The organism is Actinoplanes sp. NPDC000266 (genome assembly GCF_042899005.1).
Taxonomy (GTDB): domain Bacteria; phylum Actinomycetota; class Actinomycetes; order Mycobacteriales; family Micromonosporaceae; genus Actinoplanes.
Window position 1 is genome coordinate 561,454 of sequence record NZ_JBIAZI010000004.1, and the last position, 56,727, is coordinate 618,180.

The window sequence follows — 56,727 nt, forward strand, 5'->3', positions numbered from 1 at the left end:
CCGCCACCACACAGGCCGCCGCCGCGCGACCGCCACCACACAGACGCCACTACACGACCCGCCACCGCACAGGCCGCCACCGCACAGGCCGCCACCGCACAGGCCGCCACCGCACAGGCCGCCACCGCACAGGCCGCCACCGCACAGGCCGCCACCCGCGAAGCGGCGGACGGCCAGCCTGACAAAACGCCAAGCGGACTTGCCGTTTTCGGCGGGGCCGACCCGCCGCTGACGTCGCGCCGTCGAGAAAACTTTGCGGAACGGAGTGTTCCGTTCCGGTAGTGAAGGGAGTACAGTCGAAGACGGAACGGAACATTCCGTTCCGCTGTCTGAGGAGACTGGCAATGAGTGAGATTCGGCCCTTCCGCATCGACATCTCTGACGCTGATGTTGCTGACCTTCGTGAGCGACTTGCTCGTACCCGGTGGTCGCCTGAGGTTCCGGGGCAAGGGTGGGTGCGCGGGGTGCCCGCCGACTACCTGCGCGGGCTCGCTGAGCACTGGGGTGGGCAGTTCGACTGGCGGGCCGCCGAAGCGCGCCTCAACGAGCTTCCGCAGTTCCTGACCGAGGTGGAGGGGCAGACGCTGCACTTCGCGCACGTTCGGTCCGACAACCCGGATGCCACTGCGCTGATCTTCGCCCATGACTGGCCGGGCTCGTTCGCTCTCTACCTTCCCGTGGTCGAGGCGCTCCGGCAGGACTTCCACCTCGTGCTCATGAGCACGCCCGGGGTCGGCTTCTCCGGGCCGTTCACCTCCGCCGGGTGGAACACCCCGAAGATCGCTGGGGCTTTCCACGAGGTCATGCGGCGGCTGGGATACGAGCGGTACGGGGTTCAGGGCACCGGCGGTGGCGGCGCCATCGCCGTCGAGATGGGGCGGCAGGCGCCCGAGCGGGTCATCGGGGCCCACGTCAACGGGCACATCACGTTCCCCTCCGGCGACCCGGCCGATTTCGAGGGTCTCACCGAGGCCGAGCAAGGGCGGCTCCAGCGGCTCCAGGAGTTCCGCGACGACAAGATGGGCTTCAACGTCATTCAGTCGACAAGGCCGCAGACCCTCGCGTACGGACTGCACGACTCCCCCGCCGGCCAGCTCGCCTGGATCGCCGAGAAGTTCAAGGAGTGGACCGACCCGGCGGCCGAGCTGCCCGAGGACTCCGTCGGCATCGATCTGCTGCTCACCAACGTCAGCCTCTACTGGTTCACCGGCACCGCCGGGTCGTCGGCCAACCTCTACTGGGAGGCCGCGCACGACCCGGAGGCCTGGAGCCCGAAGCCCCGGTCCACCTTCCCGCTGGGTGTCGCGCTCGGGGTCACCGACATCACGGTTCGCCGCTTCGCCGACCGTGACGCCCCGGTCGTCCACTGGACCGAGCTTCCGGCCGGCGGCAACTTCCTCTCGGCCGAGGAGCCGAAACTCTTCATCGACGACGTACGGGCGTTCTTCTCCAGCATCTCCTGAAGCACCCGCGGATCCGGCTACATTACGCAGCACGGGCTAGGGAAGGCAGGACATGAGCGCTCCTGGGATCGCGGTTGCCGCACCTCATTCCGCCGCGGTCGAGGCGGCCCGGGCGGTGGGTGGCAACGCCTTCGACGCTGCTCTGGCCGCGGCGGCGGCGCTTGCTGTTGCCTATCCTCATCAGTGCTCGGCCGGGGGTGACCTCGTCGCGATCGTCCGGGCGGCCGGGCGGGAGCCGCGGGCCGTGCTCTCCATCGGCGCGGCCGCCCAGGCGGTCGATGTGGACGGTCTTCGCGCGGCCGGTGACCGGATGCCGGTTTCCGGGCCGCTGACCGTCACCGTGCCGGGTGTCGTCGCCGGGTGGGCCGCGGTCGCCGCGGCGGGGGCCACCCGGCCTTTGGGCGAGCTTCTGGCGCCGGCGATCGGTCTCGCCGCGGACGGTGTGGCCGTCAGTCCTGGGTTGCGGCGGGCCGCCCTGGCCGGGATGGGCGCCGTTCGGGCCGATCCTGGCCTGTCCTCCCTGATGCTGGATCGCGATGGGGTGCGCGATCAGCTCGTACAACCGGCTCTGGCCCGGACCTTGACCGCCATCGCCGCGGACTGGCGCTCCTTCTACGACCGGCCGCCGCTGGTCGACGGGCTGCGGATGATGGGCAGCCCGCTCGACGCGGCCGACTTCGCCGCCCACCGCGCCGAAGTGCTCGAGCCCTTGCGGGCCGCCCGGCCCGGGGTCACCTGGTTCGCGGCGCCGCCGCCGGCGCAGGGAGCGACCTTCCTCAGCGTCGTCGGCTCGGCGGCGCTGGTCGACGACGCCTGGCGGGCGCGGGCCGTACGGGACGCGCAACTCGGCGATCCCCGCACGGAGCTGAAGCCGACCGGTGACACCGTCGCCGTCGCCGCCGTCGACTCCGACGGCAACGCGGTCACGCTGATCCAGAGTGTCTTCTTCAGTTTCGGGGCGGGACTGCTCGATCCCGCCACCGGCGTCGTGCTGCACAACCGGGGCTCGTCGTTCAGCCTCGACCCCGCGCATCCGGCCCGGATAGCGCCGGGAGTTCGGCCGCCGCACACCCTGTGCCCGACGGTCGGGGTCACGCCGGACGGCGTCGTGGCGCTGGGATGCCAGGGTGGGCGGGCGCAGCCGTGGATCCTGGCTCAGGTGGCGGCCGGCGTGCTGAGCGCCGGTGATCTGGACGCGCTCGTGGGACGGCCGCGCTGGGTCATCGGGGCGGCGGAGATCGGCCGGGACGTGCCCACCCTGCTGCTCGAGCCCGGACTGCCGGAGACCGCGGGCGAGGGGTACGCCGTCGAGACCACCGGTGGGCTTCATGACGACGCGGGCCACGTTCAGGTGGCCCGGCTGCGTGGGGACGTGCTGGACGCGGGCAGCGATCCACGCGCCGACGGAACCGCGGCTGTTATCGGGCGGTGAGGAAACCGGTGGCGTACTGCCTCAGCTCCGGCGAATCCGTGAACCACAGGGCGTCGGTGCCGGCGGCCGTCCGCAGGTGGGCCGACGGCAGGTGGGCGGCCAGGTAGCGGGCGTGGCCGATGTCGACGTTCAGGCAGTTGCGGCGGTGCAGGATCAGGGCCGGCGCGGTCACCTCGGGCAGGCGGTGGCGCAGGTCGGCGCCGGTGGCCACGGCCCGGACCGCGGCCGCCACCGCGGGGGCGGCGGCCCGGCGGCCCAGGCCGTTCCACCACTGCCGGAAGGCCTCGTCGGCGGCGACGCTCGGTGCGGCCTGCGCGACCGAGTCCATGCCCCTGCCGGGTGAGACGGTGTCGCGGATCAGGGTCTCGGTGGTGCGGCGGTCCAGGCCGTACGGATAGTCGTCGCTCCTCGTGTAGCGCGGGAAGCACTGGGCCAGGACCAGGCGGCGTACGCGGTCGGGATGGCGGGCGGCGAACTCCAGCGCGACCAGGCCGGTGTCGAAGTTGGCGAACAGGTCGGCCCGGCCGATCGCGGCGTCGTCGAGGACCCGGCGTACGTCGCCGGCCCACTGCTCCAGCGGCGGCCGCGCCGGGTCGAGCGGATCGGAGAGGCCGATGCCGCGCCGGTCCAGGCAGAGCACGGCGGCGTGCTCGGCGAGCGCGGTCAGGGCGCTGCGGGCGTACGCCCCGTCGAGCAGGCCGTCGATGGTGAGCATCGCCGGGTTGAGCACGACCAGGTCGTGACCGCGGTCCGACAGCCGGGTGTACGCGGTCGAGCCGGTTCCGTCGGTGGCGTAGCGGACCGAGGCGGTCGTGGCCGGCCGCAGCACTTCGGGCCGCAGCACCTCGGTCTGGGCGGCGCTCAACGCGGCCGGCGGGTCAAGGCCGACCTCCACCAGCGCGGCGCGGGCGGTGGCGGCCGCCCGCAGCGCCTCGGTGGGCCGTCCGGCCCGGTTCAGGGCGCGCACGTACAGCGTCCACAATGGCTCGTCGAGCGGGTCGGCGGCGGTCAGCCGCTCCAGCTCGCCCAGGGCCGAGCCCGGGTCGGCGCCGGCCGCAAGGCAGCCGAGATGTTCCTGGACGAGCAGGCGCCGCTCCTGCCGCCAGCCCTGCCGCAGGGCCGCCGCCGCGACCGTGTCCGGCAGCTCGGGATCGCCGCGCCACAGCTCGCGCGCCTCGGCCAGCACGGCGGCCGCGCTGTCCGGGCGTCCGTCGGCCAGCAGACGGCGGGCCCGGGCCCGGGCGGCCGCGACCAGGCCGACGTCGGTGTGCTCGGGCGGAACGGCCAGACGGTAGCCGTCACGCCCGATCCGATCGACACCGTGGCCGGCCAGGGCGGTGCGGATGCGGGAGAGGTGGGCGCGCAGCGTCTTCACGGCCGAGGGCGGCGGATCGTCCCAGAGCAGCCGGGCGAGCTCGCCGAGGGTCACCGCCGACGGCGCGTGGACGGTCAGGATGGTCAGCAGTTCGCGCGCCTTGCGTTCCAGCCGGGGCGCCGAACGCACACCGGCCGTGCCGAGCACCCGCACGACACATCCGGACCACATCCCCACAGCATCCGTCCCGGGCCGCCCCCTGCATAGCTTCGGCCGCATGACCACCTTCATCGAAAGCGGCCCGGTGTTCCGGCCGGGCGACGCCGGCTACGACGCGCACCGGGCCGGCTGGCAGCGGGCCTTCGAGTCGCGGCCGGCCCTCATCGTGGCCGCCGCCCGCCCGGACGACGTCCGCAAGGCGGTGCTGACCGCCCGGGAGCGCGCTCTGCCGTTCGCCGTGCAGGCCACCGGCCACGGCACCCTCGCCCCCGCCGACGGTGGGCTGCTGCTGAAGACGACCGCGCTCGACAGCGTCGCGATCGACCCGGCGCGGCGGGTCGCCCGCGTCGGGCCGGGCGCGCTGTGGGCCGGCGTCAACCGGGCCGCCGCCCGCTTCGGTCTGGCCGGGCTGGCCGGCCGCTGCGGCACCGTCGGGGTCACCGGCTACACGCTCGGCGGCGGCCAGTCGTGGCTGTCACGGACGTTCGGCTTCGCCGCCGACAGCGTCGTCTCCGCGGACGTCGTCACCGCCGACGGGACCGCCCTGACCGTGTCGGCCGATCAGCACCCTGATCTGTTCTGGGCGCTGCGCGGCGGCGGCGGCAACTTCGGCGTCGTCACGTCGCTGGAGTTCCGCCTCTATCCCGTGCGGCGCGTGTTCTCCGGCATGTCCTTCTATCCGGCCGACCGCGCGCCGCGGGCGCTCGCCGCCTATCGGGAGTGGGCCCCCACCGAGCCCGAGGCCATGAACACGGCCGTCCTGCTGCTCCGCGAGCCGTCGAGTGGACGCCGCCTCCTGGCGATCAGGGCTTTCCATGTCGGAGACGACGGCCGCCGGGTGCTCGCCCCGCTGCTCGAGGCGGCCGGCCCGCCGCTGCACGACGCGTACGGCATGCGCTCGTTCCCCGACGCCAGCGAGGCCACCAACGGCCCGGACGCGCCGCCCATGGCGATCCGCCAGGAGATCGAATTCTTCCGCACCCTGCCCGGCGACCTGCTGGAGACGATCGCCGCCCCGGACTCCTCACTCGGATTCGTCGAGCTGCGGCACTGGGGCGGCGCGATGGCCCGGCCCGGACCGGACGCCGGCCCGGCCGGCCACCGCGACGTGCCGTACTCCGTCATGGCCGTCGCACCCGATCCCGCCGGCGCCGGGGCCCTCGACCGCCTGTTCGCGCGGCTGCGACCGCACGCCACCGGCGGCTCGTTCCTCACCCTGCTCACCGATCCGTCGCGGACCCGTTCCGCCTTCACCCCGGCCAACTACGCCCGCCTGGCCCGCCTCAAGCGGCTGTGGGATCCCGGCAACTTCTTCCACATCGGCCACAACATTCCACCGGAGGTAATCCCATGACCCGCGTCCTCGTCACCGGCTCGACCGGAAGAGTCGGCGTCCACCTCGTCCGTGAATTGCGCGAGCGTGGAGCCGAGGTTCACACCGCCCTCGAAGACATGTCCCAGGTGGATCGCGTCTACGTCTGCGCGGCCGACGGTCCCGAGAAGGTCGCCCGCGAGACCGCGGTGATCGACGCCGCGGCCGCGGCCGGCGTCGAGCGGATCGTGAAGCTCTCGGCGATGCACGCCGATCCCGCCTCCGCCCTGCCCGTCTACCGCTGGCACGGCGAGATCGAAAATCACCTGCGCAAGTCCGGCGCGCCCGCCGTGCTGCTGCGGCCGGCCTTCTTCATGGCCAATCTGCTGATGGTCGCCGAGGGTGTCGCGCACGGCGGCGTGGTGCCCGCGCCCACCGCCGGCCGGCGGGTCGCGATGATCGACGTCCGCGACGTCGCCGCCTGCGCCGCCGTCGCCGTTCTCAATGAAGGGCACGAGGGTCAGGCGTACGACCTCACGGGCCCCGCCCCGATCACGTTCGCCGAGGTGGCGGCGGCCATCGCGGAGGCGACCGGCCGTCCGGTCCGCTCGCTCGACCTAACGGGGGAGCAGGCCCGGCCACGCTTCGAGGACGCCGGGCTTCCGGACTGGCTCGCCGCCCACCTGGCCGGGGTCTTCGGCGTCATCCGGGCCGGCGGCTTCGAGCACGCCACGGGTCACGTCGAGGCGCTCACCGGCCGCCCGGCCCGCGACATCGGCGCCTTCGCCCGCGAGCACGCCGCCGCTTTCCGGCCATAGAAGAAGGGGCCCGCACATGTGTGCGGGCCCCTTCAACGGGAACTACTTGATCAGCTTCCAGGGGCCGGACGCGACGCCCGGTGCCTGGTTACGGTTCCACCACTTCGCCTCGTACACGTGCTCTTTGTACGTCGCCCGATCGCCGCCGACGTAGACGGTCGTCGGGGTCCAGTCGGCCGGGCTGTTGTCCGGCTTCGGCGGGGCGATCTCGGCCCAGGGGCCGTTCGGGTCGCCCGGCTTCTGGTTGCGGGTGTAGTAGCGGGCCTTGAACGTCTTGCCGTCGTACAGCGCCACGTCACCCGCCTGGAAGATCCGCGACGCCGTCCACAGAGCGTCACCGGCCTCGTTCATGGCCAGTTCCTGCCACGCTCCGTTCGGGTCACCCGGCGCCGCTCCGCGAGCGTAGTAGGACGCCTGGAAGACCTTTCCCTGGTACGTCACCCGGTTGCCGGCCTGGTAGGCCGTCGTCGCGGTCCACGCCGCCGGCAGCTTGACCACCTGCGTCGCGGTCACCGTGCCGGGTTCGAGCGTGTCGCTGGCCGAGTACGACACGGTCAGCTCGTGGTTTCCGCCGGCCAGGCCCTTGGGCAGGGCGATCACCGCCGTACCACCGGAAAGCGCCGACGAGCCGAGCACCTTGGCGCCCTCGCTCACCGTGACCGTGCCCGTGTCCGTGCCGGAGGCGACCTTCACGGTCACCGACGCCGCCGTGCCCCAGTCGACCGGCGTGGTGGTCACGCTGATCGTGGGCTTCGCCTTGGCCGTACGGAACACCGCGGGCTGGGCGACCGCGACGCCGCCGTCCGCGCTACGAGCCGTGACGACCCAGGCGTACGACGTCACCGGCTGCAGCTTCGGCCACGTCACCGTGGCCGTGCCCGCCTCGGTCAGCGCCGCGTTGCCGATGACCCCGCCGGGCACGTACGCGGCCAGCGAGTCCGTGCTGAACGACGTCTTCCGGCTGGTCAGGTCGACCGGCAGGGTGAGGTTGTCCTCGGCGCCGTTGTAACGGGGCTTGGTCTGGCTGCCGTCCTGGCGGATGTCGTACTCGGTCGCCCCGAAGTTCTTCAGGAACGGCGAGTACGTGTCGATGTGGAGCTCGGCCCGCTTCACGTCGAACTGAAGCAGGCGCAGGAAGCTCGCCCCGAACTGCAGCCGGTCGGTGGCCTTGTGGTCGATCTTGCCGTCGCCGTTGACGTCGATGTTGCCGTTGGCGTCGACCTTGTCGGGCCACAGCTCCGAGCTGGCCACCGTGTAGAACTGGTAGTCGGCCAGCAGCTCGACCACGTCGTGGGTCTTGGTGACGCCGATGTTCGACTTCAGGTTGGTGCCGACGCCGTGCTCGTGCCCGGCGAGCACGAGGAAGACGTTCGGGTTGTTCTCCACCACCTGCTTGTAGAGGGCCGACCCGTCCGGCTCGGAGAACGCCGCTCCGCGGCCGTCGGCGTTCGACGACGGCTTCAGATAGTCGTGCGAGAGCAGGATGCCGTTGCGGTCCTTGTACTTCTTGAAGATCATGTCGGCCCACTGCGCCTCGTCGCGCGTGACGCCGTACGACAGACCGACCGCGACGAAGTCGAGCCCGCCCGCGCTGAACAGCACGTAGTTGTTCTGGTTGTCCCTGCCCGGCGTGCTGCCGGCCTCGTCCCAGGAGTGGTATTCGGCGCCGGCCGGCCACGACTTCGCGACCTTGTAGTAGCGGTCGGCGCTGAACGTCTTGCTGAACCGCGAGTCAGGACCGGTCTCGGCGCCCAGCTGGTTGTCGTGGTTGCCGGCGATGACCTGGTTGACCACGCCGTTGTCGTCGAGCACCTTCTGGTTGCCCGAGGAGACCGCGAGCTCCTTGTCGACCTGCTCGTTGAGGCCGGGCCGCAGCAGCGAGCCGTCGGCCTTACGGGCCAGCGGGTCGTAGTAGTCGTTCTCGATCACGTCACCGGTGTGCGCGGTGTACGCGATCTTGCGCTGGGCGGCGTTGTCGGCGATCCACTGGGTCTCGGCCCGGTAGGCGTTCTGCCAGATCGCCTGCTCCTCGGCCGTCTCGACGTCGGACGCCTCGTCGACGCCGTCCCAGTCGTTGTACGTGCCGCCGGCCGCGCCCTCGGTGATGTACTGCGTGTCGGTGAAGTGGGCGAGCGAGAAGTCGTACGACGAAGGGTCCTCGAACCGGTCCTTGTCGTTCTGCGCCGTGGAGTCGCGCGGGGACAGGTCGTCGGCGAAGGGGTCCTCGCCGGTGACCAGCACGTGCGCGGTGCCGCCGGCGCGGTAACCGGCGGGCAGCGCCGCCGTGAGCACCGTGGCCTTACCGGACTGGCCACGCGAGCTGGTGAGCACGACCCACTTGCCGGCGGCCGCGTCCCACACCCGCAGGGCGGCGACCCGGGCCGGGTCAATGGTGCCCTCCCAGCGCAGCGTCGGTTCCTGGGCCGGGGTGCCCACGTTCAGGTCGTACCGCTGGAACACCACGTCCCGGCCGGACGCGGTGTCGACCGTCCTCCCGTCGAGCGGCCGGAGCGAGCTCACGTCGACGGTCGCGTCGTGCCGCACGTCCAAGGTGGTCGGCACGGCCTCGGCGAGACCCTGGTAGCCGCCGGTCGGCAGCACCACGTCGGCCGCGGTGAAGGTGGCCGTGGCCGGGCCGTCGAGCTCGGCCGAGAGGGTGGCCGAGTCGCCGGTGACCGACGACGCCAACGAGGTGGGCACCGACGGGATGTAGGCGCTGGTGAAGTGGATCTCCCGGGTGGCCGTGTTGCCCAGCGTGTCGGCCGCGGTGACCGCGATCGTGTGCTCGCCGGCCGGCAGGCCGTGCCCGATCTCGTCGCCTTCCTTGACGGCCTTGCCGTCCAGGGTGATCACCGGCGTGCCGGCGACACCCGAGGCGTCCTTGACGTCGACCGTCAGCGCCACGGTCGAGGTGAGCCGCTGCCCTTCGGCCGGGGTGCTGCCCGCGATCTCGGGGGCGGTGTTGTCGACGGTGATCCGGCGGGTCGAGGTCTTGTCGCCGGCCACGGCCGTGATCGTGTGCTTGCCGTCGGCCAGGGTGGCGGTGTCGATGTCGGCCCGCTTGCCCAGCGCCGGCAGCGCTGTGCCGTCGGCCGCGGTCACGTAGAACATGATCGTGGCGTCGAGCGTGGCGTTGTGGCTGCTGCCGCAGGTGCCGTCACCGACGTAGACGGTGACCGGCGATCCGGCCGGGTAGCTGGCGGAGCCGACCGTGACCGTGGTCCCCGCGATCACGCGCGTCACCTGGGTCGCCCTACCGGCGGCCGGGGTCAGCGCGAAGTCCCGCAGCGTGAAGTCGTCGTAGTTGGCGCAGGTGCTGCCGTGGTCGTTGCCGGCCACGAACTCGACACTGTTGAGGCCCGGCACCAGCCACTCGTTCGGGAACGTGAGGTCGGCCGTCTCCTTCTCCCAGATGCCCATGTCGAGCGGGATGCCGTTGATCAGCACCTTGTTGTCGTAGCCGCCGTCGGAGCCGTTGCCGCCGACGAAGACCTTCAGGTGGGCGTCGCCGCCACTGCCGAGAGTTCCGACGGTACGGCTCGTGGGCGCGCCCGCGATGTCGAAGTGCAGTTCGAGGTCCTTGTTGGCCCCGCACGTGCCGTCACCCAGCGCGATCGACTCGGCGGTGGTGGCCGCCTTCGTCCCGGCCGTGACGACGTACGTGGTCCCGGCCGTGACCGTGCCCTCGGTGCTCAGCGACAGCTGGGCCGAGCTGCGGGTGACCTTGAAGTCGTCGTGGTTGGCGCAGGTCACGCCGCCCGACGTGCCGTTGTACGTGCCGGTGCGCAGCTCGACGACGTTGTCGCCGGTGTGCAGGAAGCGGGCCGGGAACGGCAGGCTGACCGTCTCGGCCCCGCCGACACCGTAGTCGCCGCCCAGGTCGACGCGGTGGCCGTTGACCAGCAGGTGGTTGTGGTACTTGGCCTCGACCGAGTTGCCGGCCTCGACGGTCAGGGCCAGCGTGGCCGAGCTGCCGGCGAGGGTCTCGTCGTCCTCGGCCGCCTTGCCGTCGACCGCGAGCTGCGACACCGCCTCGGCGGCGCCGGTGGCCGGGGCCGCGATGACGCGCTGCTCGCCGCGGACCAGCACGCCGTCGGCCGGGGTGATCTTCGCGGCGCCGGCCGGGTCGTTGTTGACCTCGACCGTGGCGCTCGCGGTGGCGCCGGTCGCGGTGGCGGCCGCGATCGTGTGGGCGCCGTTGCTCAGCTTCGTGGTGTCCAGGTCGGCGCCGAGGCCGGCCGTGCTGCCCGGCTCACCGGAGACGACGAAGGTCAGCGGCTGCGTGAGCAGCTTCTTCGAGGTGCCGCAGGTGCCGTCGCCGAAGCTGTAGCTGAACGCGTTCTGCTCGCTGTCGGCGACGACGCCGAGCAGGCCGAGGCCGATGCTGCTGATCGCGAAGTCGTCGTAGTTCGGGCAGCGCAGCCCTTCGCCGAACGGCAGGGTCTCGACGCCCGTGGCCGTGGCGCTGGTGGTGTCGACCCAGTTGGCGCCCGCGTTGACGGTGACCGTGTTGACCCCGGTGTGCAGCCACTCACCGGGGATGTCGACGGTGCCGCGCACGCCGCCGGCGATGTCCGGCAGGTAGAGGCGGTCGGCCTCCGCCGTGTGGTCGTTGACGACCAGGTAGTTGTGGTAGCGGGCCTCGGTGCCGTTGCCGCCCATGTCGAAGCTGAGGTGGGCGGTGCCGGCGGTCTTGTCGGCGCGCAGCGCCGTGCCGTCGACGGTGAGCGCGACGACGGCGTCGCCCTCGGTGGTCGGGTCGGCGGTGACGCGGGTGGTGCCGTCGAGCGTCCGGCCGTCGCTCACGTTGAGCGTCGGCGGACTGCCCACGGCCGACGTCTGCGCCCCCGCGGTCGCGGGAGCGACGACGGCGGCGGTGACGGCGACCATGAGCACAGGCCACAGGGCCCTGCGGTTCATGGAGGGTGTCTCCTTATGTGGGGTGGGTGGTGCCTCGCCGGCGCAGCACCACGACCAGCACGATCACGACGAGGAGCACCCCGAGGGCGACACCGCCGATCTGCACGGCGGCGCTGCGCCCGAGCTTCGAGGGGTCCTCCGCGACGTCGCCGAGGACCCAGTCGTGGGTGGCCTCGCCGTCGCGGTAGACCGCGTGCTGGCCACCGGGACCGGTGGCCAGGGTCTGATAGGCCGGGTTGAGGTCGGTCAGCGTGCGCACGGCGACGGTGGCCCGGCCGACCGGCGCCGGACAGGCGTAGTCGACGGTCACGCCGTCTCGGGCGAGGTCCCTGGGGGCCAGCACGGTGCCGGGGCACGCTTGATCGGCGCCGGTCACGGTGATCTGTTTGAGGAGGTACGCCGACAGCTGCTCCGACGGGCCGATCGCACCGGAATCCGAGGCCTGGTAGAACACGGCACCGTCGAGGAACACGCGGTCCTCGGGCAGCACGCCCAGGGCCACGCCGAGCAGGGTGAGGTCGTCGAGCCCGCCCACCTTCCAGCGGATCCGGACGACGCCGGGTTGCGCCGGGTCGAGCCCCACGGTGACGGTCTGCGGGTCGCCGAACGGGTGGGCCGCCGCCGGCCGCGCGGGCAGGAGCGCTCCCACGGCAACGAGCAGAAAGATCGCGACAAGACGCCGTCCGAAGTAGTGCACGAACGTGAATCCTGTGGGTCTCCTGAGAAGTCCAGTCCTAGCGGACTTGATCAACAGGAGAAGGCCAGATGAAGGAAAAGCGCCGGCGCCCCTCCCCCCGGGGGACGCCGGCGCTCCGGCCGGCACGGCGTTTGCCGCCACCGTGCGGCCACGAAGCTCGCCCGCCAGCGAGCTTTCCAAGGGTGCCTCGCCGCGAGGCTACCCAGGTGACGGCCCGGTTCGGAGATCAATTGCATCGGCCTGGTCACTGTGCAACTCCGCCGATTGAATTGATCTCGTTACGCCCGGTAAGTTTGATCGAGTGCCGGCAGCCACCCCTCGCGAGCGGATCGGCTGGCTGCTCCGCGTCAACCGACGCCTGGCCCGCGACGACCGGTGGCACACCGGCAAGGCCTTCGCCGCCGCGTTCCGCCCGGCCGGCGACCGCCCGCTCGCCGAGTCCCAGATCACCCGCTGGGAGAACGGCACGACCAGCGCGCCCCGGGCCGCCATCCGCCGATACGAGATCCTGCTCGGCCTGGCCCCGCATTCGCTGACGACGCTCAAGGACGCCCTCGACCGTGCCACCGGCACCCCGGCGGCCGGCGCCGAGGACGGCGACCCGGGCCGGCTGCACGCGCTGCTCGAGGTGGCGACCGGCGCCGGGCCGGTGACCGGCCCCGAGTGGGACGAGCTGACCGAGCTGGTCCGGGCCCGGCCCGGCCTGGTGCTGCACCCGCCGCGCCTCTGGCAGGAGCTGTCCCAGCGGCTGCTCACCGAGCTGGCGGTGGCCGAGGACAGCGCGTGGCTCCAGCGCCAGGAGTCGATGAGCCGCCTGCTCGGCCACCCGGACGCCGGGGCGCACGCGGTCGACGCCTGCATCCGGCTGGCCGAGGACACCGGCAACCCGGTGGTCGTGGAGCCGCTGTCCCTGCTGGACACGACGGCACACCCCGACGCGAACAGCCACATCCGCCGGACGATCGCCGCGGCGGGCGACGACCGCGCTCTCTACGGCGCGTTACTTGCTGCCGTCCGCAAGATCCGGGTGCAGCATTTCAGCCCTTCCGAGCTCGGCGACATCAGCCGCTCGGTGACCGGCCTGCTGGGCGACCCCGGCCTGGCCGGCATGCTGCGCCCGTTGGCGATCCAGGTCGGCCGCGCCCTGACCGATGAGGCCGCCGCGACCGGCCCGGCCTTGACCGCCGCGGCCGGCCTGCTGCCCCCGGCGTCGGAGTTGAAAGCACGGCTCATCGCGGCCCGCGCCTGCTCGCAGGCCTCGGTCGACCGGCCGGCCGAGGTGACGCTGGCCGAGCTGGTCGGCGAGAGCCTGGACAGCGACAACCCGGACCAGCGGTTGCTCTCCGCGATGTTCGTCGCGGCCACCCCGCTGCGCGAGCCGGTGGCCGCGGCCATCCTCGACCGGGTCGTGACCGACCTGCGCGGGCGCCGCGACACCGACCTCGACGCGGCGCTGCGGACCCTGACCAACCTGGGTTCCGACGTGCACCGCCCGCTGATCGGCCAGATCCTGACCGAGCGCGAGTTCGGCGACCGTGCCCGCTACGCGGCGGCCTGGGCCACTCCGCACTGCGCGGGCGCGTTCCCCGAGCCGGCCTGGAGCCGCATCCTGGCCATCCAGCTCGCGGCGTGGCAGCGCAGCCCCGACGGCCTGGGCCGCGAGATCCTACACGGCGTCACCTACGGCATCGGCACCGACAGCCACCGAGGCCTGTTGCACCGCGTCCGCGAGGACGCCCGCATGCCCCAGGAGGCCCGCACCACCGCGTCGTGGCTGCTCACCACACCCGCCGTGATCACGGCGGGGAACTAAACGGCGGATTTGTCGCGCAGGGCGTCGGCCACGGCGTCGCGGACCCGGGCGTCCTCGCGGGCCTGTCGGCGCTTGCGGTTGCGGCGGGTCAGGATCACGGCGGCGACCACGATGGCGATGACGGCGACGATCAGGGCCAGCAGCGTCCACGGCCAGGCCCAGCCGTGCGCTGTGGCGGTCACCTTGTCCAGCGACGACGTCGAGCCGGAGGCGTCGGTGATCTGCGGTACCAGCGTGACCGTGGCGTCGAGCAGGACGGCCGCGGTGACGCCCGAGATCGGGACCGAGACCTTCCAGCTTTCGCCGGGCAGCAGCTCGGGCGGGTTGGCGATCTTCGTGGTCTCGGCCTTGAACAGGCCGAACGGGCCGGTGATCTGCACGCCCTGCTGCGCCGTCTCGACCGCGTTGCCGACATTGTGGATGGTGTAGTCGATGGTCGCGGTTCCCTTGCCGAACGGGTTCGCCGTGCCGTCGTACGAGATGTGGGTGTTCTCGATCTTCAAAGCCGGCGTCAGATCGCCGCCCACCCGAAGCTTGATCTTGACGCCGAGCCGGCGGTCGACGTTCACCTGGGCCGATTCGTCGGCCTGGGTCAGCGAGGTGATGATGCCGCCGACGTAGTCGCCCGGCGTCGCGTTCGACGGGATCTCGACGGTGAACGGCACCGTGACCGTCTTGCCCGGCTGGACCGTGACGTCTTTTTGAGCCGCGTGCACCCAGGCCCCGATGCCCTTGCCCTTGGCGTCCGCGCCCTGCAGGTCGAGCGTGCCGGTGTCGGTGGTGAAACCGTCGGCAGCGTAGACGCCGAGCTTGAGCGCGGTCCTGCCCCGGTTCGCGACGACCAGACCGTCCTTGGCTTGCGCGCCCGGGTTCACGGCGTAGCTGAAGCTGGACCGGGTGGCGCCCAAGCTGTTCGACTCGGTCCGCACGGTCCAGGTGACGTCGCCTTCGTCCGCGAGGGCGGGCGCCGGCGTCGCGCTCACGAGAAAGACGGCGGCGAGCAGGGCAAGTCTGGTCTTCATCGGTGCTTCCTTCTTACTGACGAACGTACTGAGGAAGCGGGGCGGCACTCGCAGGTGCCGCCCCGCTCCTAAAACTCGATCAGCTGCTGAGCGCGGTGATCGTGAGGGTGGTGCGGTAGGTGCCCTTGGCCGCGTCGCCCGGGACCTTCAGGTCCAGGCCGGCGCTGACCTTGGCCGTACCGCGGGCGTGGCCCTGCTCGGCCGACGCGAGACCGCGCGAGACCGACAGACCGTCGCCGTTGCCGCCGAAGCCCGAAGGCACGGCCGCACCGGCCTTGGCGCCGGCGCCCGAGTTGACGACGCCCGGGGTCCAGCCGAGGTTGGCGCCCGAGAACGACTTGTCGGCGTCCTTGAAGTCGCCCACGCTGGCCGCGATCGACCACGGCGAGAGGGTGCGACGGGTGTCCGACACGACGATCGGGTTGATCTCACCGCTGGCGGCGAAGTAGCCGTCGGTGGTGTTCTCCTTGGCCGTGCCGAGGTCGACCAGGCCGTTGTAACCGTCGATCGTCCAGCCGAACTCGCCGGGAGCCGCGGTGGGCACCGCGACCTGGATCTTCTGACCGTCACCGTTGTACGGGTGGATGGTCACCTTGTCCACGATCGAGCCGACCGGCTGGCCGCTCTCGGTGTTGGTGCAGGACGAGCCGAGCTCGACCGAGGCGTTCGGAGCGGCGCAGGTGCCGCTGCGGATGTTCTCGACCTGGAGCTTGTCGTTGCGCACGGCCACCTTGACGTAGCTGCGCACGTGCTCCTGGTTCTGCGCCGAGTTGTACCAGTAGCTGTCCGGGTTCAGCGGGTCGGCTCCGTTGCCGGCGCCGCTGGTGCCGCTGCTGTCGGGCTTGGTGATGTCGTAGTACTTCGAGCCCGACGCCGAGTTGGCGGTCACGTAGATGACGCCGCCCGGACCGGGGTAGACCTCGGCCTGGCCCGGCTTCTCGTCCGGGTTCGCCTTCGCGCCGTTCTTGATCTCGTAGCTGCGCGAGTAGCTGTGGTCGTGACCCTGGAGGACCAGGTCCACGCCCAGCTTCGAGAAGGCGGTCGGGAAGTCCGTACGACGGATCTTGTTGTCGCCGTCCTTGGCGTGCGACGCCGGCGAGTAGATGGCGTGGTGGTAGACCAGCACCTTCCACTTGGCCTCGTCACCGTGCTTCTTGATGACGTCCTCGACGTACGACAGGTGGGCCGCGTCGCCGCCGCCACCCTGCGAGGTGGCGTAGGAGTTGCTGTTCAGGTCGATGAACAGCGTGTCCTTGTAGATGTAGTAGTAGTCGCCACCCGACGTGTTGGAGGTCGGCTGGCCGTTGGAGTAGTACGCGCCCGAGCGGTCCGTGTTCGGCGTGAACAGGTGCTGCTCGTAAGCCTTGCCACCGACATCGTGGTTACCGATGGTGGCGGCCCACGGGTACGACTTGAGCTGCGGCGGCGCGAGGAACGAGTTCCACTGCGACTCCGTGTTGGCCGTCTCGACCTGGTCGCCGCCGGACACCAGAAGCTCGGCGTTCGGGTTGGCGGCCAGCGACACGTTCACGGTGTCCACCCAGCCGGCCTCGTCCTTGGCGAGGTTGCCGGAGGAGCCGATCTGCGGGTCGCCGTAGAACAGGAAGTCGTAGTCGCCCTCGAAGTCCTGCGTCTTGAAGGCGTACGCCGGCGACCAGTTGCCCTCGGAGCCCACCCGGTACGAGTACTGGGTGTTCTCCTTCAGGCCGGTGATCGTCGCGTGGCGGTTGTAGCCGCCACTGGTGGCGATGTTCGCCGCTCCTACCGCGGCGAAGGTCGCCGAGGCGGGCGGGAACTCGCCGTTGACGATCGAGGCGGTGGGCGCGAGCTGGACCTGCTGGGCCGTGTCGGCCGAGGAGTACCAGGTGACGATGCGCTGGGTCTCGTCGGCGCCCACGCCCAGGATGACGGCGCTGAGCGTGGCCGTGTCGGCCGCGCTGGCCGGGGTGGCCAGGCCGCCGCCGAGGGCGATGGCGAGGCCGAGTACCGCCGCGCCGGCAGTGGCGCCGACGCGGTGGTGCCTGCTGGATCTCATCGTTTTTCCTCAATCCAGATGAGAGGGGGGCTGCGAAATGCATGCTCAAGCTGGTGGGCCCCGATGAACCGCTCATGAACAAGATCAAGAACCCCGGTGGCACCCTGCCTAAAGGTCAGGCTTTTGCCCGCCGACGGCGCCGCAGGACGATGAACAGCGCCGATCCGGCGACGACGATCACCCCGGCGCCGGCCGTGACGGCGATCGGCCACGACCGGCCGGTGGACAGGGCCGGATGGGCCGCGTCGAGCGTGACATCACCCGTACGGCCGTCGATCTCGTAGTTGACCAGGGTTTTCGTGCTGCGCACATAACCCTCGCCGTCCGGGAACAGCCCGCTGCGCACCTCGTGCCCGCCGCCGCTCGCGCACTTCCAGTCAAGGACGAGGCCGGCGTACGGAACCCCTTCCCGCTCCCCCATCGTGAAACCGCCCCGCGGCGTCGCCCGGCACGCCTCGCCGCCGGCCGAGACCGTGTAGCGCTTGGTGACGTACTTCAGGACCGTGGCGGTGTGTGCGTTGAGGGCCGCCGCCTGCCCGTCGGTGTCGCCGTCCTCGAACGCGGCCGTGCCCGCCCGGAACAGCGGATCGTCCTTCTCCATGTCCGCGGCCGAGACCACCAGCAGGTCGTACTCCAGCTCCAGCTTCGTACGGACCTGGCCGTCGCCGCCCGAGGTGACATCGGTGTACACGTTCGAACTGAACCCGTGCGCGTACGCCGGGGAGGCCCCCAGCAGGACGGCCGCCACCGCGGCGACCACCAGGGCGATGCGTTTCATCGTTGCACCGTGCAGCATCCGGGTTAACAAGATCAAAAACACTGAAGAACCGATGGAGACAAAGCTGCTGGCAGGCGGTTCTCCCAGCTACAAAAGATCGTTACCCCTTCCGTCGTTAGGACGTACGTCTTGCGCCGCCTGCTCTGCGCCGTCGCCGCGGCCGCCCTGCTGACCGTCGCCGGTTGCGGCAACGGCGGCGACTGGTCACAACCGCACCCCGCGCCCACCCCCGTCGGCACCCTGGGCGCCGGCTTCACCGACCCGGCGGCCCCGCCCACCCCCGAGGGAACGGTCACTCCCTCCCCCGGCTCGTGGGACGACGTCCACCCGTCGAAGGGCTACCGGGTGGTCCTGCTCCACTCCGGCGACGACGCCCCCACGAACGCCCTGACGAAGAGCGTCCGCGACTGGGCGAAGGACGAGGACGTCGACCTGCGCGAGGTGGCGGCCGACCCCGGCAACCCGGTCGACGACATCGTCAAGGCCATCACCATGAAGCCCGACCTGATCGTCAGCGCCGGCAACCCCTTGATCGACGCCCTCACCACGGTCAGCGCCAGCCACCTCGACCAGCACTTCCTGGTCGTCGGCGCCGAACTGGCCGAGCCGACACACAACGTGACCGCCGCCGACTGGTCCGGCGCCTCCTTCCGCGGCGAGGGCCTGGGCATGTCGTCGGAGTACGACCCGGCATCGTTCACGGAGGCCCGCTGCGCCGCCGCCATCCGGGCCGGCGTCGCCGCCGTCCTGACCGGCACCACCGGCATCGTCCTCTGGCTCGACCACGTCTAGGGTCGTCGCATGGCGACGCGGCTGGTGCAGATCAATATGAAGGCCCGGGACGACGCGGCGCTGGGCGCCTTCTGGGCGGAGGCGCTCGGCTGGGAGCTCTCCAGCGAGGGCCCGGGCGTGACGAACCTCGAGCCGGCGGGCTTCAGCTATCCCGACCCGGTCGCGGTCGTCGTCGACCTGGTCGTCTCGGCAGAGCCCAAGACGGTGAAGAACAGGGTGCACCTCGACCTGGCCACGACCTCGCCCGCCCACCAGACGTCGCTGGTCGCGCGTCTTCGAGAGCTCGGCGCGACCCTCGCCGACGTGGGCCAGCCCGGCGACGCGTCATGGACGGTGATGGCCGACCCCGAGGGCAACGAGTTCTGCGTGCTGGACTCGCTCTACGAGCAGACCGGCCCCATCGCGACGGTGGTGGTCGACTGCGCCGGCCCGCACCGGATGGCCGGCTTCTGGGGCCAGGCGACGGACTGGACCGTCCTCAAGGCCACCGACGACAACGCGGTGCTGCGCTCGGCCCAGGGGGTCGGCCCCTACCTGCAGTTCCTCCGCAACCCCGACCCGAAGACCGTGTGGAACCGGGTCCACCTGGACATCCGCCCCTACCCCACCGACGACCTGGAGATCGAGGCCACCCGCCTGCGAACGCTGGGCGCCACCCTCGTCGACCTCGACGTCCCGTGGAAGGTCCTCGCCGACCCCGAGGGTAACGAGTTCTGTCTCCTGAGCCCGAGCTGACCGATGGCGCGGACGGTCCACGACAACGACTGGCGGGATCCGGTCCGGGTGCGGCCGTGGTCGTTGTCGCATCGAGCCGGAGAAGGCTCGGTCCTCAGATGAGGCGCAGGCCGGTCAGGGCGTCGAGCAGCCGGGTGACGTCCTCGGGCGCCGAGCCCAGGCCGAAGCTGGCCCGCAGCAGGCCGGGGGCAGTCTCGCAGCCCTCGGTGGTGGCGTTTCCGGTCAGGCGGCGGACCAGCGGGTGGGCGCAGAACTGGCCGGCCCGTACGCCGATGCCGTAGTCGCGGGCCAGGCGCTCGGCGGCGCCGGACGGGTCGGGCACGGCGAACGAGACGATGCCTACGCGGGGGACCTCGCCGTTGAACAGGGAGACGCCGTCGAGGCCGGCCAGCAGGCTCTGCTCGTGTTCCAGCAGGGCGGCCCGGTCGGCGCGCAGCAGCGCGTCGCACACCGCGCCCAGGGCGACCGCGCCGATCAGGTTCGGGGTGCCGCCCTCGTGGCGGGCCGGGCCGGTGGCCCACGTGACGTCGCCGGCGAAGTCGCCGACGGCGGCGCTGGCTCCGCCGCCGTACAGGTAGGGCTGGGCCTCGTCGAGCCAGTCCTGGCGGCCGGCCAGCACGCCGGCGCCGAACGGCGCGTAGAGCTTGTGCCCGGACAGGGCCAGGTAGTCGGCGCCGAGCGCGTCCAGGTCCAGCGGCACGTGCGGAGCCAGCTGTGCCGCGTCGACGACCACCCGGGCGCCGTGAGCGTGCGCGATGTCGGCCAGCTGGCGTACGGGCCAGATCTCGCCCGTGACGTTGCTCGCCCCGGTCACCGCGAGGAGCGCGGGGCCGCGTACGGCCGAAAGCGCTTCTTCGACCGCCTGCAGGGCGGAAGCGACGGAGGTGGGCGCGGGCAGGCGGACCGGCGAGGGCCAGGGGAGCAGGTTCGCGTGGTGCTCGCCGTCGAAGACGACCGTCGTGGTGCCGGCCGGCAGTGAGCGGGCGAGCAGGTTGAGCGCGTCGGTGGTGTTGCGGGTGAAGATGACTTCGTCGCCGGGGCGACAGCCGAGGAACTCGGCCACGATGTCGCGGGCGCGCTCGTATTCGAGGGTCGACTTCTGCGAGCGGCGGCCGGTGCCGCGGTGCACGCTGCCGTACAGGGGAAGCAAACCGGTCACGGCGTCGGCGGCGGCCCGCACGGCGGGGGCCGAGGCCGCGTAGTCGAGGTGGGCGAAACGCACCGTACGGCCGTCGGGAAGGTCGACGGTGAGGTCGGCGCCGATGATGTCGAGCTCGTCGGACATGGAGATGCCTCCGCGTGGGTCGGGGACCCGCCACGGGTCCGCGCTTGCCCGCGTCGTCCTCGACGCGAGCCTGGTCCTCACCCGGGGCACCCCATCGCGAACGCAAGGGTTGCCGGCCAGCGAGCCGGGGCTTGTCGCTGGCGCTCATGACCTGAAACGGAGACTAGCACCACCTATCTCCTACCGGTCAAGTAGGCATATGGTCGTTGCATGACGAAGCAGACTTGGGCCGAGTGGCACGCCGCGCACGAGGAGAACCGGGCCGGCCGCCACGGCTTCCTCGCCGTGACCAGCCTCAACTTCCTCAACGAGAACCCGCAGCGCTTCACCGACGCCCCGGGCGAGTGGAGCACCGGGCCCAACGGTGTAGTGGTCGACCTCACCGACGGCGAGTCCCTGACGGTCGACGGCGCCGAGGTGACCGGCCGGCACGAGTTCGGCGTGCTGCCCGAGCGCGGCGGTGTCACCGCCGGCTACGGCGAGGCCGTCATCGAGGTGGCCAAGCGCAGCGGCTTCGACATCGTGCGGCCCCGGCACCCCGACAACCCTTTGCGTACGGCCTATCAGGGCACCCCCACGTACGAACCCACCGAGAAATGGGAGCTCAGCGGCCGCTACGTGCCGTTCGGCGAGCCGCGGCAGATCACCGTGGGCGCCGCCGTCGAGGGCCTGGAGCACGTGTACGAGTCGCCGGGCCGGGTCGAGTTCGAGGCGCTGGGCACCCCGCTCGCCCTGACCGTGTTCAACGGGCACACGCCGGGCACCTTCTTCGCGCTGTTCACCGACGAGACCTCGGGCGTCACCACGTACGCGGCCAACCGCAGCCTGGCCATCGCCGCCCCGGAGGCCGACGGCTCGGTGGTCCTCGACTTCAACAAGGCCACGAACCTGCCGTGCGCCTACACCGAGTTCGCGACCTGCCCGCTGCCGCCGGCCGAGAACAAGCTTCCGGTCGCCGTCGAGGCCGGCGAGAAAACTCCGGTCTAGCTTCTTAACCTCCTTCGCCTATAGGATTTGAGGGTGAGCATTCATCTGGCGCTGGAGATCGACGGGGCCGGCTCCCATCCGGGAGCGCGCGGCGGACTGCCCGACACCGAGGCCGCGGCGGTGGCCGAGGCCGCCGGATTCGCCCTGATCACCATCAACGACTCACCCTTGACGAGATCTGCCGAAGCGGGCGTCCGGGCGAGCTACCTCGCCCGGCGCACCCGCCGCGTCGGCCTCGCCCCGACGCTGCATCCGGCCCTGACCGAGCCGTTCCACCTGGCCACCCAGCTCGCGGCGCTCGACCACGCGTCGCAGGGCCGGGGCGCCTGGGTGGTCGGCGCCGAGAACAGCGCGGCGGCGCACGCGACCATCGGGAGCAAGCCGCTCGCCGGCGACGTGCTGCGGCAGGAGATCGCCGACGTCATCGACGTGGCCCGTCTGCTGTGGGACTCGTGGGAGGACGACGCCGTCATCCGCGATGTCGCGAGTGGGCGCTTCCTCGACCCCGATCGCGTACACCATGTGAACTTCACCGGCGAGCGGTTCTCCGTGGTCGGCCCGTTGATCACTCCGAGGCCGCCGCAGGGTCAGCTGGTCGTCGTCGCCGCCGACGACTTGACCGACAAGCCGGACATCGCCGTCATCGCCGCACCGACCGTCGACGAGATCGCCGCGCGCGCGAATGCGGCAAATGCCCCACTAACCTTCGCCGAGATCGACGTTCTTCTGGGTACGGATCGTCTGGCGGAACTGGACGCGCGGAAACCCTGGGGCGAGCCGGAAAGACTCAGGTTCACCGGCGACGCCGACGAGTTCCGGGCGCTGCTGGCCACACTCGAAGGCATCGTCGACGGCGTACGGATCCACCCGGCCGTCCTCGAGATCGATCTTCCCCGCCTGGCCGTGGCCACCCGCCGCGGCCCGGTCGGCGGCCCCACCCTGCGCGAGGCCCTCGGCCTGCCCCGTCCCGTCAACGTCTTCGCTGGGGAGTCGCGATGACCACGCACCGTCTCCACCTCGGGCTGTTCTTCACCGGCGTCGGCCCGCAGCTTCTCTGGTCGCGACCCGACTTCGCCGAGCACACCCACATCGACACCTTCGTGCGGACCGTACGGACCCTGGAGCGCGGCCTCTTCGACGCGTTCTTCCTCGGCGAGGGCCTGCGCGTGCGGGAGAACCGCGGCCGCGTCTACGACCTCGACGTCGCCGGCCGCCCCGACGCCATCGCGCAGCTGGCCGCCCTGGCCGCCGAGACCGAGCGGATCGGCCTGGTCGCCACCCAGAACACCACCTACAACTTCCCGTTCGACCTGGCCCGGCGGCTCGCCTCGCTCGACAACGTCTCGGGTGGCCGCGCCGGCTGGAACATCGTGACGACGGACAACGCCTGGACCGGCGAGAATTTCCGGTACGGCGGGTGGCTGCCCCACGAGCGCCGCTACGAGCGGGCCGCGGAGTTCGTCGAGACGGCGCGCACCCTGTGGGCAGGGAAGACCGTCGACACGCACAGCGATCTGGTCGAGGTGACCGGATCGCTCGGTGTGACCGGCAATCCCGTTCTCTTCCAGGCCGGCGACTCGCCCGGCGGGCGCGACCTGGCCGCGCGGTTCGCGGACGCGGTCTTCTCGGCCAACACCGACTACGACAAGGCGCAGGCGTACGCGGCCGATCTGACCAAGCGCCTGGAGGCGTACGGGCGTACCCGTGACTCTTTGAAGATCTTGCCCGGAGCCCAGGTCGTCCTGGGCGATACGGCGAAGGAGGCGGCCGAGAAGGCCGACTGGATCCAGCGCGAGCAGACCACCGGGCCCCGCGCGATCGCCTTCCTCGAGCAGTACTGGAACAAGGACCTTTCGGGGTACGACCCGGACGGCCCCCTGCCGGACATCGAACCGGCCGAGGGCGAGCTCGACCCGTCCCGGGGCACCATCTCGATCGAGCACCGCACCGGCAAACTCGAGCGCGTCGCCGAATGGCGCACGCTCAACCTGTCCATTCGCGAGCTGGTCCTGCATGTCACCCCGAGGCACAACACCTTCATCGGTACGCCCGGACAGGTGGCCGACGAGTGGGCCCGTTACGTGCGGACCCGTGCCGTCGACGGTTTCAACCTGGTGCCGCAGCTCCTGCCGGGCAGCGTCGAGGACATCGTCGACCGGCTCGTGCCCGAGCTCCAGGAGCGGGGCGTCTACCGGACCGAGTACGAGGGACGCACCCTGCGCGAGCACCTGGACCTGGCGTGACCGGCCGGACGCTCGGCACGGTCACCGCGGCCGGGGGCCATCCGGGCCCGTACGAGCTGGCCCTGGCCGGACAGTCCACGCTGGAGACGGCGAAGCTGGTGGCCCGGCGGGCCGAGGCGGCCCGGATCGACGCCCTGTTCGTGCCCGACCTGCTGGTCTTCGGCGCGCAGGGCACGATCGGGGCCCAGGAGCCGCTGGTCTTCGTGTCGGCGCTGAGCCAGGTGACGTCGCACGCCGGGCTGATCGCGACGGTCTCGACGACGTTCCATCATCCGTTCAACCTGGCCCGGCTGTTCGGCACGCTCGACCACGTCAGCAACGGGCGGGCGGCGTGGAACCTGGTGACCTCGTCGATCGGCGAGGAGAACTACGGGCCGGGCGGCTTGCCGTCGCCGGAGGAGCGGTACGCCCGGGCGGCCGAGACCCTCGACGTGGTGAACGCCCTGTGGGACAGCTGGAAGCCGGGAGCGCTGCGGCCCGGGCCGGACGGCGCGGCGGTGCTCGACCCGTCGCTCATCGAGCCGATCGGCCACGAGGGCCCGTATTTCAGCGTGCGCGGGCCGATCAACATCCCGCCGCTGCCGCAGGGACGGCCCGTACTGATCCAGGCCGGGCAGTCGGCGGCGGGGATCGCGCTCGGCGCCAAGTACGCCGAGGTGGTCTTCACGGCGCTGCCGGCGCTGGACGACGCGCTGACGTTCACGCGGACGATCCGGTCACAGTCCACCCGGCCGGGCCTGCCGCTGATCTTCAGCTCCTTCCACGCCACCTACGGGGCGACCGAGGCGGAGGCCCAGCGGCTCGTGCGGGAGAGGCTGGAGGCGATCGACTACGAACGCGGGCGCGTGCTCGTGGCCGACATGCTCGGCGGCGGTGTCGATTTGTCCGAAGCGAAGCTGGACGAGCCGCTGCCGTCATCGCTTTTGCCCGACATTACCGGCATCAATCGGCGGCGCGGGCGGGCGGAGATCTTCAGCCGGCTCATCCGCGAGGGCCGCACGCTGCGCGAGCTCGTCCAGGCGGCCCAGGACACCGGCCACTGGTCGGTCGCGGGCACGCCGGAGCAGCTGGCCGACGCCGTGCAGGAGAGATTCGAGGCCGGGGTCCTCGACGTATTGTCGATCAACGGCATCGCCGACGACCGCACGCACGACTTCGTGGTCAACGGCCTGCTGGCCGAACTACGCCGGCGCGGCATCGTCAAGGAGGACTACCGCGGCAGCACCCTCCGCGAGAACTTGGGACTGACGCTATGACTCTGGACGCGATCGTCGTCGGTGGCGGGGCGATGGGCTCGGCCGCGGCCTGGCAGCTCGCCCGGCGCGGGGCCGACGTGCTGCTGCTGGAACGGTTCGAGGCCGGGCACACGCGGGGCGCCTCGCACGGGGCCTCGCGGATCTTCCGGTTCGCGTACGCGCAGCCCGACTACATCACGCTGGCCCGTGAGGCCCTCGACCTGTGGCGCGAGCTCGACCCCGCGCTGCTCGAGCTGACCGGCGGCGTCGACCACGGCGACCGGGCGTCGATCGAGCCGATCGCGAACGCCCTGGCCGCGGCCGGGGTGCCGGGGCAGTGGCTCGCGCGAGAAGAGGCCGCCGAGCGCTGGCCGGGGCTGCGCTTCACCGGCCCGGTCTTCTTCCATCCCTCCAGCGGGCGCGTCCACGCCGACCACGCCGTGACCGCCCTGCAAGCGGCCGCCACCGCGCTCGGCGCCGAGGTGCGGCACAAGACCGAGGTCCTCGCCATCACCGTCCGTGGCGACGACGACGTCGAGGTCGTCACGGCCGGCGAGACGCTGCGGGCGCGCAGGGTGATCGTGGCCGCCGGCGCGTGGACCTCGAAGCTGCTGCCCGGCCTGCTGCCGCTGCGGGTGACCCAGGAACAGCCGGCGCACTTCACGCCTCTGTCCGACGTCGCGTGGCCGAGCTTCATCCACCACGACGGCGGCGCCGGGGTGTACGGGCTGCTCACGCCGGGCGAGGGTGTGAAGGTGGGCTTCCACGGGAACGGGCCCGTCGTGGACCCCGACACCCGCGACTACGCCGCGGAACCCGTACGAGCGGAACGCCTCCGTGACTACGTACGGCAATGGGTCCCCGGGGTTGATCCGGAGAGTGACGCACCGATCAGCTGCACCTACACGACCACCCCGACCTCCGATTTCGTGATCGACCGGCGCGGGCCGCTGGTGATTGCGGCGGGCTTTTCCGGGCATGGTTTCAAGTTCACGCCGGCGGTCGGGCGGCTGCTGGCCGACCTGGCCGTCGCCGGCGCGCCGGCCGTACCGAGATTCGCCATCCCCCTCGGACAGGAGAGCCCATGACCATGCAGTCGGCGCTGGAACCGCTGCGCCTGCGGCGCGTCTTCGGTTCCTTCCCCACCGGCGTGACCGTCGTGGCCGCGCTCGTCGACGGCAGGCCCACCGGCCTCGCGGCCAACTCGTTCGTCTCGGTGTCGCTCGACCCGCCGATGGTGTCGCTCTGCGTGGCGCACACCTCCACCACCTGGCCCACCCTGCGCCGCGCGGGCCGCCTCGGCGTGAGCGTGCTCGGCGCCCACCAGGAGCAGGCCGGCCGCCAGCTCAGCGCCCGTGACGTCGACCGTTTCGCCGCTCTCGACTGGCGCACCAGCGACGACGGCGCCATCTTCCTGGAAGGTTCCAGCGCCTGGCTCGATTGCTCGATCGAACGGGAGATCCCGGCCGGCGACCACGACATCATCCTTCTGCGCGTGCACGACCTGGACGCCGACGAGGCCGTGCCGCCGCTGGTCTTCCACGGCAGCACGTACCGGTCGCTAGCCCTCTGACAGCATCCAGTCGAGCGCCGCCTCGACGTGGAGCAGCGTGGTGTCGTACACGGGCAAAGGACTTTGACTTTGATCGAGAAGAAGCCCGATCTCCGTGCACCCGAAGATCACCGCCTCCGCCTGGAGCTTTTCCAGGATTTGGACGTACGCCTGGCGTGAGCCCTCCTCGACCCGGCCCAGACAGAGCTCGTCGTAGATGATCCGGTGCACGGTGCCGCGATCGGCCTGCCCGGGAACGACGACGGCGAGGCCCCGGGCCTCCAGCCGCTCGCGGTAGAAGTCCTGCTCCATCGTGTAGCGCGTCCCGAGCAGGGCGACCTCCCGCACGCCGTCGTCCAGCAGCGCGGTGGCCGTGCCGTCGGCGATGTGCAGCAGCGGGATGTCGATCGCGTCCTGGATGGCACCGGCCACCCGGTGCATCGTGTTGGTGCAGAGGATGAGGCCCTCGGCGCCGGCCCGCTCCAGCTTGCGCGCGCACTCGCCGAGGAACTTCCCGGCCTCGTCCCACGCGCCGGCCGCCTGCATCCGCTCGATCTCGGCGAAATCGACGGTGTACGTCACGCTGTGCGCCGAGTGCAGCCCGCCGAGCCGATCGCGCACCCCTCGGTTGAGCCGCTGGTAGTAGTAGTCGGTCGATTCCCAGCTCATGCCGCCGAGCAGCCCCAGAACACGCATGCCCTCCATAATGCGTTGCCGCCGGCCCGGCGCTCTGGTCTGCTGCGGGCATGGAGGACGTACGGGCGGCGTTCGAGCAGAATTTCACCGACGGCGCCGAAGTGGGCGCGAGCTTCTGCGCGACCGTCGACGGCGAGATCGTGGCCGACTTCTGGGGCGGCCACGCCGACGCGGCCCGCACCCGGCCGTGGGAGCGGGACACGATCGTCAACGTCTACTCGATCACCAAGACGATGGCCGCGCTGACCGCGCTGCTGCTCGCCGACCGGGGCGAGCTCTCCTTCGAGGCGCCGGTGGCCCGGTACTGGCCCGCGTTCGCGGCGGCCGGCAAGGACGAGGTCACGGTCGCGCAGGTGATGAGCCACTCGGCCGGGCTGTCGGGCTGGCGCGAGCCACTGAAACCGGAAGACCTGTACGACTGGGAGAAGGTGACCGGGCTGCTGGCCGCCCAGGAGCCGTTCTGGAAACCGGGCACCGCCTCGGGATATCACGCGGTCACCCAGGGCTTCCTGATCGGCGAGATCGTCCGCCGGATCACCGGCCACACCCTGGGCACCGTCTTCCGTACCGAGATCGCCGAACCCCTCGGCGCCGACTTCCACATCGGACTGCCCGCCTCGGAGGAACACCGCGTGGCGGAGCTGATCCCGCCGGCGAAGGAGGCCTTCTCCGGCGAGACGACCGGCCTTCAGGACAACGCGGCCCACAATCCACGCCTCGACACGGCGATCGCCAACACCCGGGCCTGGCGAGCGGCCGAGATCCCGGCCGGCGGCGGCACCGGCAACGCCCGCTCGGTGGCCCAGATCCACACCGTCCTGGCCTGCGGCGGCGGCCTGATCTCGGAGGCGACGTGCCGCCAGGCCCTGGAGGTGCGGATCGAGGGCGTCGACCTCATCCTCGGCCTGCCCCTCCGCTTCGGTCTGGGCTTCGCCGTGGGCGGCGACTTCATGCCCAGCCCGAACACCCTCTACTGGGGCGGCGCCGGCGGCTCCCTGGCCGTCATCGACCTCGACGCCCGCGCCACATACGCCTACACCATGAACAAGATGGCCGGCGGCCTGGCCGACATGCGCGCGTTCGGCCCCATGTCCGCCGCCTGGTCGGCTCGGCTCTGACCGGCCTGCCGCCAGCACAGCCCGGTCTTGCCGGTATCGCACGTACTGCCCGTGACCGCCCACGGCCCCGAGGCCACTGGGACTAGATCAGGGTCGGCTCGGGCAGCTGCTCGAGCCACCAGCCGGCCGCGGTCCGGAAATCCTCGTCGACGGGCAGGGCCGCCCCCTCGACCGCCCGCCGCCAGGCCTCCGCACGGGAGACGCGGGCCAGGCGGACGGCGAGCGAGGCGGAGCGGCGCAAGCTTTTCAGCGTCCCCAGGTCGGACCAGACTTCGAGGTACGCGTCCCGCAGCCGCTCCGCATGGTCCGCGCCGGCCACACCCAGGGACACGAGCAGTGACCCGAAGGGATGCCCGACGCTGGTATCACCCCAGTCGAAGAACCGGAACCCGGCGAACACGTTGTTGTCGTGCAGATCGTCGTGCTGCAGCGTGGCCGGGATCCCGTCCGCGGCCAGCTCGTCACACCAGGCCTCGACGCCGTCCGTCTTTTCCCGCACTCTCGGCAGCCGCATGTCGGGCACCCCCAGCTCGATCATCCGGTCCGCTCGATCGGTGAGGCCGCGCTGCAAGGAGGCGTACGACTGAAGAAGCCCGGCCCAGTCGCCGCCCTCACCGAGATCGCGCAGCGTCGGCCCGGCATCGGCGGTGAGAAGCCAGCCCCGCTCCCGCTCGACCGCGATCGGCGCCAGCGTGCGGCCTGGCACCCACGCGGCCAGCGCCTCGGCCAGCCCCGCCTCATAGCGGCACCCGGTGATGTTGGCCTTGAACCAGCGGGCCCCGGCCGCGGTCATCACGCGATGCGACACCGACCACGGCCGCACCCGCACTTCCTCGATGGCCCCGACGGCCGGCGAGTCGAGATGCGCGGCGATCCACGCGTGCGCGCCCGCGATCCACTCCGGATCACACCAGTCGTTCTCCCTCACAGCACGGCCCGCTGACCGCCGCCCCACCGCCGGGCGAACCGGGCCGCGGGCAAGGCCGTACCCCAGAGTGGCCCCTGACCTGTGGTGAAGCCGAGATCGGCGAACCTCTCCCGCTCCGCTTCGGTCCTCACGCCGTCGACCGAGAGGTCCAAGCCCTTGCGCTGAGCGACCCTCACCACCGCCGTGATCCGGGGATCGTCGGCGCTGTCGCCGGCCAGGAGGACCTTCCAGCCGGTCACGGGAAGGTCCGGCCGGTGGCTCAGAGCCGCGAAACTGGCCAGGCCGTTGTTGCGAATGACGCGAATCCCCGCGTCGCGCAGCGAGAACAGTGTGGCCAAGGCCAGGGCGCCCGAGACCGGCCCGGCGACCTCGACCCTCAGGGCCCCCGGTGGAAGACCCGATCGGCGCAGGCCCGCCTCGAGCCGGTCGGCCAGGTCGATATCACGGAGCTCCGCCTCGGATGCCTTGATGGACAGGTAGAAGTCATCCGGTACGGCGCCCTCGTCCCGCCACAGGGCAAGCTGGCGCAACGCCTCGGCGCCGAGGACGGCCGACACCGCTTCGGCCCCCTCGGCCCAGCCGGTGTCGAGCCGCACGATCGGCTGGTAGACGACCGGGGGCGGCTCGGCGGCCGCCGGGTTCGGGAAGAACTGGACGCGTCCTCTGTCTTCGCCCGTGGTCGCCCGCATCGACGAGCTCGCGCGGTTGAACGCCTCTCCCACCTCGTTGTCCCGCACCTCGACGACACTCGTCGACATCGTGAATCCCGGGCGCAGCCCGGCGAGGGACGCGCCGATCGACTCGATCAGCCGCACGACGTCGGCCTTCGGACCAGCGTGGGAGAAGGTGAACATGCCACCGAGCCGGGCGAGCGTGGACCCGCCGGGCAGCACGGCCCGCAGCCGGCTGGAGATCTCAGCGTCCAGCTGGGCGCCACGATCGCCGCGGCCGGTCTCCCTGTCGTCCGGGCTCATCACGATGATCCAGAGTGGGCCCCTCGCGCCGTGGGCCCGGTCGACGGTCTCGCCGACCAGCCGCATCCAGTCCGCCATCGGATCGGGTTCCGGGACCGGAGGATCCCGATATGGCCGGCGGATCGCCCCCGGCCGCCGCCACCACGACGGCCGGGGCGCCGGGGGCTCCAGCTCGAAGGGCGTCTCCACATCCTGTGGCGCGCCGCGGGACGCGCTGATCGCCCGGCGGGCGGCGGACTCGGCCGCGTCGAGGCGGCGGCGCTCGCCCGGCAGGCGGAACGGTCCCCACCCGACGATGCGTACCGGAGTGCCGTCGTCACCCATGGCTGAAATATACGGCTCAGGTCAGCAACGAGGTGGCCGCGACGATGCCGGTGGCCACCGACAGCAGCAGCTGGAGCGCCAGCACGGACCGCACCATCCGCACCACCCCGCCGTTGCTGTAGACCGCCGTCAGCGCGGCCACCCTCAACTCCTCGAGCATTTTGTCCTGGTCCCAGTTCCGGATGGCCCGCACGTTGAGGATCTGGTCGTGATCCGCCTCGGCGAGCCGGTCGACCGCGATGACCCCCAGCACCGCCACGAAGGTGACGAGCAGCAGCCACGCCGCGGCCCAGTCGAGCCCTTCCGGCTCACCCACTTGAAGCGCCGTGGCCACCAGCGCCCCCGCGATCCCGGCCGCGAACGTGGCGAGCAGCTTCGCCGTGTCCACCTGTGCCCGCTGCCTCGCCAGGGCACGGTCGGCCTGCACTTCCAGCCACTCCTCGGGCGTCTGCGCCATCGCAGCATGATAAGAGATATCGATGGAGGAGTTGGCCGCGCAAGCTCTGGAGTGGATGGTCGGGTCGTCGTGCGGGACCGACTTCTCCTTGTACAGCGGCGAGGCGGGTGTCGTACTGGCGTTGCTGGAGGGGCAGCGTCATTTCGGGGATGACCGGTACGGGGACGAGGCCCTGCGGCGTGCGGCCGGGCTGGCCGGGGTCGAGGGCTGCTCGCTGTATTTCGGGCTGACCGGCGCGGCGGTCGCCCTGCGGTCGGTGCATCGCCTCCTCGGTGATTCGCCGTCCGGGCGGGCCGCCGACCGGGCGCTGAGCCTCGTACGCTCGCGGTTCGACGGGCAGCGCTGGGGTGACATGTTCGAGTTGCTCTTCGGCAACGCCGGGATCGCGCTGGGCGCGCTGCACGCCGGCGACCTCGAGCTGGCCGTTCTCGCGGTGACGCCCTATCTCGGCGCCGCCGATCCGACGCCCGGCGGGGTCAATTGGGCGGTCCGGCCCAGCCCGCCGCGGTCGCATCACCTCGCGCACGGGACGCTGGGCATCGTGTACGCCCTGGCCGCCGTGGGCGCCGCCGCCGGACGCGGCGACTTCACCGAGCTGGCCCTGGCCGGGGCGGCCGACGTGGTGAGCCGGAACGAAGCCGGGCCCGGCGGCTTTCTCGTCCCGCATTCCGATCCGTGGCACCGGCCCGAGCTGATCGAGCGGTACAGCTACGGGTGGTGCAACGGCCCGGCCGGCGACGCACAGGTGTTCCGGCTGCTCGCCTCGCTGACCGGTGACGGCGCGTGGTCCGCTCTCGGCGACCGCTGCTGGCACACCGTCACCAGCTCTGGCCTGCCCCGCCGCGTACGACCGGGCTTCTGGGACAACAACGGCCGCTGCTGTGGCACGGCCGGGGTCCTCGCGCTGGCCTGCGACCGCTACCCGTCCGCGCGCGACTTCGCCGGCGTACTGGCCGACGACCTCATCGCCCGGGCCATCGTCGACGCGGACGGCGCCCGCTGGTCGAACCACGAGCACCGCGCGACGCCCAGCGCCCTGCCCCCGGAGCCCGGCTGGGCGATGGGCAACGCCGGCATCGTCCGCGAACTGCTGCGCTTCGCCCGCCTCACCCGAGGGTCGGACCCGGCGTACGCGGTGCCGTGGCCGGATCATCCTCCAGCGCTCTGAGGAACGCCGGCCGGCGGGTATGCCGGCTTCGCAGATCGGAAAGGTACGTGCGGTAGCCCTCCGGGGTTCCGGCGGCCCAGTAGGCCTCCCGTAGTGCGGGCAACAGCGCCACCGCGCGGCGATACCGCTGCTTGTCCTCGGACTTCAGGGCGCGCCGCTCGACCAGTTCTTCGTACGGCCCGATAACCTCGGCTGGGTGGGTGGCGCGGCGGCGTTCCAGCAGGGTCAGCCACTGGTGTTCACCGACCCACTCCGCGTGACGGCGGCCGGTGTGCCAAGCCTCGTCGTCGTGGCCGAGCGCCAGCAACACGTCGATCAGCTCGGAACTGAACACCGGGTCGCGGGCGGCCCGTTCCCGCATCACCGGAATGGCCCACCCTGACGGATCGGCCAGCGCGAAATAGTTCGCCCGAGTCGGGTACCTCTCGAACTCCTCCCGCCGGAAACCGACGGCCGCTTCGACGTCACCGTCCTCGAGGAGCATGCCGACCAGCAGGTCATGCATCTGTTCGGTCCGTGGATACCCGGGCCTGTCCGCGAGTCCACGCCGCGCCCAGTCGATCGCCTCTGTGCGCCGGCCGGCGTCGCGGAGAACGACAACGATCCGTCAACTGCTCGCGCAGATCACGATTCGCCACGAGCGCCGCCCACGACTCCGGATCCGCCGTCTCCGCGCGCCTCGACCAGCCGGGCGACCTCGGACAGGCCACGTTCTCCCAGAGCGGGCGCGAAGTCCCGCAACCGGACCCGTGGCCGGCCCGGCCCGTCGTACTCGATGCCGACCAGCCACTTGGCGAGCGCACCGGGGGACGGCGGCGCCTCGGCGCAGGCCAGCGCGTACAGCCGCATGACGTCGTCGAGGTCATCGCCCACGATCCCCGACGAGTCGTCCATGTACGTCAGGGCCCGCGTGATCCGGTCGACCGCCTTGCGCAGCACCGGCGCCACCCGGGCCGCCGAGCCCTCCGCGAGGAGCGTCTCGCATGCCGTGACCAGCGCGCGAACGTTCTGTGAATACTCGCGGCGGCCGCTGTGGGGATGTCGCCGGCGGTCCCGGCGCAGCCGGTCGGCCAGCTCGGCCAGGGCGTCGTCCCGCACCCTGGTGTCCTCTCGTGATCGGCCGCGAAAGTGTCGTAGGGGCTTGCTAGGTTCTCGGCACTGATTGAGCGTCACCTCGGCCGAAGGAGTCCCGTGACCATCCACCACCACCTGACGACGTTCTTCGGGCTGCCCGTCGTGGAGCTCGAGGACGGCAAAGATCCGGCCGACCCGGCGGGGGTGGCCTGGCGCATCGACATGGAGGACTTCGAGGCGTCGGCCGAGGAGTTCGAGGCCGCGTTCGAGCAGATGATGAAGCGCAGCGGGCCGGCCGGGCCGACCGCGCTGATCGTCGGTGAGTGGGGGTCGGCTTATGACACCCATTTCCCCTTCGATCTCCTCATCCGCAACGCGGAGCGGCTCGGCGCGCTGCGGGCGCTGTTCGTGGGCGAGATGAGCTCCGAGCAGTGTGAGATCTCGTGGATCAACCAGAGTGATGTGACGCCGTTCCTTGCCGCCTTCCCGGCGCTGGAGAGTTTCTGGGTGCGGGGCGCTCAGGGCCTCGAGCTGGAGCCGCTGCGTCACGAAGGGCTGCGTGAGCTCGTCGTTCAGTCCGGCGGTCTGCCCGCCACCATCGTCCGGGCCGTCGGGGCCTGCGACTTTCCCCGGCTGACCCATCTGGAGTTGTGGCTGGGCGTCGACAACTACGGCGGGGACGCCCGGTCCGACGACCTCGCGCCGATCCTGAGCGGGCGGGCGTTCCCGGCGCTGACCCATCTGAGCCTGTGCAACGCCGAGATCGCCGAGGAGCTGGCCGCCGCCGTGGCCGCCGCGCCCGTGGTGGCCCGGCTGAGCCGGCTCGACCTGTCGCTGGGTGTGCTGGGTGACGCCGGGGCCGAGTCGCTGCTGGCCGGTCAGCCGCTCACCCATCTTCAGACGCTCGACCTGCATCACCACTTCATGTCCGAGGAGATGGCTCAGCGCCTGGTCGACGAGCTGCCCGGTGTCACGGTCGACGTGTCCGAACGGCAGGACGAGTCGCGCTGGGGCCGCTACACGGTGGTCGCCGAATAATGCGGCTCGCCGTCGTCGGTAACCCGGAGAACCGCCGGGTCGAGCTCTTCGCCGCCGCCGCCGAGCGGGCCGGTCTGCCCGCGCCCGAGGTCTTCGGTTGGCGCGAGGTGCTGCGGGACGGGCGCGTGCCCGGTCCGGGCGCGCTCGTGCGCGTCGACTCGCCGGGCGAGAACGCGGAGGTCGACACGCTGCTGCGCGAGCTGGGCGGCGGTGGTCCGGCCGTGCCGGCCGAGCACGGCGAGATCCTCGGCGCGGCGGCGGCCTTCGCGGGGCTGCGGGCGGCCCTCGGCCTGGTCGAGGCCGGCGGTGGCCGGTTGCTCAACCCTCCGGCCGACATCCTGACCATGACGGCGAAACCCCACTGCCACGCCCTGCTGACCGCGCGGGGCGTTCCGGTGCCGGCGGCTCTGGAGCCGGTGCACGGCTACGCGTCGCTGCGAGCGGCGATGGCCCGGGCCGGCTGGGGCCGGGTCTTCGTCAAGCCGGCCTTCGGTTCCTCCGCGTCCGGGGTGATCGCCCTGGCCGCGGCCGGGCGGCGGGTCACGGCGGTCACCTCGGCCGAGCTGAGCGGTGGGCGGCTCTTCAACAACTTGCGGGTACGGCGGTACGACAGCGAGCCGGTGATCGCGTCGATCGTCGACCGCCTGGCGCCGGACGGGCTGCACGTCGAGCGGTGGTACCCCAAGGCCGCCCTGAACGACCGGGTGCTCGACCTGCGGGTGGTCGTGATCGCCGGGCGGCCGCGGCATGTCGTGGTGCGCACCAGCCGGTCGCCGATGACGAACCTGCACTTGGGCAACGCGCGCGGCGACGTCGCGGCGGTGCGGGCGGCGGCCGGTGAACAGTCGTGGGCGGCGGCCATGCGGACGTGCGAGCGGGTGGCCGAGTGTTTCCCGGGCAGCCTCCAGGTCGGCGTCGACCTGATGTTCCGGGCCGGGTGGCGCGATCACGCGGTGGCCGAGGTGAACGCGTTCGGCGATCTGCTGCCCCGCGTTCTGGTCGACGGCCTCGACACGTACGGTGCGCAGATCGCCGCGATCACGGGTGCGGCATGCGCGATCTGATCGGCAGTCACGACCTGCTCTTCGTCACGCTCGACACGCTGCGGTACGACGTCGCCGCCGAGTGCCTCGAGCAGGGGCGCACGCCCGAGCTGGCCAAGGTGCTGCCCGGCGGCGTGTGGGAGCGGCGGCACAGCCCGGCGTCCTTCACCTACGCGGCCCATCACGCGTTCTTCGCGGGCTTCCTGCCGACCCCGGTGACGCCGGGCCGGCACGAGCGGCTGTTCGCGGCCCGGTTCGCCGGCAGCGAGACCAGCGGCGAGGGCACGTACGTCTTCGACGCCGCCGATCTGCCGTCCGGCCTGGCCGCCGCCGGCTATCACACGGTCTGCCTGGGCGGGGTGGGCTTCTTCAACCCGGGCGCCCCGCTGGGTCGTGTGCTGCCGGGGTTGTTCGCCGAGGCGTACTGGGAAAGGGGTTTCGGGGTGACCGAGCCCGATTGCCTGGGCGCGCAGATCGATCGGCTGAGCGCGATCGTGGCCGGGCTGCCGCCGGAGAGGCCGCTGTTCAGTTTCGTCAACGTCGCCGCGCTGCATCAGCCCAACAAGCATTACGTGCCCGGCGCAACCGACGACAGCCTGGAGACGCACGCCGCCGCCCTGGAATACGTGGACGGGCTGCTCGGAAGCCTGTTCGCCCTGGTCACGAGCCGTGGCCGGCCCTGCCAGGTGATCATCTGCTCCGATCACGGCACGCTGTACGGCGAGGACGGCCACGTCGGCCACCGGGTCGCGCACGAGGCCGTGTGGACAGTGCCGTACGCCGATTTCGTTCTGGACGCCTCATGACCCTCGACGACTCGCCCTACCAGGGCTATCTGTACGCGTACCCGCACAAGACGGCGTACCGGAAGCTGGAGCCGCGGCCGTCGCTGGCCGAGGTGTGGGCGGCCGAGCCGCAGGATTCGCTGTTCGGTTATGTGCATCTGCCGTTCTGCGAGATGCGCTGCGGCTTCTGCAACCTGTTCACGCGCGCGAACCCGCCGGCCGAGCAGGTGACGGCATATCTGAAGCAGCTGCGCCATCAGGCCGCCGCGGTCAAGGACAGCCTCTCCCCCGGCGCGTCCTTCTCCCGCATAGCGATCGGCGGCGGGACGCCGACATATCTGGAGGCCGGCGAGCTCGAGGAGCTCTTCGCGATCGTCGGCGACGTGTTCGGCACGGCCGCGGTGCCCATGTCGGTCGAGACGTCACCGGCCACGGCCACCCCCGACCGTCTGAAGGTGCTGGCCGCGCACGGCGCCACCCGGGTCAGCATGGGCGTGCAGAGCTTCCTCGAGTCGGAGGCCCGCGCGGCCGGCCGCCCGCAACGGCAGGCCGAGGTCGAGCAGGCGCTGGAGGTGATCCGCGAGGCCGGGATCCCGGTGCTGAACATCGACCTGATCTACGGCATCGACGGGCAGACCGCGCGGACGTGGCAGCATTCGCTCGACGAGGCGGTCCGGCGCCGGCCGGAGGAGCTCTATCTCTATCCGCTGTACGTGCGGCCGCTCACCGGGCTCGGCCGGCGCGCCCACGCCCGGGCCGACTGGGACTCCGAACGCCTGGCGCTGTACTGGCAGGCGGTCGAGGTCCTCACGGCGGCCGGCTACGAGCAGCATTCGATGCGGCAGTTCCGGCTGGCCGGGGCGCCGGCGCCGGACGGGCCCGACTACTGCTGCCAGGACGACGGCACGGTCGGGCTGGGGTGCGGCGCGCGGTCGTACACCTCGGATCTGCATTATTCGTTCGACTACGCGGTCTCGGTCTCCGAGGTGCGCGCGGTGATCGACGACTACCTGTCCCGGCCGGCGTCCGACTTCACGTACGCCGAGATCGGCTTCCGCCTCGACGCGGCGGAGCAGCGGCGGCGATGGCTGCTGAAATCGTTGCTGCGCGCGGAAGGGGTCGATCCCGTCGCCTACCAGAGGCGGTTCGGTACCCCGTACGACGAAGACTTTCCGCAGTTGGGTCTTCTCGCCGAGAAGGGCTGGCTGGCCGGGACGGCGCTGACCGCGGAGGGGCTCGCGCACTCCGACGCCATCGGGCCGTGGCTGGTCTCGGGGACGGTCCGCGAGGCGATGGGGGCGTACGTAACACGATGAAGGACCTCTACGTGCTCTATCGCGGGCCGCTGGCGAGCTGCAACTACGACTGCCCGTACTGCCCGTTCGCCAAGCGGGTCGACCCGCCCGCGCTGCTGCGCGAGGACAAGGCCGATCTGCTGCGCTTCGTGGAGTGGGCCGAGGCGACCACCGATCGGCGGCTGTCGGTGCTGTTCACGCCGTGGGGTGAGGGGCTGACCCGGTCCTGGTACCGGGAGGCGATCGTCCGCCTGTCCCACATGCCGCACGTGGCGCGGATTTCCATTCAAACCAATTTGAGCTCCCGTACGGCATGGCTCGCGGCCGCCGATCCGAGCGTGGCCGCATTGTGGGCCACGTATCACCCCGGGCAGGTGACCAGGGACCGGTTCCTGACGAAGTGCGCGGAGCTGGACGCGCTGGGGGTGCGGTATTCGGTGGGCGTGGTCGGGTTGCCGTCGCACTACGACGAAGCGGTGGCCCTGCGGGCGGCGTTGCCCGCACACGTGTACATGTGGGTGAACGCCGCCGACGAACACGTGTACACGGCGACGGAGGAAAGCAGGTGGACGGCGCTCGATCCGCGCTTCGGCGACAGCGTCCGCCCGCACGCGTCACTGGGCCGCCCATGCCGGGCCGGCGAGGACGCCATCTCGGTGCTGGGCGACGGCACGGTCCGCCGGTGCCACTTCGTTCCGGCCGCGATCGGCAACCTGTACGACGGCTCGTGGCGGGCGGGTCTGCGGCCGCGCGCCTGCACGAAGTCGCTCTGCGACTGCCACATCGGCTATGTGCATCTCGAGCCTTTGAAACTGCGTGATGTGTACGCCGACGGGTTGCTCGAACGTATTCCGAGGGCCTGGCCTTCGACGCCGGAAAGTGTCGTACCCACCCGATAGCGTGCGTTCCACTGAGGCCGGCGAGCGGAGGAGGATCCCGATGTACAGGCAGGGCGACGTGCTGATCATTCCGGTGGCCGAGGGCGAGGTGCCGGCGTGCGCGCCGGTCCCCCGGGACCGCCGCGGCCGCATGGTCCTGGCCCGCGGCGAGGCCACCGGCCACGCCCACGTGGTCGGCGGCCCCGGCCTGGAGTTGCTGGCCGACCTCGACGACCCGGAGCGCATGTTCATCGACGTGCCCACCCACGGCCGGGTGAGCCACGAGGAGCACGGCCCGATCTCCTTGCCGGCCGGCCACTACCGAGTGGTCCGCCAGCGGGAGTACATCCCCGGCGCCTTCCGCCCGGTAGCGGACTGAGGAGCCCACGATGCAGCTGACCCACGCCCAGGAAGCCATGTCCGCCGCCGTCGAGGACCAGTGGCTGGCCGCCGCCGTGGAAACCGGCCCCGCCACCCGCGCCGCCGCCGAGACCGGGGTCCGAGAGGCCTACCGCCTGGCCGGCGCCACCCCACCCGAGCACATCTTCTGGCTGGGCTCCCCCCGAGCCGGCGCCGCCGCCGTAGCCCTCCTCTCCGGAGCCTCCCTGCCCGGCGCTCCCTCGGCCGGAGCCCAGCCGGCGTGGATCTCCGAGGTGTACGCGGAACTGCGCCGACAGGGGTGGACGCCGGGTGAGGTCGCCGGGGCCTCGTTGCGACGGCAGGTGCGCACCGAGCCGTGGGCGGCGGCGCGGCACGCCGCCGTCGAGGCGCTCGGTGGGTACGGCTGGGCTCAGCTCGGCGCCGCGGCCGGGCGGCGGTCCTGGCCGCTGGTCATGGATCTGGTGGCGAGCCGGCTGCGGCTGCGGCTGAGTGAAGACCTGGCCGCCGACTTCCCCGGCGCCGCCGGGCGTCCGCTGCGGACGGCCGTGCTCGACGCGATCTACGGGCAGCACGACGGCACGTGGCTGGCCACCTTCGAGGCGGCCGACCGCCTCGCGCCCGGGCTCATGGCGCCGCTGTCCGGGCTGGCCGAGGTGGCCCGTCATGCCGGCTGGTGGTGGGCGACCGAGCGCTTCGCCGTTCTGACCGAGCGGCCCACGCTGCTGACCCGCGACAACGTCGGCCGGCTGCATCGCGGCGAGGGGCCGGCCATGGAGTTCCCCGACGGCTACGGCCTGTGGGCCTGGCGCGGCATGCCGATCCCGCCCGAGCTGGTGGCCGAGCTGCCCACCCTCACCGTGGCCCGCATCCAGAAGGAGGAGAACGCCGAGCTGCGCCGGGTCATGCTCGAGCACTTCGGCTACGAGCGCTACCTGCGCGAGGCCGGCGCCCACAACCTCGGCTCCGACGAGACCGGCACCCTGTGGCGCCTGGACCTCACCGGCGACGAGCCGCTCGTCATGGTCGAGGTGGTCAACTCCACGCCCGAGCCCGACGGCACCAGCCGCGTCTACTGGCTGCGCGTTCCCCCGCAGACGAGCACCGCCCGCGAGGGCGTCGCCTGGACGTTCGGCCTGACCGCCGCCGAATACCACCCGTCGATCCAGACCTGACCGGCTCGGCGGGCTCCGTGCAAACCGTTTCGCAACCTCATCCCGCCCGGAGGAAGAGTTACGGCCGCCATCTCACCAGACTCATCGCTGCGGCGAACGAAATCGGCCCCGCCGCCCCTAGCGGAAGGAAAGTCGATGGCCACCGGAGAAGCACCCGTGCTGGAAGCCCTGATCGACATCAACGCGGTCGCCCTGGCCCGAACCGATCTGCCCCCGTCCACCCTCCTGCTGGCCCGCATCGCCGCCCTGGCCGCCGTGGACGCCCCGCCCGCCTCGTATCTGTTGCACATCGGCCCGGCGGTGGAGTCCGGCGTACGCATCGACGACGTCCAGGACGTTCTGGTGGCGATCGCCCCGATCATCGGCGCGCCCCGGATCCTCAAGGCCGCCAACGCCATCACCGAGGCCCTCGGTTTCGCCTTCGCCATCACCGAGGCCGCCCTGTCCGCCGCGGCCGCCGAGGCAAGCGCCGCCGGAAGCGCCCCGGACGCCTGACTCCCGCCCTACGCCTGGTGACCGGCGGTGGCTCTTTCGACCGCCGGAACCACCGCCACCGGGCCGGCCCTGTGGTCCATGCCCGTACGGCCCTCGAAGAGCCTGGCGAAAACCGAAGCCGTCACCACCGACGCCGGGACCGCCACGGCCACCGTCGTCCCGAAGGACGCGCCGAGGACGTGGACGACAAGCCCGACGACCGGCACGTGCATCAGATAGAGGCTGTACGAGCACCACCCGAGCAGCGCCACCGGCCTGATGGTCAGCAGCCGGACCAGCGCGGCCGGGCGGCCGGTGGCCACCGCGACCAGGAACAGGGCGATGGCCGGGCCGGCCGCCAGGTCGATCCAGAAGTAGTGCCCGGCCGTCCACACCGACCCTTTCCACACCACCACGACCAGCACCGGGGTGGCGGCCAGCGCGGCCAGCAGCGCCCAGGGCACCCCGCGCGTGCGGACGGCGCCGGCCGCGACGGCGCCCATCGCGAACAGCGGCGCCATCTGCCACGTGTAGCCGATCGTGTCCGGCCGGAACAGGCCGATCGCCGTCACCGGCGCACACACCGCGACCAGCGTGACCACGGTCCCGGCACGGCGCCTCAGCAGGACCAGGAGCGGGAAGAGGACGTACAACCCGGCCTCCACCGCGATCGACCAGAACGCGCCGTTCGGCGCCGGCGCCGCGACGAAGTCCTGCAGCAGCAGCCCGTAGACCACGGCCGAGGCCTCGGTGGGGATGTGCGTCATCGGCAGCGACCCGGCGAGGACCAGGCTCACCGCCAGCGCCGCCCAGTAGGCGGGCAGGATCCGGCGGGCCCGCCGCCTCGCGAACCTCAGGACGCCGCCGAGCCGCCAGCCGTCGCGGGCCGGGGCCAGGGCGAGGGAGAAACCGGAGAGCGTGATGAAGGCGACCACGGCCAGCCGCCCGTGGATCAGCCAGCCGCCCCAGAACGATCCGGTGTTGGCCGGATAGCCAGGATGGCACAGCAGCCAGCAGTGATGAGCCACCACGTACAGCGCCAGCAGCCCCCGGATCCCGTCGAGACCGGCGACCCGCCTCACTGCCGCCGGCCGTCGGCCAGCGCGAAGGCGTCCGCGAGCGGCCCGTCGGCCCGGCGCAGCGCCGCTATCGCCCGGCTGGCCCGGCTCTTCACCGTGCCGATCGAGCAGCCCAGCTGGGCGGCGATCTCCTGCTCGGACAGCCCGGCCCAGTAGCGCAGCACCAGCACCACGCGCTGCCCGGCCGGCAGTGCCCGCAGCGCCGCCAGCACGATCTCGGTGGTGCCCTGACGCTCGGCGAAGTCGTCATTCGCCGGCCGGTCCGGCAGCACGGCGGCGGGCAGCTCGAACCGCCACAACCGGCGTCCCGCTCGCCAGGCCGCACGGACCATGACCTGCCGGGTGTACGCCTCGGGATCCCCCACCGGATGCAGCCGGCGCCAGGCCCGGTACGTCTTGACGAGCGCGTCCTGGGCCAGATCCTCCCCGTGTCCGCGGTCGCCGGTCAGCAGCGCCCCGTACCGGACCAGCGCCGGATATCGGGCACCGACGAACTCGGCGAACCCGGCCGGTGTGCCGCTCACTTGGCGACCACGGCGGCGATCCCGAACAGCCGCTTCAACGCGGCCACCGTGGCGTCGCTCAGGCGTACCCGTCCGCCCTCCGAGGAGACCGCCTCCTGGCAGCGCTTCCCGAGCGAGATGATCACCGTGGTGGTGCCGGCGCCTTTGAGGGTGAGCCGGGCGTTGTGCTGCTCGGGCCCCGCACACGCGTCCGCGTCGTCGACCACGTCAGTCTGCGCCCGCAACAGCCCGAGCACCGAGGCCGCGGTCTTCGGGTCGTCGGAGTCCATGCGCCCGGCCGCACGGACGCGGCCGGTGTCGTCCGGCAGGGTGAGCCCGACCGAGGTCGCCTTCTTCGGCAGTACGAGAACCCCGGCCCGGCCCGGATTGCTCCGCATCGAGTCGATGATCTCCCGCTGGGCCGCGCCGTCCATCCGGAGCACGACCAGCATCCCCGACCAGGGCAGGAGCAGCTCGTTCAGGTAGCTGTACCCCTCGTACGTCCGAGGTTTCAGCTCTTCCGAGTCCAGGCCGTTCTGCATCCAGACCGGCTCCCCGCCCGGAAGCGTGACCGACACCGGCGAGGTCAGGGGCCCGTCCGCGAAGTCCACCGACCCGGGTTTCAGGATCAGCGTGCCGCCCGGGTTGCGGTTGTCCGTCCTGGACACCTCGACCGGCGCGTACTGACATCCGCGCCGATCCGACGTGATCAGCAGAATGGTCCTGGTCAGATCTCCGCACGGCTCCGCCGCGTCCGCCTCGACGACCCGCCACCCGTCGGGCACCGGCAGCTCGAGGCCGCCGGCGACCACGACACCGCCGGCGACATAGGGCGCGTCGGCCACCGGCATGGACGGGCCATCACCCATGAGCCGCCCGGCGCCCAGGCCGCCCGCGAGCAGCACGGCCGCCAAAGCGCCGGCCACCGCCGCTCGTCGCCGGCGCCCGGCGGCGCGCCCCCGCCGCACCACCCCCGCCACCGGGTCGGCCTCGGCCGGCGTGATGTCACCGACCGCCTCGTCCAGCAGCTCTCTGATCCGCTCGACCACGTGTAGTCCCCGCCCCGTCGCCCACTCCAGCCTGTCATCCCTACGAAAGGCATCGGCTCCGCCGAAGGTTCCCTCGGGTGTCAGCGCTCCAGCAGGCCGTCGGCCAGGGATCGGGCCAGCCACTGCTCATACTCGTCGAGCGACCAGCCGCGGTCGCTCACGAGCAGCTCGTAGACCTCGGGTGAGATCAGCGTCCAGACGAGGTCGCGGGCCCGGTCGTGATCCACACCGGGGCGCAGGCCGCCGGTCTCGGCCAGGTGACGCGTGATGGCGGTGGCGCCGGCCAGGCGCTCCCGGTTGACGGTCTCGCGAAACAGCGAGAGCTCGGGGTCGCCGCCCCGGGCGCCGGCGAGCAGTTTGGCCAGCAGCGGCCCCACCCGCTCGCTGATCCGGCGGGCGGCGAAGGCGTAGCGGGCGAGTTTGTCGCGAGGGTCGGTGGCGGCGAACACCGCGCGGTGCTCGGGCCGGTCGATCATCGGGATGGGATCGTCGTCGCCGGCCAGCGTGACGTCGTACACGCCCTTGATCAGGGCCGCCTTGGTGCCGAACGTCTTGTAGACCGTCTCGACCGAGACGCCCGCCTGCCCGGCGACATCGCGCATGGTGATCGCCAGGGGGCCGCGCTCGACGAGCAGATCCCGGGCGGCGTCGAGGACGCGACGGCGGGTGAGCCGCGCCTGTTCGGCACGGCCGGTGTTGTCGTACACACGACGAGGCATTGAGTACCGCCCAACAGTATCGAATACTGCTCAACAGTATCCGATATCTCTGGAGGAGGCATCATGCGCACCTTGGACGTCGATCTCTGCGTCCGGTCCATGACAATCATGGCGTTCGGCGACCTCGGCGAACTGGACGATGTCGTTCACCCGCGGGCGACCAACCGGGAGGCGAAGGACGAGCCGCCGGCCTGCCGGGGGCAGGGGCCGGCCGCTTTCGCGGCGACCGCCCGGTGGCTACGGGCCGCCTTCGCCGATCTGAACTTCGACGTTCACGACACGGTCGCCGACGGCGACCTGATCGCGGTGCACTGCACCATGTCCGGCCGTCAGATCGGCCCGTTCGTGGCTTACGACGAGCGCGGCGAGGTGGCACAGGCTTTCCCGCCGACCGGCCGCGCCTTCGCCATCACGCAGACCCACTGGTTCCGGATGAGCGACGGTCAGGTCATCGAGCACTGGGCCAACCGGGACGATCTCGGCCTGGCGGCCCAGCTCGGCTGGGTTCCGCCCACTCCCGCCTACCTGTGGCGGATGGCCCGGGCCAAGCGTCACGCCCGCCGCAATCCGCCGAGCTGATCCCCGGCGACACCGCCCGTCCCGCCGCTGCCCGCCCGGCATTCTCCGCGGCACGGGGCAGGACACGGCTCAGCGCCGGGCGTCGCGGGTCACGACGGCCGGGAGGTTGGACCACCAGCGTGCGGCGCGGCGGACCTCGCCCGGCATGGCGGGATCGTGGCGCACGCGGGCGAGCCAGTCCTGCCGGCCGGAGATGCCCAGCGCGTAGGTCAGGCCGTGCCGGCACGCGGGGCGCCGCAGGGCCGTCGCCCAGAACAGATCGGTGCTGTCGCCGGGCACGTGGGCAAGGCTCCAGGCCGCCGAGGCGGCGGTTTCGGCGGGCAGGCCGGGTGCGGCGACAAGCGTTTCGACCGTACGCCGGTGGCGGCGCCCGGCGACGAAGGGCAGCGCCTCGAGCAGGGCCGCGGACAGGGCCGGATCGCCGGCGACGACCGCCTTTCGCAGCTCGGCACAGCAGGCGTCGGCCAGGTCGCGGCGGAACGGGTTGGCGCCGAGCATCTGCGCGGCATGCAGACGTACGTCGGAATTGGCCTCGAAAAGCATCTCACCGGCCAACCGGGTCAGCATGTCGTCCGGCGCGCGGTCGGCCCTGGACTGCGCCGGCGCGGTGACGCGATCGACGACGGCCCGCGACCGGCCGCCCCCATCGGCGGGCGCCGGGTCCCGGTCCGAGGTCGCCCGCAGCCGGGTGAGAGCGACGGCACGCAGTCGCGGCGGCAGGCTGCCGAGCAGTTCACCGGCGAGCGGCCGCACGGCGGCCGACCGGCCCGGGTCGGTGAGCATGTCGAGCACCGCGGCGGTGATCCGGCGGAGCTGGTCCGGGCTGAACTGGCGGCATCGCACCTTGACCGCACCGGCCAGCAGCGCCCCGCGAAGCGCGCGCTCGCCGGCCGGCTCGGTGATCTGACCGGCGAGCAACGCGGCGACCGCCGGCTCGTCGACCACGTCGAGCACGGCCAGCGGCTCGATGACGATCTGGGACGCCGGGTCGCGGACGACGGCGGCGCACGCGGCGACGACGTGCGGGCGGCTCGCCGGCAGCCAGAGCAGCCGGTGCGTGGACTCGCTCCGCTGCCGCCAGGCGTCGCCGTCCGAGATCAGTTGCTCCGAGAGCAGCCGTTGCGCCAGCGCGTCCCACGACCGGCCGGGCATGACCACATGGGTGAAGGCGGTGAGCAGCACGGTCAGCTCGTCCCAGTCGGCGCCGGTCATCTCGCCGCCGAACAGCGCCAGGTCGAGCAGGTCCTCGGCGCGGGTGAGCGCCGCCCGGTCGCCCGTCCGGACCTGACGATCCAGACGGGAGGGCGCCGGCCGGCCCGCGCCGTGCCGATGGACGCCGTCCACGATCGCGACCAGGCTGTTGCGGGGCAGATCCAGGACTTTCTCGTACGCCACGATCGCGCGGTACGGCACCGCCACGCGGCCGCTCTCCCAGCGGCTGACCTGACCGGCGGACGCGGCACAGCCCGCCCCGCCCAGTTCGGCGGCGAAGCCGGCCAGACGGACATCCCGCCCACCGGAGGCGAACCGGCGGTTGACCCGAAGCAGCCACGCGATCCGCTCGTGGCATCCGGGAACGGCCGACGTCAGCCGCCCCGCCCGATGCGGCCGCCCCGGCCCCGACGATCTGGTACCCACCGCCACGTGGCGGACAGTATGCGTCCAACTACCCAAAGAGAACAGATTTGTTGCCGACCCGACCGGGCGCCGCAACAAATCGGCACTTGATCGACGCATCGCCATACGGTGTCGCTTCGTCCTCGACGGCGCGATGGGAGACCGACATGACAAGCCCCGAACGCTTCGCCCGGCCCGCGATGGTGATGGCGCTGACGCTGACGCTGCTGTCCGCGTGCAAGGACCCGTTGCAGCCGAGCCAGGACGACCCGAATGCCTGGCGTGACGGCGTCAGTTCCATCTGCAAAAATCGGCAACCGCTGTACAAATACGTGAATATCAATCTGGACAACGCCCGTACACCCGTCCGGATCTACGTCTTCCGATGCCGGGAGCACCCCGCAAAGCCTCGCCAGGATCAGCTGGAGGTGCTGGACGGCCGAGGAGACCTGCACGAGGCGCGGCGCCTGACGACCGACTCCGCCATCCTCCCCAGCGAGAAACGCGACGTCTACGACGGCTGCGTGTGGTTCACCCACAACAGGCTCCTCATCGCGAAGTCGGATGGCCTGGTGATCAAGATCGGCACCTGGGACAACGCCACCAAAACCATCAAACTGACTTCCCTTCCGCCTTCCTCCACCAAGACCATCCCCTGCGAGGAAGCCAGGTGGCAGGGCCACCACCCCTGACCAGAAGCCGCAGGTCAGGACATCGGTGACGGCGCATAGTGGCGGGCGAGGTCGGTGGCGAGGGCACGGAGGTGACCTCTCGCTTCGGCGGGGCCGTGCACCGTGACGGCGCTGCCGAACGGCAGCAACGCTCGTACGTCCTCCAGATGCGGGAAGCGAATCGTCACCTTGTGGCCGGCGGCGGACTCTTCATCGTTGTCCCGGACGAGTCGTGGGCCGAAGATCCGGTGCGCTCGCTCGATCTGGGCCTGGTCGATGGTGGCGCTGACCTCTATCGCGTGGTCCTGTGCCCACTGGCCGACGAGCGCCGCGGCGACGGTGGCCAGGGTCTGGTTCGGGCGGATCCGTCGCGGCTGGTCGACTTCTTTCCACGTCGTGATCCGTTCGAGTCGGTACATCCGAGGCACTCGGGCCCGGTCGGCAACGAGATACCAGACGCCGGCCTTGGCAAGCAGCCCGTAGGGATCCACGACCAGTTCCCGGGGGCCTGACTCGCGTGAACTGTCGTACAAGATCCGTAGCCGGCGGCCTCGCCGCACCGATCCGATCAGCGAAACCGGAGTCGCGCCGGAAGCGCGGGCCTGGAGCCAGGGACGGCTGTCCACGTGCACGACATCGGTGAGCGGCAGGAGCTCATGAACTCGACGTGACCGTGTCGCGGCGAGCTTGGCCAGCGCGCGCCGGCTTTCGCCAGGTGCGCCGAGCTCCGTGCGCTGCTTCTCGTCCAGCCCGGCGAGCGAGAGATGATCACGCTCGCCGGGCGTGAGCCGCATGAGGTCGAACCCGGACCCGGGCAGCAGGGTGACGCCGCCGAGACGGCCCCGGTGCGCGGTCACCGGCAGACCGGCGTCGCGGAGCCAGTTCAGGTCCCGGGTGATGGTTCGCAGGGAAACCCCGAGCGCCGAGGCGAGTTCCTGCGTGGTCGAGCCGTCCCTCGATTCGAGCAGCAGCATCAGGGCGAAGAAACGGTCGGGGGTCACCCACCGAGCTTTCCAGGAAATTGCGACACGATGCGGCGCATATTCCGGCCAGGCTGATGGACGCGCGCCTCCAACCAGCGAGAAGGAACAACCATGACCACATCCGTCGTGTCCATCGTCTACGTGAACGACGCTCCCGCCGCGGCTCGCTTCTACGGCGACCTCCTCGGCATCAGCCCTTCGCTGGAGACTCCGGAATACATCACCTTCGACCTCGGGCCCGGCGCCGGCCTGAGCCTGTGGTCGGGCCAGTTCGAGGATCTGTCGCCGGACGTCCCGCGTACCAGCGAGGTCTGCCTGGCCATCGAAGGCGGACGCCCCGACGACATCAACGCGGTCTTCGAGCAGTGGCGGTCCAAGGGCGTGACGATCCTGCACGAGCCACACGACGCGGGGTTCGGCCTGACCTTCGTCGCCGCCGATCCCGACGGGAACCGCATCCGGGTCGCACCGAAGGACTGAAGGCGTCACGGTCATAGCCGAGCTGAGTGCGCTCAACTTTCAAGCTATGGCCTTGTTCGAGGCCTACGCACGAGACGTTTGTACAGGTTGGACCTTCCGGGCCTGCGGGCCCGGATCGTGCTGTCGGCCCGAACGGCGCCGTTTAGACCACGACGCATCTGGTGGCGCGGGCTCACGGGCACCGGGGCGGCCTCGGGCGTGCCGACCGGTGGCGGCGCCGCGATGACCGCGGCCGTGTGCCCGCAGACGTGGGCGCGACGATGCTGGCGGCCGCACGCCCCGAGAGTAACGTTAAGAAACTTTAAGGAACGCTCGCTCAGCGTCATGAACTGCTGCACATCGCTGCTCGTATATCTCGGCACAAGCAGTACCGGGACGAATGGGGAGCCGTGCATGTATCGACGCGGAGTCAGCAGCTATCGACGCGGAGTCAGCGGCCGGACGCGCAAGCTGGTGATTGGAGGAGCCGCCGCAGCGCTGCTCGGCTCGGCTCTCGCAGTCGGCACGGGGATGAGCCAGGCCGCCGAACAGGGCGACGCCGGAGCCGGCTCCGGCAACATCAGCGCTTTGGTGCCGGCGCTGGGTTTCAGCCCGGGCGATCCGAACGCGACGGCCGACCGCGTGGGCCCCACCGGGGTAAATGTCCCCGGTCGCTGCCCACCCACTCAAGCCCAAGTGAACGCGCAGGTAGCGCTCAAGAATGCGAACCTTCCGAGTGGAACGGACCTTGAAAGCCGCATCCAACGTTTTGAAAAGACCTTGTCGGCGATTCAAGACTTGAAATGCCCCGCATCTTCCACCACTCTGCTGGGCCGCCTGAATTCCTTGACCGCGCTGCGCGGAAACGCGAACCGCGATGACGTCCTGCGCGGTTTGGGTTTGAACGAAACGCCAGCGGACAAAGCCGCCGCCGCAGGATCCGGTGACGCGGCCGCGAGTGGAGCGACGGGGAACGCCGGAGCCGGCTCCGGCAACATCAGCGCTTTGGTGCCGGCGCTGGGTTTCAGCCCGGGCGATCCGAACGCGACGGCCGACCGCGTGGGCCCCACCGGGGTAAATGTCCCCGGCCGCTGCCCACCCACTCAAGCCCAAGTGAACGCACAGGTAGCGCTCAAGAATGCGAACCTTCCGAGTGGAACGGACCTTGAAAGCCGCATCCAACGTTTTGAAAAGACCTTGTCGGCGATTCAAGACTTGAAATGCCCCGCATCTTCCACGACTCTGCTGGGCCGCTTGAATTCCTTGACCGCGCTGCGCGGAAACGCGAACCGCGATGACGCCCTGCGCGGTTTGGGTTTGAACGAAACGCCAGCGGGATAATCGGTTCGCAGAGCGGCGCCGCATTCAACGGCAACCTGATCCTTCGCGGATCCTGATCCACCGCACGGAACCGCCACGCCGGAGGCCCTCGCACCACGGGAGGTCTCCGGCGCGTCCGTGTGCGGGCCATGCGCGCGGTGATCTTCGGCTACTTCGGCACGCTGACCGACTCCGGCGCTGAGGAGGATCGCGAGCCCCTCTCCCACCGCACCGGCGAGCTGCTCAGCGTCTGCCGGCCACGGCTCCGGGAGGCGCTGGCCGGGAGCTTCGGCGAGCGCACCATCGGGGTCAACCGCGGGACGGAGAGCACGCTGAGGGCGGCGACGCGTTCCCGCGTAGCGAACTCGTCATCCGCCCAGCTCCCCGTCGCGCTCGCGCATCTGCGGGTGCCGAGAACCTCATCCGCCCTGATCACAGCCATCTCACTGCCGACGTATGCCGGTGTGACCCGGGCTGGTTCCACCGACCGGATCTCGGTGACGCCGATGAGTGACCGGGACTATCAGGCCCAGATCCTGGTGCTGCGGTATCAGATCATGATGCTCGAGCGACAGCTCGGTGGCGGCCGGGTTCGGTTCGACCCAGCCGACCGGGCGTGGCTGGCGGCTCTGCCGCACCGGCTACCGTCAAGGTCGCCGCGTCCACCGTCTGGGAGATCCTCAACGACGCCGGCGTCGGCCCGGCACCCGAGCACGAACAGCACCTGGACGACGTTTCTACGCTCCCAAGCACAAGTACGTCCTCGCGGTGATCGAACACGCCACCCGCCGCGTCCGGATCCTCGGCGTCACACCCCATCCCAGCGCCGCCTGGGTCGCCCAGGCCGCCCGGAACCTGAATACCCGGCCCTGCTCGACTCCATCCGCGCCGACGCCGGAACCGAGAACGTACTCACCGGCGTCCGCATGCCCCGCATGAACTCGATCATGGAACGGTGGATCCCCTCCCGCCGCCGACCGCTGCGAGCACTACCCGACCCGACCACCGAGCCGGCGGCCCTCGCGTCTACATGTCCATCGACACGACCGACTCGGCAGACTCTTGCACAAATACGAGCATGCCGCCTGACCAGCACGGATGACATCGTCGGCACCCGCACGGCCCGTGACGGCCGTACCCGCTGCGGTCGATGCCCGCAGAGCCGCTGACTGGGTGAGCCGTTCCCGTTGAAACGGTCCGCCCAGCGGGCCGTTCCGAGTCCGCCCAGGCGTGGACGTGCACACCGGCGGAACAAAGAGGCAGCCGTCGACGTCACCGGAGGACGGATTCCCACCCCACCTCGACGGGCCGGCCGGTGACGGCCACCGAAACGCCTGGAGCGCGACGCCACTCAGCGCTCCTAACTCACTTGTCGTAGTCGTCCCGGCCGAGCTCGGCCGCACCGGACGGCCGGACGGCCGTCACCGGCTGACCGTGAGCACTGAAGGTCATCGTCTGGCTCAGCAGCCCGTCCCCCTTGGCCGAGACGTCGGTCTGCATCGACGCTAGACGGCCGTGCGCGTCGACGGTCGCGGTGTAGTAGACGACGGCCTGCTTCTGGGCGAAAACCATCCACGGCGCCCCCACCGGCGTCCCATGGTCGCCGCTGACCAGCGACGAGCCTTTGAACGACCGTGGACCGGCGCGCTGCACTTCGATGAGGCCGGCCACGAAGCCGCTCACCCCGATCGGGTCCTTGGGGTCGACGACCCGGAAGCTATGTCCCGCCTCCAGCCGGCTCATGTCGGCGTGCACCCACGGCCCGGCGTCCCGGTTCGCCGTGTAGCTGTCGTTGCCGATCACGATCGCCTTGCGGGTCTTCGCGCCGGGACCGCCGGTGATGACGGTGGTCCTCGTCTGCGTGCGCGCCCGCGGATCCACGGCGCCCGACATCTTGATCTTCTGCTTGTCCCAGTAGTCACCGGTCATGGTGAACCTGTAGGTGGTCGTCCCGAGCCGCTGCAGCGCCGCACGGAACTCTTCCCGGGCCGACTGCGGCGACGGCGAGGGGCTGGCCGTCACCGCCGAGGGTGACAGCGGTGCCGTAGGGGCCGCTTCGGCCTCGGGGCCGGTGCACCCGGCGAGCATCATTCCGGCCAGCGCGATGGTCAGGCGCGTTCTCATTCGTTCCTCCGCGAAGGCTCCGCATCGATGTTCGTGCGGGTGCCGCGCCCGACACCGTAGATCATTTCGGATCTTGCGTGGGGCGGGAGGATCGCGCGGCGGCTACTGGTGACCTCTCCGGGCGAAAGCACACGAGGCCACCACAACGAACCGGCAGAAGGGGGTCTGACGGCCCTTCCACCGCAGCTCAACGCCCCTAGGGGCGGCGAGCAAGCAGCAAGGAAACACGATCAGGGGACCGGCTCCGAACGCTCGATGTAACGCCGATCGGGAGCGATGCTCCTTACCCCGGGAGCAGAAATGCTCCCGAACTTCGGGAGCTATCTACGTTCTGGTCGGCGGACACCCGCCTGACCTGCGGAAATATGTGGGCGATACTGGGATCGAACCAGTGACCTCTCCGGTGTGAACGGACGTCCAGCAACTCGCTGACCAGCACAAACGAAAACCACCTGCAGAAACCCGATGCAGTTCGCAGCAGCTCAGAGCCGTTGAGCGCAGTTCAACGCAATTGGGAGCACCCTGCTGCTCCCAACCTGCTCCCATTTGCCGCGCCGGCGCCACGACCGGCGATCGAGCACGCAGACCCACCGGCAGACGCAGATGGCGCAACAACGGACGCTACCTGAGCAATGCCGGGTCCCAGCGCACTTGTTCGGCATCATCAATGCTCGGGCACCGGAAACCACCACAGCCAGCACCGCCCACGACGATGACAGCAAGCCTGCCACCGTTGTATCGCTGCTCGACTACAGCCACCCAAACGAGCGGACCGAGGCTGGGGCACCTGACCGGACAGCCAAGAACCGCAGACAACTCTGAACTGACCCGGAACTAAAAGCCCGATTTGTCCACCCACCTGCACACGTTCCGGTGCAGAATGCTTCGACGGCCGCTCTGACGCGGCCCCGAAGACCCTGCGGCGCAACGCTTCCCACCTTTGAACGTTCGGCACCTCCGGTGTAACGAATCGGCTGCTGCCCACTGTCGAATTCGAGTTCCCACCGGTCGCCTTCCACATCAGTCCACAAAATCTGGATCTTAAGAACACCGGTTAGGCTTGCCAGCTCCGTCGGGGGCGGCTGGTTCTTAAACTCGCGGAAGTGCACCGTCCACCAGAGGTCTGCGGTGCCACCGCCTGACGGAAGCGCCGGGCATGAAGCGAATTTGTCGTCGCCGACAAACTTCCCGGTATGGCGATGGGTCATCACCCCTTTCACGTGGGTTATGGGTGAATGCCCGTAGTTGCCGACTTTTAGCTTCAGCTCAACCGAAACGGGTGACACCTTCGCCGTAGGTCCATGGATCACCACGGTGCGCGCTTGCGCCTCTTGAGCGGAGCGTCGATCATTCTTGGCTTGCTGTAGGTCCTGGCGCCGCTTGCCCGCCTCGGCGCGGACTCCCTTGCCGGCATAAAACAACGCCCCTACCGTGCCGATGCCTCCGATCCAGGTGCCCCACGCTTCCCACCAGTCGGCCTCGATGGCGAAGCCGAGGAAATGCCACGTTGACGCCACGGCATCAGAGCGTAGTGCGCGCATGCTTAATTGCCCATCAGCACAACTTGACCACCAAGGAAGGCATACGGCACCGAATCTCACTGGCGACGCCTCACCCTCGCACGTCGCTGTCGAGCATGACGCCCACACGACCGGGGCGCCTGTTACACCGGCGGCTCCGACGGGCTTCACCGTGTGTTCGCCGACCGCGGTCCGCGAGGGGAAAAGGCTTCCGTCGTCGCAGCGTGTCCGCGACAGCCAGTACGCCGGCGGCCTCACGCGAACCATTCTGGGCCTGACCCGATTCGACCCTGTGCGTCGAATCGGGTCAGGCTCAGTGGTCCTGGCTTACCTGAGAACGCTCACTCCCGTGATCCTTCAACCGCGCCGATCGTCGTCTGGATGCAGTTCCGTTGACCGGAGGAGTTGCCCCGCCCAGCCGGACCGCGGCGGGGCAACTTGCCGGTAACGGCGGGCCTCCGTGCGGGCTTGAACCGAGCGCGAACGGCAGGTCCAAGCCTGGGGCGCACCCCTCACAAGCCGTTGCTGGGGCGCGCTCCTGAACCCCATCTCGGTTCGAATACGACGCAATTGGTTTGCCGCCAAGAAGGCAGGCTTAGGTAAATCGGCTACGTCCGCGTGAAGAAAAAAGGACTGACCACTTTCGTAATTGACGATTACGCGATCTTCTTCCTGGCTGCGCTAAGAGCCTTTTTGGCCGCTGCGGAGATCCCGCCATCCGAATGATTTGCGGCCACCTCAATGAGTTCGATGGAGCCGGCCGGATCAAGGCTCGCGAGTACAGCCAGGGCCTGCGCCGCCACCGAATGGTCTTCGACCACGCCTTTTAAAACTGAGACAGTGCGCTCACTCTTCTTGCCTATCCGCCGCAACGCCATTACCAGCATCTGCCGGGACTTTCCGTAACTTGGGTTCTCTACGAGGTCTAGAACGCGATCGGCATGACTTGGAACGGATGTGATCTCTATCGCGTTACCCACGATCCACTGGAGCGTTCCGCTCGTACGAGGAAAGAGATCAAGCATAGTATCAGCCGCCTGAGGGCGAGCCTCGCGAACGCTTAGAGCCCGAACGATGCCCTCCAGGAGCCGATCTCGGTCAGCGGATGGAGGCTCCGCGTCCGGAAGCTCCGCCGCCCATCGAACGAGGACGGGGATGGCTTCCGGATACGGAGTTCTCATTCTGACAACCTGCCAGACGTCCGTCACTTGCAGACCAGCCTCTTGCAGATCCTGACCTAGCCGTTTCCAGGTGGCAACCATTGGAAGATTCTAACAAGTCCCGCCTGTTGCATATTCTTCAGACCGTTGCCGATCAACGTGTCCTGCCTGACCATGAGGACGAATTCCTTGCCACTGTCCGCCGCATAGTCGTAGAAATCGATCAATTGATCGTCGAGTTCCAGGCGTTCTACGTTCTTAACGTCGGCGACCACGTTCTTGCCGTCATAATCAGGCAGCCGGAATTTCTTGGTTGAAGTCACCGAGGGGATTCGAGTTTTCCCGCTAGAAGGAAGCCCGAGAGCCTTTTCTCCAGCCTTCCCAAGCGCCGGTGAATTTCCGCCACCACGCCCGCCGGAGGAGCAAGTACACGTCGGCGAACCACAGTTGTGCACCAGGATCGGCGAATCTCCCGGCGACACGAAGTACGTGTGAACGGCATCAACCGTAAGGTCGTACATCACCTTGGCGCCGGCGTAATTGACGACTTGCTCAACGCGCGGCGCGCCGATCCCGTCGGACCGCAGCGCATCCCCGGAACTCAGGTCGCCTGCATCTACCCAACGATGCTTGCTCTGGTCCCAGAAGGGATGATGCTGGGTCGTACGGAGGGTAACTGACCGCCCTCCCTCGTTGACGATGATGTCCGTTAACGCCGTGTCGCGGTGAATGTGGACGCGCAACACCGCTTTCGCGTAACGCTTCCCAGTCGTCGGATCGGTCGCGATAACCTTGTCGCCGACCTCAATCTTCGAGATGGCTTTGGTCTTGCCGTCAGCCATAAGAACTAGTGTCGTGGCGGCAAAGCTGTGCAGCGGGCAAGAGGTAGCCTCGTCGGCTGCACCCTTGGAGGCCTTAGAGGCGGACTTGCCGAAGCCGTTCTTGGTCAGGCCGCTGACAACATTGCTGGCTTCTTTCTTGGCGCCGGCCGTGGCGGCTGAGGCTGCCGCTTTGGCTCCGGCTCCGGAAGCTAGCGATCTAACACCGGCTTTGAGGCCCTGGCCGGCGATGGCTGACAGACCGCCGGTAAGACCGCCGACTATTGCGCCGGTTGCGGTGTTTGTTGCCAGGCCTCCCCAGCTGAAGTTGCCTTTGTGGTCGACGAGGGTGTCGACGGAGTATTCGACGGCACCGGCCAAGCCGCCCGCGATGGCGCCGCAGGCCACGACCATGGTTCCGCCGGTGAGCGCGTCGCAGCCAATGCCGACGACTAATCCGACTGCGGCTCCTGCGACGACGCCTTTGTGGTCGTCGACCCAGTTAGCTCCCTTGTTCCAGGTGTCCTTTCCCTTGTTCCAGGCTTTGCCCGCCTTGCATTTCCACCCGCATTTGCCATTCTTTTTCGGCTTGTCTGCCGGTGGGTCTTCCTGCTGAGGGGAAGTGTCCTGAGGCGGAGCGCTGGCGCAGGGACCACCACAGTTGCCGTCGGACGGCATCATCAGACCCGATGGGTCCGAGTGGACGACGGGACTGTTGTCGGCGTAGGCGTAGCCCTCGAGCGACTGCGGGTCGGCGGCGTTGAAGACCGGGTCGACGGAGATGAAACGGCCGAGGGCTGGGTCGTACTCGCGGGCGCCTAGATGAACAAGGCCGGTCGGGTCATTTGTGCCTCCGACGAAGCCCTTGGTGTTCTCCCAGGTGACTGCGGCGCCGCGGGCGGTACCGAATGGGGTCTGGCGGCGGATGGTATCGGTGAGGGTGTCCTCGTCGATGGAGACGTTCTGGGTGCCCTGGTGGTCGCTGGCCAGCCAGGTGATGCCCTTTGACGTTCGCTGGGCGAGCGTGGCGTCGCCGAAGTCGAAGTAGCGCGTGCAGGATGTCGTGGCTGTGCTGTTGTTGTAGCGGACCTCCTGGTTGGGCAGGTACAGGGTCTTGCCGGTGATGTCGCGGCTGATCAGGCGGTTGCCGTCGGCGTCGTACAGGTAGCTGGTGCTTCCTGCTGTGTCTGTCACCGACTGGAGGTTGCCTTCGGCGTCCCACACCAGGGTTTGGGTGCCGTTGGGGCCGGGCCGAGTCTTGGTATTGCCGGCCTTGTCGTATGAGTAGCTGGCCGTCTTGCTGCCCGCGTCGTCTTTCCTTGTGGTGCTGCGCAGCGCGTGCGGCTGGCCGGTGGTCGGGTCGGTGGGAGTGGTGTCGACGAACCGAGATGTGGTGGTCGCGAGACCGTTGGCCGTATTGTGGTCGACCAAGGTGGCCCGGGCGCCGCCAGCCGTGTAGGTGTAGGTCTGCCAGTACGGGGCGGGACCGCCCAGGGTCTGGTTGGTCGGTGTGGTGGCGCAGTCCTCGGCGTTCGGGGTCCAGGCGTCCTGCAGGCGCTGGTAGCGGTCGTAGGTGAAGCACTGGATGTCGCTGTAGCCGCCGCCCGTGGGAGTGTCGGCGATCTTCGTGACGTTGCCGGCGTCGTCGTAGGTGTAGTGCTGGTCAGT

51 protein-coding genes and 1 riboswitch (1 of these 52 only partly in view) are annotated in these 56,727 nt (G+C 70.6%); of the genes, 28 read left to right on the forward strand and 23 right to left on the reverse strand.

The features are described from left to right. The 3 genes from ACFY36_RS19115 to ACFY36_RS19125 form a co-directional block, all read left to right on the forward strand. The coding region (locus ACFY36_RS19115; RefSeq protein ID WP_499747301.1) for a hypothetical protein at positions 1-282 on the forward strand (282 nt) is incomplete at its 5' end. A 62-nt stretch (positions 283-344) separates the two neighbouring features. Beyond that, complete coding sequence (locus tag ACFY36_RS19120) at positions 345-1,463, forward strand: epoxide hydrolase family protein (protein WP_499747302.1); 1,119 nt, start codon at positions 345-347, stop codon at positions 1,461-1,463. Between the two features lie 52 nt (positions 1,464-1,515). Further along, on the forward strand, positions 1,516-2,895 hold the full coding sequence (locus tag ACFY36_RS19125) for a gamma-glutamyltransferase (protein WP_499747303.1): 1,380 nt from the start codon (positions 1,516-1,518) through the stop codon (positions 2,893-2,895). On the opposite strand, the gene ACFY36_RS19130 is transcribed toward ACFY36_RS19125, so the two are convergent. Next, positions 2,882-4,441, reverse strand: a complete 1,560-nt coding sequence (locus ACFY36_RS19130; protein WP_499747304.1) for a bifunctional AfsR/SARP family transcriptional regulator/alpha/beta hydrolase — start codon at positions 4,439-4,441, stop codon at positions 2,882-2,884. The genes ACFY36_RS19125 and ACFY36_RS19130 overlap by 14 nt on opposite strands. 46 nt (positions 4,442-4,487) lie before the next feature. Between ACFY36_RS19130 and ACFY36_RS19135 the strand changes: the two genes are divergently transcribed. After that, positions 4,488-5,783 carry an FAD-binding oxidoreductase gene (locus tag ACFY36_RS19135; protein ID WP_499747305.1) on the forward strand — a complete coding sequence of 432 codons (1,296 nt, stop codon included), beginning with the start codon at positions 4,488-4,490 and terminating at the stop codon, positions 5,781-5,783. Further along, positions 5,780-6,559, forward strand: coding sequence for an NmrA family NAD(P)-binding protein (locus tag ACFY36_RS19140; RefSeq protein ID WP_499747306.1), 780 nt, complete (start codon positions 5,780-5,782; stop codon positions 6,557-6,559). Before ACFY36_RS19135 ends, ACFY36_RS19140 begins: the two co-directional genes overlap by 4 nt. A gap of 42 nt (positions 6,560-6,601) precedes the next feature. Here the strand turns inward: ACFY36_RS19140 and ACFY36_RS19145 are convergent, their stop codons facing one another. Next, positions 6,602-11,479: a carbohydrate-binding protein gene (locus tag ACFY36_RS19145; protein WP_499747307.1), complete on the reverse strand. Its 4,878-nt coding sequence runs from the start codon at positions 11,477-11,479 to the stop codon at positions 6,602-6,604. A gap of 13 nt (positions 11,480-11,492) precedes the next feature. Further along, a complete protein-coding gene (locus tag ACFY36_RS19150; RefSeq protein ID WP_499747308.1) occupies positions 11,493-12,176 on the reverse strand; it encodes a hypothetical protein in 684 nt (227 codons plus the stop codon). Positions 12,177-12,477: 301 nt separating this feature from the next. Here ACFY36_RS19150 and ACFY36_RS19155 point away from each other — a divergent pair, with 301 nt between their 5' ends. After that, positions 12,478-13,989: a hypothetical protein gene (locus ACFY36_RS19155; RefSeq protein ID WP_499747309.1), complete on the forward strand. Its 1,512-nt coding sequence runs from the start codon at positions 12,478-12,480 to the stop codon at positions 13,987-13,989. Here the strand turns inward: ACFY36_RS19155 and ACFY36_RS19160 are convergent. The 3 genes from ACFY36_RS19160 to ACFY36_RS19170 all read right to left on the reverse strand — a co-directional run bounded on the left by ACFY36_RS19160 (position 13,986) and on the right by ACFY36_RS19170 (position 17,824). Beyond that, entirely contained in the window at positions 13,986-15,011 is a 1,026-nt protein-coding gene (locus ACFY36_RS19160) for a WxL protein peptidoglycan domain-containing protein (RefSeq protein WP_499747310.1), read from the reverse strand. The two genes, ACFY36_RS19155 and ACFY36_RS19160, sit on opposite strands and share 4 nt — an antisense overlap. Before the next feature lie 79 nt (positions 15,012-15,090). Next, on the reverse strand, positions 15,091-17,046 hold the full coding sequence (locus ACFY36_RS19165; RefSeq protein WP_499747311.1) for a fibronectin type III domain-containing protein: 1,956 nt from the start codon (positions 17,044-17,046) through the stop codon (positions 15,091-15,093). A 115-nt stretch (positions 17,047-17,161) separates the two neighbouring features. Beyond that, positions 17,162-17,824: a hypothetical protein gene (locus ACFY36_RS19170; RefSeq protein ID WP_499747312.1), complete on the reverse strand. Its 663-nt coding sequence runs from the start codon at positions 17,822-17,824 to the stop codon at positions 17,162-17,164. A gap of 129 nt (positions 17,825-17,953) precedes the next feature. On the opposite strand from ACFY36_RS19170, the gene ACFY36_RS19175 reads away from it, so the two are divergent. Both ACFY36_RS19175 and ACFY36_RS19180 read left to right on the forward strand, forming a co-directional pair. After that, on the forward strand, positions 17,954-18,616 hold the full coding sequence (locus ACFY36_RS19175; protein WP_499747313.1) for a hypothetical protein: 663 nt from the start codon (positions 17,954-17,956) through the stop codon (positions 18,614-18,616). Between the two features lie 9 nt (positions 18,617-18,625). Beyond that, positions 18,626-19,351, forward strand: a complete 726-nt coding sequence (locus ACFY36_RS19180) for a VOC family protein (RefSeq protein WP_499747314.1) — start codon at positions 18,626-18,628, stop codon at positions 19,349-19,351. A gap of 94 nt (positions 19,352-19,445) precedes the next feature. Here the strand turns inward: ACFY36_RS19180 and ACFY36_RS19185 are convergent, their stop codons facing one another. Continuing rightward, positions 19,446-20,636, reverse strand: a complete 1,191-nt coding sequence (locus ACFY36_RS19185; protein ID WP_499747315.1) for an aminotransferase class V-fold PLP-dependent enzyme — start codon at positions 20,634-20,636, stop codon at positions 19,446-19,448. A gap of 35 nt (positions 20,637-20,671) precedes the next feature. Continuing rightward, positions 20,672-20,788: riboswitch (SAM riboswitch) on the reverse strand. Between the two features lie 58 nt (positions 20,789-20,846). Here ACFY36_RS19185 and ACFY36_RS19190 point away from each other — a divergent pair. Genes ACFY36_RS19190 through ACFY36_RS19215 form a run of 6 tightly spaced genes read left to right on the forward strand, consistent with a single transcriptional unit; the run spans position 20,847 to position 26,674 of the window. Further along, entirely contained in the window at positions 20,847-21,623 is a 777-nt protein-coding gene (locus ACFY36_RS19190; protein WP_499747316.1) for a DUF1684 domain-containing protein, read from the forward strand. A gap of 33 nt (positions 21,624-21,656) precedes the next feature. Beyond that, a complete protein-coding gene (locus ACFY36_RS19195; protein WP_499747317.1) occupies positions 21,657-22,622 on the forward strand; it encodes an LLM class flavin-dependent oxidoreductase in 966 nt (321 codons plus the stop codon). After that, entirely contained in the window at positions 22,619-23,866 is a 1,248-nt protein-coding gene (locus ACFY36_RS19200) for an LLM class flavin-dependent oxidoreductase (protein WP_499747318.1), read from the forward strand. Before ACFY36_RS19195 ends, ACFY36_RS19200 begins: the two co-directional genes overlap by 4 nt. After that, positions 23,863-25,122 carry an NtaA/DmoA family FMN-dependent monooxygenase gene (locus ACFY36_RS19205; RefSeq protein WP_499747319.1) on the forward strand — a complete coding sequence of 420 codons (1,260 nt, stop codon included), beginning with the start codon at positions 23,863-23,865 and terminating at the stop codon, positions 25,120-25,122. The genes ACFY36_RS19200 and ACFY36_RS19205 overlap by 4 nt, the downstream gene beginning before the upstream one ends. After that, a complete protein-coding gene (locus tag ACFY36_RS19210) occupies positions 25,119-26,189 on the forward strand; it encodes an FAD-dependent oxidoreductase (RefSeq protein WP_499747320.1) in 1,071 nt (356 codons plus the stop codon). Before ACFY36_RS19205 ends, ACFY36_RS19210 begins: the two co-directional genes overlap by 4 nt. Further along, positions 26,186-26,674, forward strand: coding sequence for a flavin reductase family protein (locus ACFY36_RS19215; RefSeq protein ID WP_499747321.1), 489 nt, complete (start codon positions 26,186-26,188; stop codon positions 26,672-26,674). Before ACFY36_RS19210 ends, ACFY36_RS19215 begins: the two co-directional genes overlap by 4 nt. Here the strand turns inward: ACFY36_RS19215 and ACFY36_RS19220 are convergent. Continuing rightward, positions 26,663-27,349 carry an aspartate/glutamate racemase family protein gene (locus ACFY36_RS19220; protein WP_499747322.1) on the reverse strand — a complete coding sequence of 229 codons (687 nt, stop codon included), beginning with the start codon at positions 27,347-27,349 and terminating at the stop codon, positions 26,663-26,665. The two genes, ACFY36_RS19215 and ACFY36_RS19220, sit on opposite strands and share 12 nt — an antisense overlap. Before the next feature lie 50 nt (positions 27,350-27,399). On the opposite strand from ACFY36_RS19220, the gene ACFY36_RS19225 reads away from it, so the two are divergent. Then, positions 27,400-28,467 (forward strand): serine hydrolase domain-containing protein, encoded by a 1,068-nt coding sequence (locus ACFY36_RS19225; RefSeq protein WP_499747323.1) that lies wholly within the window; start codon positions 27,400-27,402, stop codon positions 28,465-28,467. An 82-nt stretch (positions 28,468-28,549) separates the two neighbouring features. Here ACFY36_RS19225 and ACFY36_RS19230 read toward each other — a convergent pair whose 3' ends face one another. From ACFY36_RS19230 to ACFY36_RS19240, 3 genes are read right to left on the reverse strand one after another with little or no spacing between them, the layout of a single operon-like run. Continuing rightward, the gene (locus ACFY36_RS19230) at positions 28,550-29,395 is read right to left on the reverse strand and encodes a phosphotransferase (protein WP_499747324.1); all 846 of its coding nucleotides are present in this window, start codon (positions 29,393-29,395) and stop codon (positions 28,550-28,552) included. Further along, complete coding sequence (locus ACFY36_RS19235) at positions 29,392-30,693, reverse strand: EAL domain-containing protein (RefSeq protein ID WP_499747325.1); 1,302 nt, start codon at positions 30,691-30,693, stop codon at positions 29,392-29,394. The genes ACFY36_RS19230 and ACFY36_RS19235 overlap by 4 nt, the downstream gene beginning before the upstream one ends. A 16-nt stretch (positions 30,694-30,709) precedes the next feature. Further along, complete coding sequence (locus ACFY36_RS19240) at positions 30,710-31,150, reverse strand: hypothetical protein (RefSeq protein ID WP_499747326.1); 441 nt, start codon at positions 31,148-31,150, stop codon at positions 30,710-30,712. A 22-nt stretch (positions 31,151-31,172) separates the two neighbouring features. On the opposite strand from ACFY36_RS19240, the gene ACFY36_RS19245 reads away from it, so the two are divergent. Further along, positions 31,173-32,318: a lanthionine synthetase LanC family protein gene (locus ACFY36_RS19245; RefSeq protein ID WP_499747327.1), complete on the forward strand. Its 1,146-nt coding sequence runs from the start codon at positions 31,173-31,175 to the stop codon at positions 32,316-32,318. On the opposite strand, the gene ACFY36_RS19250 is transcribed toward ACFY36_RS19245, so the two are convergent. Then, positions 32,257-32,823 (reverse strand): hypothetical protein, encoded by a 567-nt coding sequence (locus ACFY36_RS19250; protein WP_499747328.1) that lies wholly within the window; start codon positions 32,821-32,823, stop codon positions 32,257-32,259. The two genes, ACFY36_RS19245 and ACFY36_RS19250, sit on opposite strands and share 62 nt — an antisense overlap. A 119-nt stretch (positions 32,824-32,942) precedes the next feature. After that, the gene (locus ACFY36_RS19255) at positions 32,943-33,416 is read right to left on the reverse strand and encodes a hypothetical protein (protein ID WP_499747329.1); all 474 of its coding nucleotides are present in this window, start codon (positions 33,414-33,416) and stop codon (positions 32,943-32,945) included. A gap of 93 nt (positions 33,417-33,509) precedes the next feature. Between ACFY36_RS19255 and ACFY36_RS19260 the strand changes: the two genes are divergently transcribed. The 8 genes from ACFY36_RS19260 (at position 33,510) to ACFY36_RS19295 (ending at position 40,479) form a co-directional block, all read left to right on the forward strand. Continuing rightward, positions 33,510-34,430, forward strand: coding sequence for an STM4015 family protein (locus ACFY36_RS19260; RefSeq protein WP_499747330.1), 921 nt, complete (start codon positions 33,510-33,512; stop codon positions 34,428-34,430). Further along, positions 34,430-35,494, forward strand: a complete 1,065-nt coding sequence (locus ACFY36_RS19265; RefSeq protein ID WP_499747331.1) for an STM4014 family protein — start codon at positions 34,430-34,432, stop codon at positions 35,492-35,494. The genes ACFY36_RS19260 and ACFY36_RS19265 overlap by 1 nt, the downstream gene beginning before the upstream one ends. Next, on the forward strand, positions 35,482-36,279 hold the full coding sequence (locus ACFY36_RS19270) for an STM4013/SEN3800 family hydrolase (protein WP_499747332.1): 798 nt from the start codon (positions 35,482-35,484) through the stop codon (positions 36,277-36,279). The genes ACFY36_RS19265 and ACFY36_RS19270 overlap by 13 nt, the downstream gene beginning before the upstream one ends. Then, positions 36,276-37,574 carry an STM4012 family radical SAM protein gene (locus tag ACFY36_RS19275; protein ID WP_499747333.1) on the forward strand — a complete coding sequence of 433 codons (1,299 nt, stop codon included), beginning with the start codon at positions 36,276-36,278 and terminating at the stop codon, positions 37,572-37,574. Before ACFY36_RS19270 ends, ACFY36_RS19275 begins: the two co-directional genes overlap by 4 nt. Then, entirely contained in the window at positions 37,571-38,452 is an 882-nt protein-coding gene (locus tag ACFY36_RS19280; protein ID WP_499747334.1) for an STM4011 family radical SAM protein, read from the forward strand. Before ACFY36_RS19275 ends, ACFY36_RS19280 begins: the two co-directional genes overlap by 4 nt. 40 nt (positions 38,453-38,492) lie before the next feature. Further along, complete coding sequence (locus tag ACFY36_RS19285) at positions 38,493-38,810, forward strand: DUF8820 family protein (protein WP_097327293.1); 318 nt, start codon at positions 38,493-38,495, stop codon at positions 38,808-38,810. Positions 38,811-38,820: 10 nt separating this feature from the next. Continuing rightward, on the forward strand, positions 38,821-39,984 hold the full coding sequence (locus tag ACFY36_RS19290) for a DUF6745 domain-containing protein (RefSeq protein ID WP_499747335.1): 1,164 nt from the start codon (positions 38,821-38,823) through the stop codon (positions 39,982-39,984). A 135-nt stretch (positions 39,985-40,119) separates the two neighbouring features. After that, entirely contained in the window at positions 40,120-40,479 is a 360-nt protein-coding gene (locus tag ACFY36_RS19295) for a carboxymuconolactone decarboxylase family protein (protein WP_499747336.1), read from the forward strand. An 8-nt stretch (positions 40,480-40,487) separates the two neighbouring features. Here the strand turns inward: ACFY36_RS19295 and ACFY36_RS19300 are convergent, their stop codons facing one another. The 4 genes from ACFY36_RS19300 to ACFY36_RS19315 form a co-directional block, all read right to left on the reverse strand. Continuing rightward, positions 40,488-41,540, reverse strand: coding sequence for an acyltransferase family protein (locus ACFY36_RS19300; protein ID WP_499747337.1), 1,053 nt, complete (start codon positions 41,538-41,540; stop codon positions 40,488-40,490). Further along, positions 41,537-42,061, reverse strand: coding sequence for a SigE family RNA polymerase sigma factor (locus ACFY36_RS19305; protein ID WP_499747338.1), 525 nt, complete (start codon positions 42,059-42,061; stop codon positions 41,537-41,539). The genes ACFY36_RS19300 and ACFY36_RS19305 overlap by 4 nt, the downstream gene beginning before the upstream one ends. Beyond that, positions 42,058-43,089 (reverse strand): hypothetical protein, encoded by a 1,032-nt coding sequence (locus ACFY36_RS19310; protein ID WP_499747339.1) that lies wholly within the window; start codon positions 43,087-43,089, stop codon positions 42,058-42,060. Before ACFY36_RS19310 ends, ACFY36_RS19305 begins: the two co-directional genes overlap by 4 nt. An 80-nt stretch (positions 43,090-43,169) precedes the next feature. Beyond that, on the reverse strand, positions 43,170-43,808 hold the full coding sequence (locus tag ACFY36_RS19315) for a TetR/AcrR family transcriptional regulator (RefSeq protein ID WP_499747340.1): 639 nt from the start codon (positions 43,806-43,808) through the stop codon (positions 43,170-43,172). Positions 43,809-43,871: 63 nt separating this feature from the next. Between ACFY36_RS19315 and ACFY36_RS19320 the strand changes: the two genes are divergently transcribed. Beyond that, positions 43,872-44,387, forward strand: coding sequence for an ester cyclase (locus ACFY36_RS19320; protein WP_499747341.1), 516 nt, complete (start codon positions 43,872-43,874; stop codon positions 44,385-44,387). 69 nt (positions 44,388-44,456) lie between these two features. Here the strand turns inward: ACFY36_RS19320 and ACFY36_RS19325 are convergent, their stop codons facing one another. Continuing rightward, the gene (locus ACFY36_RS19325) at positions 44,457-46,031 is read right to left on the reverse strand and encodes a hypothetical protein (RefSeq protein WP_499747342.1); all 1,575 of its coding nucleotides are present in this window, start codon (positions 46,029-46,031) and stop codon (positions 44,457-44,459) included. A 140-nt stretch (positions 46,032-46,171) separates the two neighbouring features. Here ACFY36_RS19325 and ACFY36_RS19330 point away from each other — a divergent pair, with 140 nt between their 5' ends. Beyond that, positions 46,172-46,696: a hypothetical protein gene (locus ACFY36_RS19330; protein WP_499747343.1), complete on the forward strand. Its 525-nt coding sequence runs from the start codon at positions 46,172-46,174 to the stop codon at positions 46,694-46,696. Positions 46,697-46,710: 14 nt separating this feature from the next. On the opposite strand, the gene ACFY36_RS19335 is transcribed toward ACFY36_RS19330, so the two are convergent. After that, the gene (locus tag ACFY36_RS19335) at positions 46,711-47,676 is read right to left on the reverse strand and encodes a helix-turn-helix transcriptional regulator (RefSeq protein WP_499747344.1); all 966 of its coding nucleotides are present in this window, start codon (positions 47,674-47,676) and stop codon (positions 46,711-46,713) included. A gap of 93 nt (positions 47,677-47,769) precedes the next feature. Between ACFY36_RS19335 and ACFY36_RS19340 the strand changes: the two genes are divergently transcribed. Then, the gene (locus ACFY36_RS19340) at positions 47,770-48,138 is read left to right on the forward strand and encodes a VOC family protein (RefSeq protein ID WP_499747345.1); all 369 of its coding nucleotides are present in this window, start codon (positions 47,770-47,772) and stop codon (positions 48,136-48,138) included. 393 nt (positions 48,139-48,531) lie between these two features. Continuing rightward, on the forward strand, positions 48,532-49,458 hold the full coding sequence (locus ACFY36_RS19345; protein ID WP_499747346.1) for a hypothetical protein: 927 nt from the start codon (positions 48,532-48,534) through the stop codon (positions 49,456-49,458). A gap of 1,344 nt (positions 49,459-50,802) precedes the next feature. Here the strand turns inward: ACFY36_RS19345 and ACFY36_RS19350 are convergent. The 4 genes from ACFY36_RS19350 to ACFY36_RS19365 form a co-directional block, all read right to left on the reverse strand. After that, complete coding sequence (locus tag ACFY36_RS19350) at positions 50,803-51,561, reverse strand: hypothetical protein (RefSeq protein WP_499747347.1); 759 nt, start codon at positions 51,559-51,561, stop codon at positions 50,803-50,805. 749 nt (positions 51,562-52,310) lie between these two features. Beyond that, positions 52,311-53,078, reverse strand: a complete 768-nt coding sequence (locus ACFY36_RS19355) for a hypothetical protein (RefSeq protein ID WP_499747348.1) — start codon at positions 53,076-53,078, stop codon at positions 52,311-52,313. A gap of 659 nt (positions 53,079-53,737) precedes the next feature. After that, positions 53,738-54,106 carry a hypothetical protein gene (locus ACFY36_RS19360; RefSeq protein ID WP_499747349.1) on the reverse strand — a complete coding sequence of 123 codons (369 nt, stop codon included), beginning with the start codon at positions 54,104-54,106 and terminating at the stop codon, positions 53,738-53,740. Positions 54,107-54,318: 212 nt separating this feature from the next. Further along, positions 54,319-56,727, reverse strand: the final stretch of a protein-coding gene (locus tag ACFY36_RS19365; RefSeq protein WP_499747350.1) for a polymorphic toxin-type HINT domain-containing protein. The gene runs 4,491 nt beyond the window's last position; only the last 2,409 of its 6,900 coding nucleotides appear in the window; its start codon lies off the right edge, out of view; it ends in the stop codon at positions 54,319-54,321.

Excerpts from the sequence above, each read along its gene's own strand:
- ACFY36_RS19120 (WP_499747302.1), top strand. The coding sequence starts at position 345 with ATGAGTGAGATTCGGCCCTTCCGCATCGACATCTCTGACGCTGATGTT.
- ACFY36_RS19125 (WP_499747303.1), top strand. The coding sequence starts at position 1,516 with ATGAGCGCTCCTGGGATCGCGGTTGCCGCACCTCATTCCGCCGCGGTC.
- ACFY36_RS19130 (WP_499747304.1), bottom strand. The coding sequence starts at position 4,441 with ATGTGGTCCGGATGTGTCGTGCGGGTGCTCGGCACGGCCGGTGTGCGT.
- ACFY36_RS19135 (WP_499747305.1), top strand. The coding sequence starts at position 4,488 with ATGACCACCTTCATCGAAAGCGGCCCGGTGTTCCGGCCGGGCGACGCC.
- ACFY36_RS19140 (WP_499747306.1), top strand. The coding sequence starts at position 5,780 with ATGACCCGCGTCCTCGTCACCGGCTCGACCGGAAGAGTCGGCGTCCAC.
- ACFY36_RS19145 (WP_499747307.1), bottom strand. The coding sequence starts at position 11,479 with ATGAACCGCAGGGCCCTGTGGCCTGTGCTCATGGTCGCCGTCACCGCC.
- ACFY36_RS19160 (WP_499747310.1), bottom strand. The coding sequence starts at position 15,011 with ATGAAGACCAGACTTGCCCTGCTCGCCGCCGTCTTTCTCGTGAGCGCG.
- ACFY36_RS19165 (WP_499747311.1), bottom strand. The coding sequence starts at position 17,046 with ATGAGATCCAGCAGGCACCACCGCGTCGGCGCCACTGCCGGCGCGGCG.
- ACFY36_RS19170 (WP_499747312.1), bottom strand. The coding sequence starts at position 17,824 with ATGAAACGCATCGCCCTGGTGGTCGCCGCGGTGGCGGCCGTCCTGCTG.
- ACFY36_RS19180 (WP_499747314.1), top strand. The coding sequence starts at position 18,626 with ATGGCGACGCGGCTGGTGCAGATCAATATGAAGGCCCGGGACGACGCG.
- ACFY36_RS19185 (WP_499747315.1), bottom strand. The coding sequence starts at position 20,636 with ATGTCCGACGAGCTCGACATCATCGGCGCCGACCTCACCGTCGACCTT.
- ACFY36_RS19190 (WP_499747316.1), top strand. The coding sequence starts at position 20,847 with ATGACGAAGCAGACTTGGGCCGAGTGGCACGCCGCGCACGAGGAGAAC.
- ACFY36_RS19200 (WP_499747318.1), top strand. The coding sequence starts at position 22,619 with ATGACCACGCACCGTCTCCACCTCGGGCTGTTCTTCACCGGCGTCGGC.
- ACFY36_RS19210 (WP_499747320.1), top strand. The coding sequence starts at position 25,119 with ATGACTCTGGACGCGATCGTCGTCGGTGGCGGGGCGATGGGCTCGGCC.
- ACFY36_RS19215 (WP_499747321.1), top strand. The coding sequence starts at position 26,186 with ATGACCATGCAGTCGGCGCTGGAACCGCTGCGCCTGCGGCGCGTCTTC.
- ACFY36_RS19220 (WP_499747322.1), bottom strand. The coding sequence starts at position 27,349 with ATGCGTGTTCTGGGGCTGCTCGGCGGCATGAGCTGGGAATCGACCGAC.
- ACFY36_RS19225 (WP_499747323.1), top strand. The coding sequence starts at position 27,400 with ATGGAGGACGTACGGGCGGCGTTCGAGCAGAATTTCACCGACGGCGCC.
- ACFY36_RS19235 (WP_499747325.1), bottom strand. The coding sequence starts at position 30,693 with ATGGGTGACGACGGCACTCCGGTACGCATCGTCGGGTGGGGACCGTTC.
- ACFY36_RS19240 (WP_499747326.1), bottom strand. The coding sequence starts at position 31,150 with ATGGCGCAGACGCCCGAGGAGTGGCTGGAAGTGCAGGCCGACCGTGCC.
- ACFY36_RS19245 (WP_499747327.1), top strand. The coding sequence starts at position 31,173 with ATGGAGGAGTTGGCCGCGCAAGCTCTGGAGTGGATGGTCGGGTCGTCG.
- ACFY36_RS19250 (WP_499747328.1), bottom strand. The coding sequence starts at position 32,823 with ATGCATGACCTGCTGGTCGGCATGCTCCTCGAGGACGGTGACGTCGAA.
- ACFY36_RS19265 (WP_499747331.1), top strand. The coding sequence starts at position 34,430 with ATGCGGCTCGCCGTCGTCGGTAACCCGGAGAACCGCCGGGTCGAGCTC.
- ACFY36_RS19270 (WP_499747332.1), top strand. The coding sequence starts at position 35,482 with ATGCGCGATCTGATCGGCAGTCACGACCTGCTCTTCGTCACGCTCGAC.
- ACFY36_RS19275 (WP_499747333.1), top strand. The coding sequence starts at position 36,276 with ATGACCCTCGACGACTCGCCCTACCAGGGCTATCTGTACGCGTACCCG.
- ACFY36_RS19280 (WP_499747334.1), top strand. The coding sequence starts at position 37,571 with ATGAAGGACCTCTACGTGCTCTATCGCGGGCCGCTGGCGAGCTGCAAC.
- ACFY36_RS19285 (WP_097327293.1), top strand. The coding sequence starts at position 38,493 with ATGTACAGGCAGGGCGACGTGCTGATCATTCCGGTGGCCGAGGGCGAG.
- ACFY36_RS19290 (WP_499747335.1), top strand. The coding sequence starts at position 38,821 with ATGCAGCTGACCCACGCCCAGGAAGCCATGTCCGCCGCCGTCGAGGAC.
- ACFY36_RS19295 (WP_499747336.1), top strand. The coding sequence starts at position 40,120 with ATGGCCACCGGAGAAGCACCCGTGCTGGAAGCCCTGATCGACATCAAC.
- ACFY36_RS19315 (WP_499747340.1), bottom strand. The coding sequence starts at position 43,808 with ATGCCTCGTCGTGTGTACGACAACACCGGCCGTGCCGAACAGGCGCGG.
- ACFY36_RS19320 (WP_499747341.1), top strand. The coding sequence starts at position 43,872 with ATGCGCACCTTGGACGTCGATCTCTGCGTCCGGTCCATGACAATCATG.
- ACFY36_RS19330 (WP_499747343.1), top strand. The coding sequence starts at position 46,172 with ATGACAAGCCCCGAACGCTTCGCCCGGCCCGCGATGGTGATGGCGCTG.
- ACFY36_RS19340 (WP_499747345.1), top strand. The coding sequence starts at position 47,770 with ATGACCACATCCGTCGTGTCCATCGTCTACGTGAACGACGCTCCCGCC.
- ACFY36_RS19345 (WP_499747346.1), top strand. The coding sequence starts at position 48,532 with ATGTATCGACGCGGAGTCAGCAGCTATCGACGCGGAGTCAGCGGCCGG.
- ACFY36_RS19350 (WP_499747347.1), bottom strand. The coding sequence starts at position 51,561 with ATGAGAACGCGCCTGACCATCGCGCTGGCCGGAATGATGCTCGCCGGG.
- ACFY36_RS19360 (WP_499747349.1), bottom strand. The coding sequence starts at position 54,106 with ATGCTTGATCTCTTTCCTCGTACGAGCGGAACGCTCCAGTGGATCGTG.